Origin of the sequence: Sulfuritalea sp., assembly GCF_031426875.1 — a bacterium.
Taxonomy (GTDB): domain Bacteria; phylum Pseudomonadota; class Gammaproteobacteria; order Burkholderiales; family Rhodocyclaceae; genus Sulfuritalea.
In genome coordinates, this window is record NZ_JASJPC010000007.1 from 53,809 (window position 1) to 109,797 (window position 55,989).

Sequence of the window (55,989 nt, forward strand, 5' to 3'; positions counted from 1 at the left end):
ATTTGTCCGCGACTTCGTGATCGCCCGCAGTTTCGGCGCCGGCATGATGACCGACGCCTTCTTCGTCGCCTTCCGCCTGCCCAACCTGCTGCGCCGCCTGTTTGCCGAGGGCGCCTTCTCCCAGGCTTTCGTCCCCGTGCTGGCGGAATACCGCGGTCGCCGCGGCGACGAGGAAACCAAGAGCCTGGTCGATCGCGTCGCCAGCGTGCTGTTCCTGATCCTGATCGCGGTCACCGCGCTCGGCATGGCCGCGGCCCCCATACTGATCGCGGTGACCGCACCCGGCTTCGCCGCCGATGCCGAGAAGTTCCAGCTCACCGTGGAACTGACCCGGATCACCTTCCCCTACATCCTGTTCATGTCGCTGGTGGCGTTGGCAGCCGGCATCCTCAACACCTGGAGCCGGTTTGCCCTGCCGGCCTTCACGCCGGTCCTGCTGAACCTGTCCTTCATCGGCATGGCACTGATCGCCGCACCGTGGTTCGATCCGCCGGTGCTGGCGCTGGCCTGGGCGGTGTTTCTGGGTGGCGCGCTGCAACTGGCAATCCAGTTGCCCGCCTTGGCGAAGATCGGCATGTTGCCGCGCTTCGACCTGGCCTGGCGGGACGAGGGCGTGCAGCGCATTCTCAAGCTCATGGCACCGGCCGTGCTGGGCGTTTCCGTGGCGCAGATCAGCCTGCTGATCAACACCATCTTCGCCTCCTTCCTCGAAAACGGCAGCGTCTCATGGCTCTACTATGCCGATCGTCTGATGGAATTCCCGGCCGGACTGCTCGGTGCGGCGCTGGGGACCATACTGCTGCCGAGCCTCGCCAAGACCCATGCCAACGGCAATACAGAGGACTTTTCGGCATTGCTCGACTGGGGCCTGCGCCTGACCTTGATGTTGACCCTGCCGGCCTCGCTGGCGCTGGCCATGCTGGCGGTACCGCTGCTGGCGACCCTGTTTCAGTACGGTGCATTTGCCGCTGCCGATGTGCTGCGCACCCGCGAGGCGCTGGTCGCCTATTCGATCGGCCTGACCGGGCTGATCCTGGTCAAGGTGCTGGCCCCGGGCTTCTATGCCCGCCAGGACATCCGTACGCCGGTGAAGATCGCCCTGCTTACGCTGGCGCTCACGCAACTGATGAACATTGCCTTCATCGGCTGGCTCAAGCATGCCGGGCTGGCCTTGTCGATCGGCCTCGCCTCCTGCGTCAATGCCGGACTGCTCTGGCGCGGCTTGCGCCGGCGCGGCGTCTACCAGCCGCGACCGGGGTGGGGTGGGTTCACGCTGAAACTCGTCGCCGCGCTGATCGTGCTGGGTGGCGTGTTGTGGTTTGCCAGCGGCCGGGATGCGGCGTGGCTGGCGATGAGCGGCAGCCAGCGCGTACTGCGCCTGGCGGGCGTGGTTCTGGGCGGAATCGCCGGCTATTTCGCCACCCTGTGGCTGCTCGGTTTTCGCTTGCGCGATTTTCGGCGCAAAGCCGCCTAGTCAATCGCCGCGGGCGACACCTTCGCGACGCGGATCGACCGCGCCCAACCAACCCTCGGCGCTGCGCACGATCAGGTGCAGACCGCTGGTCATGTCGCTGCGCTGCACCGCATGGCCACGCCTTTCCAGCTCCTGCGCCAAGGCGTCCGGGACACGGCCGCGCTCGATTTCGGTCGCCCCGTTGCGGTTGCCGACATGCGGCAGAGCCAGCACCGCCGCGGGGTCCGTCTGGCCGTTGAGCAGCGCGACCAGGGTCCGCGCCACATAGTTGATGATGCGGCTGCCGCCGGGAGAACCCAGCACGGCATGGAGCCGCCCGCCGGCATCGAAGACCAGGGTCGGCGCCATCGAAGACAGGGGCCGCTTGCCCGGCTCCAGGCGGTTGGCGACAGGCTTGCCGTCGCGCTCGGCAGCTACGGAAAAGTCGGTGAGCTGATTGTTGAGCAGGAAGCCTCCGACCTGTATGCGGCTGCCGAAAGCGCTTTCGATCGAGCTGGTCAGCGCCACGGCATTGCCGGCCCGGTCGACAATCGAAACATGCGTCGTCGCCGGCAGTTCGGGCGCGTCATCGTCGGCCTGCGCGCGACCGGCCGGAAGTTCTCCCGGCTGGGCGACACCCATGCTGCGCTCGCGCTTGATCAGGCGCGAGCGCCGCTCCAGGTACCGGGAATCAAGCAGCGCGCGCTGCGGCACGTCAACGAAATCCGGATCGGCCAGGTAGCGCGCCCGATCGGCGTAAGTCAGGCGCCCCGCTTCGGCGAACAGATGCACCGCATCCGGGCCGGCCGGATCATCTGCTGGCGGCCCGCTGCGTTCCAGCAGGCCCAACAGTTGCAGCACGCCAATGCCACCGGATGAAGGCGGCGGCATGCCGCAGATGCGCCACCGACGATACTTGCCGCAGAGCGCAGCGCGCTGTTGCGGCCGGTAGTCGGACATGTCCACCGTCGTCAGCACTCCCCCGCGCTGCCTGATCGCGGCGGCAATGCGGCCGGCCAACTCCCCCTCATGCAAAGCATTTGCACCCGTCGCCGAAACAGCGCGCAGGACATCGGCGAACTCCGGATTGCGCAGGATCTCGCCGACCGGCTTCGCCTCGCCGCTCTTCGTGTAATAAAGTGCCCGCGCCGCCGCATCGCTGCGCAGCAATTGATCATCGCGCACCAGTCGATGCAGACGCGGCGAAATGACAAAACCGTTCTCGGCCAAGCGCAGCGCCGGTCGGATCAGGCGTTCCCATCTCAGCTTGCCGTGGCGTCGGTGCGCTGCTTCCAGCATGGCCACCAGACCTGGCACGCCGACTGCCCTGCCGGTCGCCAATAGTTCGCCGAAACCTGCCGGACTTCCGTCCGCGCGTCGCGCAAAGTTGGCGCTGGCGCCACGGGGAGCCGTCTCGCGGCCATCCCAGGCCGACACCCGCTGCTGCCTCGCATCCCAGTGCAGCATGAAGCCGCCGCCACCGATACCCGAGGACTGCGGCTCGACCAGGTTCAACACCCATTGCGCGGCGACGGCAGCATCCAGTGCATTGCCGCCCAGTTCCAGGATTTCCACGGCGGCATCGGTGGCATAGGCATTCGCAGTCACTGCCATGAAAGCGCTGCCGACCACCGCCGGTCGCGGCGCAAAACCGCTGGCCGCCTCCGGCTGCTCACCCTGCGCCCACGCCTGGGCGGTGCCAGCCAGAACGGCCAGCACCAAGAAAAAACGGGCAGCCCGCAGGCTGCCCGTTCGATTAAACATATTGCAAAGAATCACACCACCAGCGGCAGGATCAGCAGAGCCACGATGTTGATGATCTTGATCAGCGGATTCACCGCCGGACCCGCCGTATCCTTGTACGGATCGCCCACTGTGTCGCCGGTCACCGCAGCCTTGTGCGCTTCGGAACCCTTGCCGCCGTAGTGGCCGTCTTCGATGTACTTCTTGGCGTTATCCCAGCAACCACCGCCGGTGGTCATCGAGATCGCGACGAAGATGCCGGTCACGATGGTGCCCATCAGCACCCCGCCCAGCGCCCGCACACCGGCACCGGGGCCCATCAGCGCATTCATGCCGAAGGCCACAACCACCGGAACCAGCACCGGCAGCAGCGACGGGATCATCATTTCCTTGATGGCAGCCTTGGTCAGCATGTCGACGCAGGTGCCGTATTCGGGCTTGGCCGTGCCTTCCATGATGCCCTTGATCTCCTTGAACTGGCGGCGCACCTCGACAACGATGGCGCCGGCGGCACGACCGACCGCTTCCATGCCCATCGCGGCAAACAGGTAAGGCACCATGCCGCCGATGAACAGGCCGATGATGACGGCCGGATCGGACAGGTCGAAGGCGAACTTGACGCCGGGCTTGAGCGATTCCAGCCCATGCGTGAAGTCGGCGAACAGCACCAGCGCGGCAAGACCCGCGGAACCGATGGCATAGCCTTTGGTTACCGCCTTGGTGGTGTTGCCTACCGCGTCGAGCGGATCCGTAATGGCGCGCACGGAAGCCGGTAGTTCGGCCATTTCGGCAATACCACCGGCGTTGTCGGTGATCGGGCCGTAAGCGTCGAGCGCGACAACGATGCCGGCCATCGACAGCATGGAGGTGGCAGCGATCGCGATGCCGTACAAACCGCCCATGGTGTAGGAAGCCCAGATGGCGGCACAGACGGAAAGCACCGGCCACGCAGTAGACTTCATCGAGACGCCGAGACCGGCGATGATGTTGGTGCCATGGCCGGTGGTGGAGGCCTGCGCCACGTGCTGCACCGGCGCGAACTCGGTGCCGGTGTAGTACTCGGTGATATAGACCATCAACCCGGTAAGCACCAAGCCGATCACCGCCGCACCGTAGAGGCGCATATGCGAGCCGCCGCTGATCCCAAGTATGCTATCCAGAAGGTGATCGTCGATCAGTTGGGTCGTCATCGGGTAGAAGGCGATTAGCGCCAGCACACCGGCAACAATCAGGCCGCGGTACAGGGCGTTCATGATCTTGCCGCCCGGCGAAGCCTTGACGAACATCACGCCGATGATCGAGGCGATGATCGAGAAGCCGCCGAGAGCCAGCGGATAGATGACGGCTTGTTCGGCAAAGACAGGATTTACCTTCAACAGCAGCACGCCCAACAGCATCGTCGCCACTGTCGTCACCGCGTAGGTCTCGAACAAGTCGGCCGCCATGCCGGCGCAGTCGCCGACGTTGTCGCCGACGTTGTCGGCGATCACGGCCGGGTTGCGCGGATCATCCTCGGGAATGCCGGCTTCGACCTTGCCCACCAGGTCGGCACCGACGTCGGCGCCCTTGGTGAAGATGCCGCCGCCAAGACGGGCGAAGATCGAAATCAGGGAGGAACCGAAACCGAGGCCGACCAGCGGATGAATGATGTCTTCCATCCTGGCGCCGGTGCCGCCCAGCGTTTTCAGCACGGCGTAGTAACCGGCAACACCCAGCAGGCCGAGACCGACCACCAGCATGCCGGTGATCGCGCCGCCCTTGAAGGCGACGTTGAGCGCCTCATTGAGGCCGATGCGCGCCGCTTCGGCAGTGCGCACGTTGGCGCGTACCGAAACGTTCATGCCGATGTAACCGGCTGCGCCCGACAGCACGGCACCGATGATGAAGCCGACGGCGGTAGTGGTACCGAGGAATATCCAGATGGCTATCGCGAGCACCACGCCGACGATGCTGATCGTGGTGTATTGGCGATTCAGATAAGCTTGGGCGCCTTCCTGAATTGCCGCGGAAATTTCCTTCATGCGGTCGTTGCCCGCCGGTTGGGCCAGAATCCACTGGCTCATGATCCAGCCGTAAGCGATTGCCGCCACGGCACAGACCAGCGCAAATATCAGTCCTGCTGACATAAAATCTCCCCTGATTGATTAAAGTAATGAACCAAACGCATAAGTTTATCATGCGATCCTAAGGATGTTGCCGCAGGCACGGCAACTTATACCGCTTCAAACTTCATCGATTCTTCGGCGCTGCCGGGGGTGGAATGTTGCGTCGTATGTCGGGACGACTTGTCTGTTTCCGCCAGTATGCGCAAACGTCGATCGCAGATGCCAAAATCTGTTGATGGCCAAATCGGGTTGATGGATACCGACTGCGCATAATGCCGGATATAGTAGATATCGAATTGCAGGTTCGCCGCCTGCATGTGCTCGATGCTGAATTCATATTCGCTCGCATTCCGGATTCTCAATCCAGTCTGTTCAAACGAAAGGAAAGCCAGATCATGCCGCAGGGTAAGGTGTTAGTTGCTCAGGGAGGAGGACCGACCGCAGTCATCAACCAGTCGATGGCCGGCGTCGTTCTCGAAGCCCGCAAGTTCCGCAATGTCGAACTGGTCTATGGTGCGTATCACGGAGTGTCCGGCATCGTCAATGAGGAGTTCCTCGACCTCACCCAGGAAACCAGCCACAACATTGAAATGGTGGCCAATACGCCGTCTTCGGCGCTCGGTTCGACCCGCGACAAGCCTGACCTGAAGTATTGCCAGGAGATATTCAAGGTCCTCAAGGCGCATGGCATAGGTTACTTCTTCTATATCGGCGGCAACGACTCCTCGGACACAGTGCGCATCGTCAGCGAGGAAGCGCGCCGCGCCAACTATGCTTTGCGCTGCATCCACATTCCAAAGACCATCGACAACGACCTGGTCGGCAACGACCACACGCCGGGCTTTCCGTCGGCGGCGCGCTTTGTCGCCCAGGCGTTCATGGGAGCCAATCTGGATAACGCCGCGCTCACCGGCGTCTATCTGGCGGTGGTGATGGGGCGGCATGCCGGTTTTCTCACTGCCGCGTCGGCACTGGGAAAGAAATTTCCCGATGACGGCCCGCACCTGATCTATCTGCCGGAGCGCGTCTTCAGCGTCGAAAAATTCCTGACGGACGTCAAAGCCACCTACGACAAGTACGGCCGCTGCGTGATTGCCGCATCCGAAGGCATCCATGACAACCAGGGCACACCCATCATCACCCAGCTAAGCAGCCAGGTGGAGCGGGATGCCCATGGCAATATCCAGCTTTCCGGTACCGGGGCGCTTGCCGACCTGCTGTGCGACGAGATCAAGAACAAGCTTGGCATCAAGCGCGTGCGCGGCGACACCTTCGGCTATCTGCAGCGGTCATTCATGGGCTGTGTTTCGGATGTCGATCAGCGCGAGGCGCGCGAAGTCGGCGAAAAGGCCGTGCAATACGCCATGTGGGGCGATCGTGACGGATCGGTCGCGATCAAGCGCACCGGCTTTTACTCCGTCGATTACCAGTTGGTCCCGCTGGAAAGCGTGGCCGGAAAAACGCGCGTGATGGAAGATGAATTCATCGCCGCCAACGGTACCGACGTGACCGACGCTTTCCGTCTTTACCTGCGCCCCTTGCTCGGTTCCGGCATGCCGGACGCCTACCGGCTGCGGCTCAACAAGGTCGAAAAAATCCTGAATACCGGGAAATAAGCCGGTCGCCAAACCGGCGACTGATTCGCACCGATTGATCCGGGCTGTATGTCCCGGATCAATCGCCGAAGGCGATGCCCAGGTCCCGGCCGGTCTGCAGGGTGTCGCTGTCGGGCGGGACCGCCTTCATGCGACCGGCGACTTCCTCCAGCGCGACATAATTCACGTTGGGGAATCCGAGCGCCACCATGATGCCGGACTGTCCTTCCTCCAGCGCTCGAACCGCGGCAGTGCCAAAGCGCATGGCGGCGAGGCGATCGAAGGAAGTGGGACTGCCGCCGCGCAGCAAATGGCCCAGCACCACCACCCGGACATCCTTGCCGGTGCGGTCGCCGAGTACCCGCGCGACTTGTTCGCCGACACCACCGAGTCGCTCGGCATGACCGATCTCCGCCGGGGCCAATACTTCCCTGTGCCCATGGATGGGCTCGGCCCCTTCGGCTACCAACACCAGTGAATACATTCTGCCCTCGGCATCGCGAGCGCGGATCTTGGCGGCGACCTTGTCGATATCGAAGGGAATCTCCGGGATCAGGATGGCGTGAGCGCTGCCGGAAATGCCCGCATGCAGCGCGATCCAGCCTGCATAACGACCCATGACCTCGACCACCATCACCCGCTGATGGCTTTCCGCGGTACTGTGCAAGCGGTCCAGGCACTCGGTAGCAAACGCCACGGCCGTGTCGAAGCCGAAGGTGGTGAAGGTCTTGTCCAGATCGTTGTCGATAGTCTTGGGCACACCGACGACGCGCAACCCCTTCTGATGCAGGGCGTTGGCGATGGTGAGCGAACCGTCGCCGCCGATGGAAACCAGCGCATCGATTTCCTTGCGCGCAAAGTACTCGAGAATCTCCCCTGAAAGATCCATGTCCTTGGTCGTGCCGTCAGGCATTTTCATGGGGAAATGCAGCGGGTTGCCCTTGTTCGTCGTACCGAGGATGGTGCCGCCCAGATGCCCTATCCCGCGCACCTTTTCGCGGGTGAGGCGGGACACGCCGCCGTCCGGGTAGCGTTCGGGAAAGAGAATGCCGTTGAAACCGTCACGGATACCGTAGCATTCCCAGCCCCGATTGGCGGCGGCGATCACCACGGCCCGTATGACGGCATTGAGTCCGGGGGCGTCGCCACCCCCGGTGCACACGGCTATGCGACGGATGTGACTGGACATGAAACCTCCTACGCAAAAATGAGCCGGGCGCCTATTCCATCAGATATCGTCAGCTCAGCGCGGTGAACACGGCACTCTTGATCGAATCAAGCGAGCCAACACCGGCAACTTTGCTATGCCTGGGCGCGCCCTCGGCTCCTGTGGCGGACCACTTCGAATAGTAATCCACCAGCGGCTTGGTTTGGCTGTGATACACGGAGAGGCGTTTCCTGACTGTTTCTTCCTTGTCATCGTCGCGCTGGATCAGCGCTTCGCCCGTAAGGTCATCCTTGCCTTCGACCTTCGGCGGATTGAACACCACGTGATATGTGCGCCCGGAACCGGGGTGCACGCGACGACCGCTCATGCGCTTGATTATTTCATCATCGCCGACGTCGATCTCAAGTACATAGTCGAGCGCAATGCCTTGGGCGCGCAAGGCTTCAGCCTGGGGAATGGTCCGCGGAAATCCGTCGAACAGGAAACCCTTGGCGCAATCGGGCTGCTTCAGGCGCTCGGCGATCAGTCCGAGAATGATGTCGTCGGACACCAGGCCGCCGGCATCCATGACCTTTTTTGCCGCCAGACCCATCGGGCTCCCGGCCTTGACTGCCGAACGCAACATGTCGCCCGTCGATATCTGCGGAATTCCATATTTTTCGCAAATGAATGCTGCCTGAGTCCCCTTGCCGGCGCCAGGGGCACCCAACAGAATCAATTTCATAACTACCTCCCAAAATTTAGTTTATCTTCATGATTTAAAAGTGCTTTTTACTTTTTCGAGCAAGCCAAAACTTACTCCGAATCGATGCCGGCGTCAAACAGCCGGCGCACGCGTTCGAGGTCTTCGACGGTATCGACGCCCGGCGCCGGCGCATGATCGACGCTGACGACCTGGATCCGATAACCATGCCAAAGCGCGCGCAGCTGCTCCAGTGACTCGCAGCGCTCAAGCGGCGAGGCGGCAAGTTGTCCGAAACGCCGCAGGAAGCTCACCCGATACGCATAAAGGCCGATGTGGCGCTGCGCCGGAAGGTCCGCGGGCAACTCGCCAGGCCCGGCTGCAAAGCGGTCACGATCCCAGGGTATGGGAGCGCGGCTGAAGTACAGCGCGCGGCCGCGCGCATCGCAGACGACCTTGACCACGTTGGGATTGAAGAAATCGGCGGCTGCCGTCAGGGGATGGGAGACGGTCGCCATCGCCGCTTCGGGGTCGTCGCGCAAAGCCACGGCCACGGCCTCGATCAAGGCTGGATCGAGCAAAGGCTCATCGCCCTGAACATTCACCACGATGTCGGCGTCATTCCACTGCAATCGATCGGCCACTTCGGCGATGCGATCGGTGCCGCTGATGTGATCCGCCCGCGTCATCACGGCATCGAAGCCATGCCGGCCAACGGCTGCGACAATCCGCTCGTCATCGGTGGCGATCCATACGCCATCCACCCGTGCGCGCCGCGCAGCAGCCGCCACGCGAACAATCATCGGCTGGCCGGCGATATCGGCCAAAGGCTTTCCCGGCAGACGCGTCGAAGCGTAGCGCGCCGGAATGACGACGCGAACGGTCATCAGTATTCTTCAGGAGCCAACTGACGTGCCTCGTCTTCCAACATCACCGGAATGCCGTCCTTGACCGGATAGGCCAGCTTGCAGCCCTTGCAAACCAGTTCAGCGGCGGCCTTGCGGTTCTCCAGCGGCCCCTTGCAAACGGGACAAACGAGGATTTCAAGCAGACGGGTGTCCATTGAGTTTCTCCAGAACAAATGCGGCAAGGTCGGGGCTTACGTCTGCCGTTACGGGCAACACCCAAACCGGCAGCGACAAGGAAAGGCGGCTCAATTTTACGGCATCCTTTTCCGTCGTCAGAATGGCGTCGCCGGCAAACACGAGATCGCCGGCACAGTAATCGTGGTGATCGGCGAAGGAATGCCCGGCGAACACCAATCCCATCTCGTGCAGGTGACCAAAAAAGCGTTGCGGCGCGCCGATGCCGGCTACCGCGTGCAATTTTCGGCCTGCCAGATCGGCCGGCCCGCAGGTTATCCGCGAGTCGTCGAGACGGTGAAAGTGCCGGCCCAGCAAGCGCATCGCGAATATGGGGCGACCAAGAGTTGGCGCTGGCGACACGGCGTTGCCGTTCTGCACCACGGCATCGACCTCGGCCAGACGTGCGACGGGCTCCCGCAGAGGCCCGGCCGGCAGGCACCAGCCATTCATGATTCCTCGTTCATCGAATACCGCAATCTCGACGTCGCGCTTCAGGCGATAGTGCTGCAGGCCGTCATCGGCAAGAATCACATCGCATTGCGGGTGTGCCGCGAGCAGGGCGCGCGCCGCTGCCGGTCGGTCCCGGCCGACAAATACCGGACAGCCGGCACTGCGCGCCAGCAGCAATGGTTCGTCACCGACGGCGGCGGGATCGCTGCCGGCTGTCACTTCCATTGCCTGCGTGGCGTCGCTTCGATAGCCGCGACTGACAATACCCGGATGCCGCCCGAGCGCGCGCAATTGCGACGCCAGATGGATGACCAGCGGTGTCTTGCCGCTGCCGCCCACGGTGATGTTGCCGACTATCACCACCGGCACCGGCAGGCCTTCGCCCTGCAGCAAGCCGCTGCGATAAAGCGCGCGGCGCAAGGCGACGAGGGCGAGGAACAGCAGCGAAAAGGGATACAGCAGGCAGGCCAGCGGGCCACGTTGCCGCCAGACGGCGGCAAGTCCGCCGGCGTCAGCGTTGCGCCTGCTGCGTGGCAAAGGAAATGTGCGACAAGCCGGCCTGCTGGGCGGCCTGCATGACGTCGATGACGCTTTGATGGGCAGCCTTGGCGTCGGCGTTGATGATCACCACCGGTTCCTTGCCGCCTTCTGTCAGTCGCTTCATCGCATTGGCAATCGACTGGATGTCGCGCCCCTCGATCGGGGCGCGATTCACCATGATCTCGCCGGCTGCGGTGACCACCACATTGATTTCGTTCGGCTGTTCCTTGTTCTGGGTGGCGTCCGCCGTCGGAAGATTGATTTCCAACCCGGAAAATTTTGAATAGGTGGTGCTGATCATGAGAAAAATCAGGATCACCAGCAGCACGTCTATCATCGGGATCAGATTGATCTCGAGTTCTTCGCGCTGCCGTCCTCGCTGGAAGTTCATCGCCCTGCCCCTACCTGCGCTCGCCGTGCAAGACCTCGACCAGCTTCACCGCTTCCTGCTCCATCTCGACCAGGAAACCGTCGACCTGTGCCCGGAAGTGGCGATAAAAGATCATGCTCGGAATGGCGATGATCAGACCGAAACCGGTGTTGTAGAGCGCCACCGAAATACCGTGAGCCAGCGCCTGCGGATTGTTGCCCGACGACGTCGGCGAGCCGAAAATCTCGATCATGCCGACTACGGTGCCGAACAAGCCCATCAGCGGCGCAATCGAGGCAATGGTGCCCAGCGTGGTGAGGAAGCGTTCAAGTTCATGAGCCACTCCACGCCCCGCTTCTTCGATCGCCTCCTTCATGATCTCGCGCGAACTCCTGGCATTGCGCATGCCGGCCGCAAGCACTCGGCCCAGCGGGGAATGGGCTTCGAGGCGCGCCAGCGCAGCGTCGGATATTCCGCTTTGACGGTAGTCGGCCACTGCGCTTTGCAGCAGTCCGGCGGGAACGATCTTGGGGCGACGCAGTGCCGTGGCGCGCTCGATGATCAGTGCGACAGCGATGATGGACGCCAGCAACAGCGGCCAGATGGGCCAGCCGGCGGCCTGAATGATGGAAAACACGGGGGCAACTCCGGTGAGCGGGAAAGCGCGAACTTTAGCCCGAGTAGGCCGATTCGGCAATACAAACTGGATACCGGCCGCCAACACCTTTGTCGCCGCAGGTTGACGCCCTCCAGGCCGGTGCCTGACTCCACAAGCTTATCCACAAAATCTGTGGATAAGCTTGTGGATCACCATGTGCGAAACTCGCCGAACCGGCCAGCCGCAAGGGCTTGGGCTCGTCGGAGCAATTTTCGAACATTAAAAGTTTAACTATTAAACATATAGTTAGATGCCACCACCCGCGACAGCATGGCTCCCGGGCCTTGCCGCAGGGATGCTGCCCTCGGCGGATGCTGTAGAATTTTTTCCTCTACTCGAGGCCTTCAGCCAGCCCATGCTCGATCCAGCAACTGTCGTCACCATCAGCGAACTCAACCGGCTTGCGCGCCAGGCCCTCGAAAGGGAGTTTCCGCTGCTGTGGGTGGCGGGAGAAATTTCCAATCTGACCCGTGCCGCCTCGGGCCACGTCTACTTCTCGCTCAAGGATGAAGCGGCACAGGCACGCTGCGTGATGTTCCGCTCGCGCGCCCAGTCGATTCCATGGAAACTGGAAAACGGCCTGCAGGTCGAGGCGCGCGCCCTGGTGTCGCTGTATGAAGCACGGGGCGACTTTCAACTGAATATCGAGACGCTGCGTCGTGCCGGACTCGGCCGTCTGTTCGAGGCCTTCGCCCGCCTCAAGGCGCGACTGGAAGGCGAAGGCCTGTTTGGGCCCGAGCGCAAGCGCGTCCTGCCGCGTTTCCCGCGACGTATAGGAATTGTCAGTTCGCCGCGCGCCGCCGCCTTGCGCGACGTGCTGGCGGCATTGACGCGGCGCGCCCCGCATCTCACGGCGATCCTTTATCCGACCCTGGTACAAGGCGACAGTGCCGCCGGAGAAATCGCCAAGGCGATAGCGGTGGCTGGTCGGCGCAATGAATGCGACCTGCTGCTGATCGTCCGCGGCGGCGGCAGCATTGAAGACCTTTGGGCCTTCAATGAAGAGATCGTCGCCCGGGCGATTGCCGCCAGTCCGCTGCCGACGATCAGCGGCGTCGGTCATGAAACCGATGCCACCATCGCCGATTTCGTCGCCGACCTGCGTGCCGCAACCCCGACCGCGGCCGCCGAACTGGCCACGCAAGGATGGTATGAAGCGGCTGGCGAAATTGCAGCCCTGGGAACCGCCCTGACGCGGTCCATGCAGTACCGTATTGCCCGACAGCAGCAGGGACTGGATCACCTCTCGCTGCGCCTGATGCATCCGGCGACACGCCTGTCGCAAGCGCGTGACCGCATCGCCCTGCTTGGCTCGCAGCTCGATGCTTCCCTGGCGCGCGGATTGCGCCGGCATTGGGAGCGACTGAACCGTGCGGCTCTCGCCCTGGGTCGCAACATCCCGCGCACCGAACGACGCAGCGGACAACTTGGACTGCTGGCGCAGCGTCTGCGCACCGCTGTGCACAAACAGCAGCAGAACCGGACGAATGCCCTCGAAAACTTTGCGGCGGCACTTGCGCACCTCAATCCGGAAGCAATTCTGGCCCGCGGCTTTTCCATCGTTCGCGATGCCAACGGCAACCTGGTCACCGATGTTGCCCGTCTGCAGACGGGCCAAGCCGTGAGCCTTCATCTGGCGCGGGGCGAAGCCGAAGCGACTATCGTCAGAACGGTTTGCGACTAGCGGTCATTTGCCATATGAATTATTCTTGACTATAATAGTCAACTTTACTGCCTCATACCCAACTGCAACAGGAGAACCAAAATGGAACATACCCTCCCCCCCCTGCCGTATGCGATGGATGCTCTGGCGCCGCACATTTCGAAGGAAACCTTCGAATACCATTACGGCAAGCACCACCAAGCTTATGCGACCAACCTCAACAACCTGATCAAGGGCACCGAGTACGAGAACCTGGACCTTGAAGCCATTGTCAAAAAAGCACCGGCCGGTGGCATATTCAACAATTCCGCCCAGGTCTGGAACCACAGCTTCTTCTGGAACAGCATGAAAGTTGGTGGTGGCGGCACGCCGAGCGGCGCCCTGGCTGATGCGATCAACAAGAAATGGGGCGGTTTCGACGAGTTCAAGAAGGCCTTTCAAACCTCCGCCGTAGGCAATTTCGGCTCAGGCTGGACTTGGCTGGTGCAGAAGCCCGATGGCTCGGTGGATATCGTCAATACTTCGGGCGCCGGCACGCCGCTGACCAGCGAAAACAAGGCGCTGCTGACCATCGACGTGTGGGAACATGCCTACTACATCGACTACCGCAATGCCCGGCCCAAGTTTGTCGAGACCTTCCTCAATTCCCTGGCAAACTGGGAATTTGCGGCAAGGAATTTCGCCTGAGCAAGACGGCTCTGCACGGCTGAGCCGACATCAGGGAAGGGCGCCGCGCGGCGCCCTTTTCCATTTGAACACTGAGGAATCGGCATGGAATCCAGGATCACGGAACTCGAAATAAAGCTCGGCCTCAACGAAGATCACCTTGAAGAGATCAACCGCACGGTGTTTCGCCAGCAGCAGCAGATCGATCTGCTTCAGGCGCAGATCCGTGAGTTGTACCAGTTGATGCAACCTGGAGCGCCCAGTGAACCGCGGAATCCGCGCGACGATATTCCGCCGCACTATTGATTGAGCGTCACGCCGAAAAGCGACGGCCCTTCAGCGGCCGGCAGGCGCTTTTTCAATCCCGGTGATCGAAAACCCGGCACCCAGACCACGACTCCTGAACCAACCGAGATTCATTTCCAGGGCATAGCGCGCAGGCTTGGCGGAACAATGGTTGGCGTCCGTCTTGGGCTGCATGTCCTCGACGTTGATGATCTTGCCTTTTTCGTCAAGGAAAACCACCGACAGCGGCAGCAGCGTGTTGCGCATCCACATGCACTGGTTTGCGGCCTCTGGAAACACGAACAACATCCCGCGTTGAGGCGCCATGACCGTGCGCAACATCATTCCGGTCTGACGACTCTCGGGTGTCGCGGCGACTTCCGCTTCGATCCGGTGCATTCCGGCAAACAATTCGAGCAAGGGCAGTTGCGCCTGCTGAGCCCATCCCGGCATCGGAACGATCAGCGACAGCGCCAGCAACACTGTTCTCGACAACATCTTGAACCTCCTTCGACAAGCTCACTGCCGCGGGACCGCTGTACACCCCGACCAGGTGTGAAAAGCCAACTCCGGCCGTGGCGCTGGACTTAAACTTTCAGCGAATCGGCAGATTAATCGACAACCCCGGATCAATAGACAAAAAAATGGCAGGGGGAACCTGCCATTTTTTATCCCGGACTGCGGAAATTACTTGGCGGCTTCAGCTTTCTTGGCCTTCTTGGCCTTCTTGGCCTTCTTTTCAGCCTTGGCCGGAGCGGCATCAGCCTTCGGCGCGTCAGCCTTGGCGGCCGGGGCGGCCGGGGTGGCGGGGGTAGCCGGAGTGGCGGCAGCCTTGGCAGCCGGTGCAGCCGGAGTCGCCGGAGTCGCCGGAGTAGCAGCCTTCGGTGCGTCGGCGGCGAAAGCGGCGGTGGCAATCAGGCCGGCAAACAGGGTCGCGAGGAGCTTGGTCATGGTGTTACCTTTCGTTTGTTTGTAGGTGGGATTCTTTTAACACCGCGGAAACTCGCGGCGTCAGGTCCATTAACGCGGGGCCTTACAACGGGTTGACCTGCGACCTCGAATTCACGCCATTGTCCCGGCGCAAGCCCCGCCAAGGTCCACTCACCCACGGCCCAACGAATCAGCCGGAGTGTCGGAAACCCGACGCGGGCCGTCATTCGTCGGACTTGACGGTTTTTCCCCTCACGCAAGACCAATTCCAACCATGTGGCAGGAATTGCCGCACGATAGCGGATCGGCGGCGTCCTTTCCCAGAGGTCCTCCGGCTCGGCTATGCGACGCACCTGACATGGTCGCGTGCGGAAATCACCGAGGTCTACGCCTGCCGCGAGTTGCTGCAAGGCCGCATCGGTGGGGATGCCTTCCACCTGCACCCGATACTGCTTTGCCAACTTGTGCCGCGGATCGGCAATCCGCGCCTGCAATGCGCCATCGTCGGTCAATACGACCAAACCCTCAGAATCGACATCGAGGCGGCCGGCGGCATAAACCTTGGGGATGGGCAGATAATCAGCCAGCGTGGGCCGCCCTTGGGCATCGGTAAACTGGGTCAGCACCCCATAGGGCTTGTTGAAGAGAATGAGACGGCTCAAGCCAAGCAACCGTTGCCAAAGACGTTGCAAAAACGTTGGGATTCGGGATAGGGGAAGAAGTCCTGCATCGCCCCCCTGCGTATCTGCTCCTGGGTTTTCTGCCAGAACACCACGTCAAACAGATCCGGGTGATGGCGCATGAAGGCCTCCCGTATCTTGTCCGATACCAGCAAAAAAGTCTGGAATTCCTCGGGGAAAACATCCTGGCGTGACACCGAATACCAAACCTCTCCGGACATTTCGGCTTCAAAGTTCGGCGGCGGCGGTATGCGCCGGAACTTGCAGTCCGTCATGTACTCAATCTCGTCATAGTCATAAAAGACCACGCGGCCATAGCGCGTGACGCCGAAATTCTTCCACAGCATGTCGCCCGGGAAAATATTGGCAATGGCAAGCTCGCGAATGGCATTGCCATACTCGCGCACCGCTTCCTCCACCTGGTCGGCGCGACCCGTCTTCTCCGCTTTCTCGAGGTATAGATTGAGCGGCTCCATGCGGCGCTCGATATACAAATGCCTGATGATCAGATCGTCACCATCCTCTTCCATCAGCGACGGCACTTCCTTGTTCAACTCATCGATCAGTTCTTGTGAAAAGCGCTTGCGCGGCAACGCCACATTGGAAAACTCCAGCGTGTCCGCCATGCGGCCGACGCGATCCACCTGCTTGACCAACTGGTACTTGCGCCGCACCGTGTCGTGATCGACTTCCTTCGAGCTGCCGAAGACGTCCTTGATGACCTTGAACACGTAGGGATAGGACGGCAGAGTAAATACCAGCATGACCAGGCCGCGAATACCTGGCGCAACGATGAACTGATCCGCCGAATGATGCAGATGAAATATCAGGTCGCGGAAGAACATGGTCTTGCCCTGCTTGCCCAGTCCGAGCATGGTGTAGAGCTCCGAGCGCGGCTTGTTGGGCATGATCGAACGCAGAAACTGGACATAGCCGGAAGGAACTTCCATGTCGACCATGAAATAAGCCCGCGACAATGAAAACAGCACCGCAATCCGCCATGCGTCGAGGATGACTGTATCGAGGTAGAGCTTGCCGTCCGGCGTATGCAGCACCGGAACCGTGAACGGATACTCAAGAGCCCCGTTGACGGCCTTGCCGATCACATAGGCACCCTTGTTGCGATAGAAGGCCGAGTTGAGTACCTGAATCTGCAGGTTGGCTTCACGCGCGGGAACCGTACCAAGATGGGACTCGATGCTGCGCAAAATGAAATCCACGTCGCGGTCCAGGTCGTCGAATTCCCGTGCCCAGCCGAAATCGACGAAAACCTGGCGGATCGACTGGCGAAAGCCAGATTCATTTGGGTAGTAACAGCGGTAGGTGGGTGGATCGGACTCAATGTACTCGGTAGAAACCGCCGGTCGCACAAAAATGAAATCGTTGTGGAAGTAGGTACGGTGAAAAATCTGGCAGAACACCGAGTTGAAGAAAGTCTCGGCCAGTTCAGGCTGCTTGTGGTTCGTCAGCAAACCGATGAACTGAAGCTTCGCCTGTTGCCAGACGCTGTCGCTCAGGCTATCCGCAGTCAAGTCACGACGCAGTCGCTCGGTTGTCTCCCGGACGCGATCGTCGTAGAACTGGATGCGATCCCTGACGGCCTGCTGACCTTCCTGCCAGCGCGCCTGATCAAAGCGCTGCTTGGCCAGTGCCGAACTCGCATGGAACAGCCGATAGTGCTTGTTGAAGCCATCGACCAGCACGTTGGCAATGGATTCGGAAATCAGGTCATCGGATGAGCCAGCGAACATGGTGCGAATTTGGTTAGGCTTGATCGTGGCGATTCTAACAGTGCGCCCCGCAGCGGCTTTCCTTGCGCAACGATGGCTGGAGGAGGCCAGCTTTTTGGAGCATAATAAAAATTGATATATCCCGCATCCCTCTCGATTCTCAACACACCATTAATAACGGAGCAGGCATGAGCACTTCCCTAATCAAGGTTCCCGCACAAGGCCAGAAAATTGTTCCCGGGCAGCCGACCCCCGACAATCCCATCATTCCTTTCATCGAGGGCGATGGCATTGGCGTTGACATCACCCCGGTCATGCAGAAAGTCGTGGACGCTGCGGTCCTGAAATCATATGGTGGCAAGCGCAAGATTTCATGGATGGAAGTTTATGCCGGAGAAAAGGCCACCCGGCTATATGGGCCGGATGTCTGGCTGCCGGCGGAGACGATCACCGCATGCAAGGACTACTCGGTCTCCATCAAGGGACCTCTAACCACTCCGGTCGGCGGCGGCATCCGTTCGCTCAATGTTGCCTTGCGCCAGGAGATGGATTTATACCAGTGCGTGCGCCCGGTGCGCTATTTCAGAGGCATCCCCTCGCCGCTGAAGGATCCGAGCAAGACCGACATGGTGATCTACCGCGAGAACACCGAGGACATCTATTGCGGCATCGAATGGCAGGCCGAATCTGCGCCCGCAAAAAAGCTCATTAAATTCCTGCAGGAAGAAATGGGAGTAACGAAGATTCGTTTTCCCAATACTTCGGGCATCGGCATCAAACCGGTTTCGCGCGAAGGCACCGAACGCCTGATGCGGGCCGCCGTGAACTACGCAATCGCCAACAAGCGCAAGTCGGTCACGATTGTGCATAAGGGCAACATCATGAAGTACACCGAGGGCGGGTTCCGCGACTGGGCCTATGCCCTGGCGAAAAACGAATTTGGCGGCGTGGAAATCGACGGCGGCCCGTGGCTGAAGCTGCCCAACGGCATCGTCATCAAAGACGCCATTGCCGATGCCTTCCTGCAGCAGATTCTGTTGCGCCCGGCGGAGTATGACGTGATCGCCACACTCAACCTGAACGGCGACTACATTTCCGATGCTCTGGCAGCCCAGGTTGGGGGTATCGGGATTGCCCCGGGTGCCAACATTTCGGATCTCTACGCCTGCTTCGAAGCGACCCACGGCACGGCGCCGAAATATGCCGGTAAGGATTACGTAAATCCGGGTTCGCTGATCCTCTCGGCCGAAATGATGCTGCGCCACATGGGCTGGACCGAAGCGGCGGACCTCATCATCAAGTCAATGGAAGCTGCCATCGGCGACAAGGTCGTGACCTACGATTTCGCCCGCCTGATGGAAGGTGCCAAGGAAGTGAAGTGCTCGGCATTTGGCCAGGCAATGATTGATCGCATGTAATTAACGATCCGCCATCTGTAATAAAAAACAAAGCCCGCCCGACGTAAGTCGGGCGGGCTTTGCCTTATCGGAACCGGTATTACCCGGGAGCCGAAATCAAGGCTTCTGAATGTTTGACGCCTGCTTGCCCTTGGGGCCTTGCACCACGTCAAAAGTTACCTTGTCACCTTCCTTCAGGGACTTGAAGCCAGCCATATTGATGGCCGAGAAATGCGCGAACAAATCCTCGCTGCCGTCATCCGGGGTAATAAAACCAAAACCCTTGGCGTCGTTGAACCACTTAACAGTACCAGTTGCCATGTAACTTTTTCCTTAATCAAAAACGAACGAATCGGCCACCGCTGCGGGCTGCAAAACACCGCACCCCGGCCGGGGCATGTTTGAAGTTCAAGTTCGGTAAAGCAGAGGGGGCCAAGCGGCGATTCAGAGGAGCTGCAATTTGACAGACTGTGAGACGACCGTAGGTCACTGCGGGGGAATTTGAACTAAACACGTTTCGCGTTTTACGCACATTGTCAAGCAGCGTCAACAACTTTCGATGCTGCATCGCACAGGCCCATCCCTTGCATATTGGCTGAACACCCCAAAATACCAATCCATCGGAGTCCTATTCCCCTCCTTTTCTTGGTGTTGAACTGCACAGGAATCACATTAGAATCCAGCTATGGTTACACGCAAGCAAGCCGGGCCGGAGAGTGGCGCTGTACTGGCGCCAGAGCAGAGTCGTACCAAACCGCCGCCGATGTACAAGGTATTGCTGCTGAACGACGATTTCACGCCGATGGATTTCGTGGTGATAGTGCTGGAGAAGTTTTTTGGTTTGTCGCGTGAACAATCGACGCAAGTCATGCTCAAGGTGCATCGCGAAGGAAAGGGTGCCTGCGGAGTGTATCCTCGCGATGTGGCTGCGACAAAGGTTGAACAGGTGAGCGAGTTTTCACGTCGACACCAACACCCGCTAGCTTGCGTGATGGAGGAAAATTGATGATTGCCCAGGAACTTGAAGTCAGCTTGCACATGGCCTTTGTCGAAGCTCGACAGAAGCGCCATGAGTTCATCACTGTCGAACATCTACTGCTGGCCTTGCTGGACAATCCCTCCGCAGCAGAAGTGTTGCGCGCCTGCGCGGCCGACGTTGAAGCGCTGCGCAAGGAATTGATGACGTTCATCAACGAGCACACGCCGACCGTTGCCGGCAACGAGGAAATCGATACACAACCGACACTCGGTTTTCAACGTGTTATCCAGCGCGCGATTCTGCATGTGCAGTCGTCGGGAAAAAAGGAAGTCACCGGAGCCAACGTACTGGTAGCCATTTTCGGCGAAAAGGACTCGCACGCGGTGTTCTTCCTGCAACGACAGAACATCACGCGACTGGATGTGGTGAATTTTATTTCCCACGGCATAACCAAGACTCCGCAGACCAAGAGCAAGGAAGAGCCGGCAGAAACCGAAGGCGAGGCCCAGGAAAAAGGCGGAGCGCTGGAAAGCTTCACCCAGAACCTCAACCAGTTGGCCCTAACCGGCAAGATCGATCCGCTGATCGGCCGCGACCGGGAACTGGAACGAGTGATCCAGACGCTTTGCCGTCGCCGCAAGAACAACCCGCTGCTGGTCGGCGAGGCAGGAGTCGGCAAGACCGCGATTGCCGAGGGACTTGCACGCCACATAGTCGAAGGACGCGTCCCGGAGATTCTTGCCAATGCAACGGTGTACTGCCTTGACATGGGGGCACTCCTGGCCGGTACCAAGTATCGCGGCGATTTCGAACAGCGCCTGAAGGGCGTCCTCAAGCAATTGGCAGATAACCCGAACGCCATCCTGTTCATAGACGAGATCCACACCCTGATCGGCGCCGGCGCAGCATCCGGCGGGACGATGGATGCCTCCAATCTGCTTAAGCCGGCCTTGTCGTCCGGGGCGTTGAAGTGTATTGGCGCCACCACCTACACCGAGTTTCGTGGAGTATTCGAGAAGGACCACGCGCTGTCCCGGCGCTTCCAGAAAGTCGATGTCGATGAGCCCTCGGTCGATGAAACCGTCTCGATTCTGCGCGGCCTCAAATCTCGCTTTGAAGAGCATCACGGCGTCAAATATTCTGCCGCCGCTATTTCCAGCGCCGCTGAGCTAGCCGCCAAATACATCAACGACCGTCACCTGCCGGACAAGGCGATCGACGTAATCGATGAAGCGGGCGCCGCCCAACGCATTCTGCCGAAATCAAAACAGAAAAAGACCATCGGCAAGCTCGAAATCGAGGACATAGTCGCCAAGATCGCCCGCATCCCGCCACAGCATGTTTCGGCTGACGACCGTTCGGCCTTGAAGAACCTCGACCGCGACTTGAAGAACATGGTGTTCGGCCAGGAAGCCGCGATCGATGCCTTGGCCAAAGCCATCAAGATGTCTCGTTCCGGACTGGGCGACCCGCAAAAGCCCATCGGTTGCTTCCTGTTCTCCGGTCCCACGGGTGTTGGCAAGACCGAGGTGGCACGCCAGTTGGCCTACGGTATGGGCATCGAATTGATCCGTTTCGACATGTCGGAATACATGGAGCGTCATGCCGTGAGCAGGCTGATAGGCGCGCCGCCAGGATACGTCGGCTTCGACCAGGGAGGATTGCTCACCGAAGCGGTGACCAAGAAGCCGCATGCGGTACTGCTTCTGGATGAAATCGAGAAGGCCCATCCGGAAGTGTTCAACATCCTGCTGCAAGTGATGGATCACGGCACCTTGACCGACAATAACGGCCGCAAAGCCGATTTCCGCAATGTGGTGATCGTCATGACCACCAATGCCGGCGCCGAAGCGCTGCAGAAGACCAGTATCGGTTTCACCACCAACAAGGGCCAGGGCGATGAGATGGCCGATATCAAGCGCATGTTTACGCCGGAGTTCCGTAATCGGCTGGATGCAATCATCTCGTTCCGCGCCCTCGACGCAGAGATCATCCTGCGCGTCGTCGACAAGTTCCTCATGCAGTTGGAAGGTCAGTTGCATGAAAAGAAGGTGGAAGCTATCTTCACCGACGCGCTGCGCGCCTGGCTGGCGGAAAAAGGCTTCGATCCACTGATGGGCGCAAGGCCCATGGCGCGGCTGATCCAGGACACAATCCGCTCCGCACTGGCCGACGAACTGCTGTTCGGCAGGCTGGTGCATGGCGGACGGGTCACCATCGATCTCGACGAGCACGAGAAAGTCAAACTCAGCTACGAAAATACGGTCAATACGCCTGCAATTCCTTCGCCGATCTAGCTTGTCCCGAATATCGTTGCCCAAGGGCGTCGTTGCCCGCGGCGTGATTATTGGTTGAACATTTAATACTTTTTCCATCATGGACCTGCTAACAACCGATCTCTGCGACGCCAACGAAGGCCAGGTACGCGTCGTTGAACCCATGTTCAACAGCTTTGGCGGACGCCCCGCTTTCTTTGGCCGCATCGCAACACTCAAGCTTTTCGAAGACAACTCACTGGTACGTCAAGCACTCGAGTCGCCGGGCGACGGCCGGGTTCTGGTGATTGATGGTGGCGGGAGCCTGCGCCGCGCGCTGGTCGGCGATCAACTTGCTGCGCTGGGCGTCAAGAACAACTGGGCCGGCATCATCGTCTATGGTTGTATCCGCGATTCCCGAGCCATAGGCGAGATGGACATCGGCGTGTTTGCGATCGACACGCACCCGATGAAGACCATTAAAAGAAACGTCGGCGAAGCTGAGATTCCTCTCAGCTTTGGCGGCGTCACTTTCATCCCCGGCGAATGGCTATATGCAGACGAAGATGGCCTAATTGTCAGTGCAATCGCACTCCATCAGCGCTAGGTCTTATATAAGACATATATCAGCACTCTCGAAAATCCTTTACTATCGCGAAACGCTTTCCACAGTACGAAATAGATTCTTCAATTTATTGTTAAATAACAATAAAAAATTTATTCAAGTCTTATATAAGACTATTGCTGCAACGCAAAATCCTCTTTATACTGTGAAGAATGCTCTTACTTGGAGCATCCCCTTCGACAACGACCCTGCAGAGGATTGAACATGAGTGATCGTAAAGCACAAGCCGCAGCCCTGGCCAAGGACTGGGCTGAAAACCCCCGCTGGAAAGGCATCAAGCGCGGATACAGCGCCGAAGATGTCGTTCGCCTGCGTGGCACCTTCCCCATCGAACACACGCTCGCCCACCGCGGTGCGGAAAAACTCTGGTCACTGGTTAACGGCACCGCCAAGAAAGGCTATGTGAATTCCTTCGGCGCCATCACTGCCGGTCAGGCGATGCAGCAGGCGAAGGCCGGCCTCGAAGCCGTCTACCTTTCCGGCTGGCAGGTCGCCGCCGACGGCAACACGTCCGAGACCATGTACCCCGACCAGTCGCTGTACGCCTACGACTCGGTGCCGACCATGGTTCGCCGCATCAACAACACATTCAAGCGCGCCGATGAAATTCAGTGGTCGCGCGGGATCAATCCCGGCGACAAGGAATTCATCGACTACTTCCTTCCCATCGTGGCCGATGCGGAAGCCGGCTTTGGCGGCGTGCTCAATGCCTTTGAACTGATGAAGAACATGATCACCGCCGGCGCAGCGGCCGTGCATTTCGAAGACCAACTGGCTGCCGTCAAGAAGTGCGGCCACATGGGCGGCAAGGTTCTCGTGTCGACTCAGGAAGCTGTCGAGAAGCTGATCTCTGCCCGTTTCGCCGCCGATACGATGGGCGTTCCCACCCTCATTCTGGCCCGTACCGACGCCGAGGCCGCCAACCTGCTGACCTCCGATCACGACGCAAACGACAAACCGTTCTGCACCGGCGAGCGCACCCCGGAAGGTTTCTACCGCGTCAAGAACGGCCTTGAGCAATCCATCAGCCGCGGCGTCGCCTACGCGCCCTACGCCGACCTGGTCTGGTGCGAGACCGGCAAACCTGACGTCGGCTTCGCCCGCGAGTTCGCCCAAGCGGTTCAGGCCAAGTCTCCCGGCAAACTGCTGGCCTATAACTGCTCGCCGTCTTTCAACTGGAAGAAGAACCTCGACGACAAGACCATCGCCAAGTTCCAGGACGAACTATCGGCCATGGGCTACAAGTACCAGTTCATCACGCTGGCCGGCATCCATATCAACTGGTTCAACACTTTTGAATTTGCTCACGCCTACGCCCGCGGCGAAGGTATGAAGCACTACGTCGAAATGGTGCAGGAGCCGGAATTCAAGGCGCGCGAGCAGGGCTACACCTTCGTGTCGCACCAACAGGAAGTTGGTGTTGGCTACTTCGACGACGTCACCACCGTGATCCAGGGCGGCGCTTCTTCTGTCACCGCGCTGCACGGCTCGACCGAAGAAGAGCAGTTCCACTAAGCAATACTCGGCAGCAATTCATCAGAAAGCCGCACCGGGAAACCGGTGCGGCTTTTTTGTGGTTTAGAGTAGTCGCGTGATTTGCCGACGAACCATGCGCTCGCATTTGACTCATCAATGACTGCCAGGCTCCCAAAGAAGGTCCCTTCGATGTTGTGGTCAGCACTCCAGATTGTTCTGCTGGTCTATCTGGGCTTGATGGCCCTGATCTATTTCAAGCAGGCATCCCTGGTGTTCCTGCCCGAGATCGATCGCGGATTCCAAGCCAGCCCGGCGGAGATTGGTCTGCCATTCACCCCACTGAAACTGGCCACTTCCGACGGTGAAACCCTCGATGGCTGGTTTGTGCCGGCCGGCACGAAACCTGGGGCGCGAGGCCTGGTGGTCTTCTTCCACGGCAACGCCGGCAATATTGCGCATCGGCTCGACTATCTGCGCATGTTCCACGATCTGGGCCTGGCGACTCTGATCATTGACTACCGTGGTTACGGCCTCAGCAGTGGAAACCCGTCGGAGGAAGGTACTTACCTGGATGCGGAAGCCGCCTGGCGCCATGCCACACAAGAGCTCGGATTCCCTGCCGAGCGCATCGTCCTCTTTGGCGAATCGCTGGGTGGCGGAGTCGCCGCACGAATGGCGGCGAAGAATCGGCCCGGCGCGCTGGTGCTGGCGTCGACCTTCACTTCCGTCCCCGACATGGGCGCCGACCTTTATCCACTGCTGCCAATACGCTGGCTTGCCCATATACGCTATGACAATCTGGAACGTCTTTCTCAAATCAACTGTCCGCTACTCGTGATCCACAGCCGCAGCGACGACATCATTCCCTACAATCATGGTCGACGATTATTCGACGCCGCCCGCCAGCCCAAGCAGTTTCTTGAAATCGAAGGCGGCCACAATGACGGTTTCGTCTTTGGCCGGGAGACTTGGGTCCGGCAACTGGACGGCTTCCTGCGGCAGGCCTTGCCATAACCCGCGACTTTCGATCATCTATGCGCCGGCCGAAGCCGCCCAATAGGCCGGATCGCGCCAGTTGGCCTTTAGCAGATCGATGAACAACCTCACGCGCAGCGGCAGATGCCGGCGCTGCGGCACCACGGCGTGGATACCCACCGGTGGCGCGGCGAAGTCGTCGAGTACCGTCACCAGCCGCCCCGCCTCGATATCGGCCCCGACCTCCCACAGGGACCGCCAGGCCAAGCCCTTCCCGGCCAGTGCCCAATCATGAAGCACCGCGCCATCGTTGCACTCCAACTTGCCGCTCACTTTGACCACCCGTACCTCGCCCTCCACGCGTAGCGTCCAGCCGCGTTGCTGGCGCAGCGACAGGCAATTATGCTCGGCCAGAAAAGTTGGTGCTGGCGGTACGCCGAATTGCGCGATGTAACTCGGACTGGCAACCACCACACGCCGCATTTCGCCCAACCGTATGCTGATCAGGCTCGAATCCGCCAGTTCGCCGATGCGGATCGCGCAGTCCACGTTCTCCTCCACCAGATCGACGATGCGGTCGGACAGGTCGAGCCGCACCGTAACGTCGGGATTTTCTTCAATGAAGCGCGTCAATAGCGGCGCCACGTGACGCCGCCCGAATCCGGCGGGGGCCGATATCTTCAAATGCCCGCCGGGGCGAATTCCACCCAGACTCACCGCGCCCTCTGCATCCGCCAACTCGCGCAGGATGCGCTGGCAATCTTCGAGAAATGCCGCACCCTCGAAGGTCAGCGAAATCCGCCGTGTGGTGCGCAACAACAACTTGACGCCGAGCCGCTCTTCCAGCGCGTCCAACCGCCGGCCGATGATGGCCGGCGTAACACCCTCGGCGCGGGCGGTGGCCGACATGCTGCCGCGACTTGCGACGCCAACAAAGGCAGAAATCTGCTTAAACTGATCCATTCGATATTATTAGTAAATAATCATTTGATCGAATGATAGCTTCTCTATCGAATTGAGCAAGAATACAATTCGAGGACTTTAGAAATCCACATCAAGGAGTCCCTCATGAGCCTGCCCGCCGGTATCCAGATCAACGCCGCCATCACGGCCGAATACGCCAAGATTCTTGCGCCCGAAGCAATGGCGCTGGTCGCCAAACTGCACCGCGCCTTCGAGCCGCGCCGCCAGGAACTGCTCAAGGCCCGCGTCGCCCGCCAGGCCCGCATCGATGCCGGCGAAATGCCCGACTTCCTGCCTGAAACCGAACACGTCCGCGCAGGCGACTGGAAGATTGCGCCGCTGCCAAAGGCGCTGGAGCGCCGCCGCACCGAGATCACCGGCCCGGTCGAAGCCAAGATGATCATCAACGCCTACAACTCCGGCGCCGACAGCTACATGACCGACTTCGAGGATTCCAACAGCCCGAAGTGGGACAACCAGATCCAGGGCCAGGTCAACCTCTACAAGGCGATCCGCCGCGAACTCAGCTTCAAGAACGAAGCCGGCAAGGAATACAAGCTCAACGACAAGATAGCCACCCTGCAAGTGCGGCCGCGCGGCTGGCACCTCGACGAGAAGCATGTGCTGATCGACGGCCAGCGCGTCTCCGGCGGGATTTTCGATTTCGCCCTGTTCCTCTTCCACAACGCCAAGGAACAGCTCGCCCGCGGCGCCGGCCCCTACTTCTATCTGCCGAAGATGGAAAGCCATCTCGAAGCCCGCCTGTGGAATGATGTGTTCGTCATGGCGCAAAATGAAATCGGCCTGCCGCAGGGCACGATCAAGGCCACGGTGCTGATCGAGACCATCCTCGCCACCTTCGAACTCGAAGAAATTCTCTATGAACTGCGCGAGCACAGCGCCGGCCTCAACGCGGGACGCTGGGACTACATCTTTTCCTGCATCAAGAAGTTCAAGCGCAACAAGGACTTCTGCCTTGCCAATCGCGGCGCCATCACCATGGAAGTGCCCTTCATGCGCAGCTACGCGCTGGCACTGGTCAAGGCCTGCCACAAGCGCGGTGCTCCGGCCATCGGCGGCATGAGCGCGCTGATCCCGATCAAGAACGACCCGGTGGCCAACGAGAAGGCGCTGGCCGGCATCCGCCACGACAAGACGCGCGACGCCAACGACGGCTTCGACGGCGGCTGGGTGGCCCATCCCGGCCTGGTGCCGATCGCCGCCGAAGAGTTCCAGAAGGTACTGGGCGAGCGTCCCAACCAGTGGGAAAAGCAGCGCGACGAAAATTTCGGTCCCAAGGACTGGCTCGACTTCCAGCCCGAGCAGCCGATCACCGAAGTCGGCGTGCGCAACAACATCAACGTCGGCATCCATTACCTCGGCAGCTGGCTTGCCGGCAACGGCTGCGTGCCGATTCACAACCTGATGGAAGACGCCGCCACGGCGGAAATCAGCCGCTCGCAGGTGTGGCAGTGGGTAGTTAGCCCCAAGGGCAAGCTCGATGACGGGCGCAAGGTCACCGCCGACATGGTGCGTGGCTTCATTCCCGAGGAGCTGACGAAGGTCAAGGCCACCGTCACCGCCCAGGGCGAAATGACCGAGACCTACGACCAGGCGGCGAAGATCTTCGAAGAGATGTCGCTCGCCGACAACTATCCCGAATTCCTCACGCTGCCGTTGTATGAGGCGATGGAGTAACTACGCATCGAGTACGCATCGCATCCCGGGAAAATCCAAGAGTTGGCGCTGGCGACACGGCGCCCATGACGCACAAGGATTCCATGCAGTCAGCAAACGGCATTCTCCACGAGGAGGGTGCCGTTTTTTGCTGCAGGGGTCTGGCAGGCATGGCTGCGTGCAGACCGGCTGACATTGATGACACCAAAAGCAACCTTCTCGATGGGGCAATCATTTTTTTTTGTGCACTCTATCGGGCACGGTCTGCAATAATCCCCCTGCGACTAATAATGACGTAAATAAATCGTCGCAGGGGGAGATGGGTGGGGCAGAAACTAGGGTCAGTCCGCTTGTGGACTGGCATCAGGTCCTCGGTCGAAGTTCTGCACGCCTAGCCATTTCCATTTGACTCGAAATTCGACGTTTTGCCGCTTTCGGCTTACGGACCATTTGGATTTGAATAATGGCTGATGAAACTCAAAAGACCGAATGCAAAGACGGGGTTTTCCGTTGCCTTCTGAACCCGCCTAAATGCTCCATGCTGCGCATGATCGTAATCGGCGTGCTTGGCGGCGTGATTGTCTGGGGCGGCCTCAACACCGGCATGGAATGGACCAACCGTTCCGAGTTCTGCATGTCCTGCCACGAAATGACGATTCCCTTCGAGGAATTGAAGAAGACGGTCCATTACAAGAATCGCAGCGGCACCACGGTACAGTGTGCCGACTGCCATGTGGCCAGCAGCAAGACGCCGACCGACTACGTATTCAAATCCGTGCAGAAGATCATGGCCGCCCGCGACGTGGTCGGCCACATTCAGGGAACAGTCGATACACCGGAGAAGTTTGAGGCCTACCGCCTGACGATGGCCAAGCGGGTCTGGGAAAGAATGAAGGACCGGGACTCGAAAGAATGCCGCAACTGCCACGACTTCAAGACCATGGACCCGGAAAAGCAGAAAGACCGCTCGGTGGTCAAGCACGAAGGCGCGATCGAGGATGGCAAGACCTGCATCGATTGTCACAAGGGCATCGCCCACAAGCCGGTGCATCAGTTGCTGGAACAAGAAGAAGCCGCAAAGGCGGCCAAGAAGGAAAGCTGACGAATTTCAGTGCATTGCTAGAGGAATGAGATTATGAAGAAGATTGCATTTGTCGTAACGGGCGCGCTGCTTGCCGGTGGGGCATTCGCAGCTCCCGACTGGAGCAAGATTCCCCCGCGCAAGATGACTTTGTTCTATCCGGGTCAATCCTCGCTGGAATGGGTGATGAACAAGCCCGACCATTCGGCGGTACCGGATATCGTGGACAAGAAGCGCCCGTGCGCAAAATGCCACGAGGGCGACGCCCATGAGATCGGCGCGAATATCGTTGCCGGCAAGCCAGTCGGCAGTTCCAAGACTGTACTTGAGCCCACGCCGCCAGCCGGCAAGGCAGGATCGATCCCGGTGATGTTCCAGGCGGCCCATGATGGCAGCAAGATCTACTTCCGCTTCGAATGGGTTCCCCCCAAGACCGGCACCAAGAAGCTCGACACCAAGAATGAAGTCAAGCTGACCATGATGTTCGACGGCGGCGGCACGGTCGAAGGCAGCGAAATCAATGGCTGCTGGGCAACCTGCCATACCGACCTGCGCACCATGAAGGACGCCAAGGACGACAAGAAGACCAAACACATAAAGAACGGCGATCTGGCCTCAGGCAAGTTCATGGACCTGATGCAATACCGCAGCGGTGAAAAAGGACTGGTCGACGGTTATGTCGCCGAGGCCCGCCACATGGAAGGTGGCAAGGCTTTGGTCAAGGCGGAAGGCAAGAAGGAAGGCAACAAGTGGGTGGTAACCCTTGAACGAACCCTGGCCGGCAGCGGCAAGGGCGACCATACCATTACCGCCGACAAGGTGTATAACTTCGGCTTCGCCGTGCATGAGGACTACACCAATGCACGCTTCCACTATGTTTCGCTCGGCTATCAGTTTGGCCTGGACAAACCAAATCCTGGCGTAAAGAGCTATATCGATATACAAAAACAATAACAGCTGCAAACGGTTTTGTGCGAGCAGTACTTTCATCAATACCAAGGAGGAGACAAAAATGACGATGAAGTGGAGAGGATGGGCGCTGGCCACCGGCGCCCTGGCGATATCCGCAATGGCGCAGGCGGCACCGCCCACGGCGGCGATGCTGTCCAATGCCTGCGCCGGCTGTCATGGCACCAACGGCGGCAGCGCCGGGCCAAGCATGCCGAGTCTGGCCGGTCAGTCGAAGGAAGCCATCGTCGACGCCATGAAGAAATTCAAGAGCGGCGCGCGCCCGACAACGGTCATGGGGCGCCTGGCGAAGGGTTTCAGCGATGCCGATTTCGTCGCCATGGGCGAGTACTTCTCCAAGCAGAAACTGCATGCGACCAATCAGACCCTCGACAAGGCGAAGATCGCCAAGGGTGCCAGCCTGCAGGAAACCAATTGCGGCCGTTGCCACATCGAGGACGGCAAGGAAGGCAAGGACGATACACCGGCGATGGCCAGCCAGTGGCTGCCCTATCTGCAGATTCAGATGGCGGACTACCTGTCGGGCAAGCGCAAGATGCCGGAAAAAATGGAAGAGAAGGTCAAGCCGATGTCCAAGCAGGATCTGGACGCCCTATTGCACTTCTACGCCAGCGTTAAATAAGGGGGAACGAATATGACTCTGGATCGCAGAAATTTCATCAAGCTGCTGGGCGGTGCCTCCAGCCTCGCATTGGCGGCCTGTGCCGGTACCGGCGGCGGACTCAGTGGCCCCACTGGCGGACGGCGTGTGGTTGTGGTTGGCGGCGGCTACGGCGGCACGATTGCAGCGAAGTACATCCGCATGATGGATTCCTCCATCGAGGTGGTACTGATCGAACGCAATGACCACTTCGTTTCCTGTCCCTTCAGCAACCTGTACATCGGCGGTCTCATGAAAGACCTTTCGCCGCTGACCATCAAGTACGACAAACTGACGACCAACCACGGCGTCAAGGTGCTTCAGGCAGAGGTCACCGGGATCGACGCCGCGAAAAAAATCGTAATGACTTCCAGCGGTGAAGTGACCTATGACCGGCTGGTTCTTTCTCCCGGCATCGACTTCCGCACCGAGGAAATCAAGGGCTACGACGCGAAGAGCACACCGGAAACCATCCCCCATGCCTGGAAGGCCGGTCCGCAAACCGTATTGCTGCGCAAGCAATTGGAAGCCATGCCCGCAGGCGGGACCGTGGTCCTATCGATCCCCCTGGCGCCCTTCCGCTGCCCCCCGGGACCGTATGAACGGACCAGCATGATCGCGATGTTCCTCAAGCAGCACAAGCCGAAGTCAAAGATCATCGTCCTCGACGCCAACCCCGATATCGTTTCCAAGGCCGGCTTGTTCAAGAAGGGCTGGAAGAAGCACTACGAGGGCATTATCGACTACCGCCCGGCGAAGAAGGTCACCGAAGTCAATGCCGGCAAGAAGATGGTAACGATCGAGGGCATCGAAGACGTCAAGGGAGATGTGATCAACCTGATTCCGCCGCAACGTGCCGGCCACATCGCCGTGGCAGCGGGCTTAGTGGGCGCCGACAAGAACTGGTGCCCGGTCAATCCGACGACCTTCGAGTCAACCATACACAAGGGTATCCACGTCATCGGCGACGCCTGCGTGGCCGGCGCCATGCCCAAGTCGGGTTACTCGGCCAACTCGGAAGCCAAGGCCTGCGCCACCAACATCGTCAACACGATGAACGGCAAGGAGCTGGTCGACTTCTCCGGCATCAACACCTGTTACAGCTTCCTCTCCGCGAAAGAAGCGGTCGAGGTAACCGGGGTCTACAAGGTGGACAAGGCGAAGAACGCGATCATCGCAGTGCCCGGCTCGGTCGGCGTCTCGCCCGACCTGTCCGAGATCGAGGCAATCTATGCTGAAAGCTGGCTGAAGAACATCTTGACCGAAATGTCGACCTGATCTGCATCAGCAGCAAGCTGTATAAACCCCGCCGCATGGCGGGGTTTGTTTTTGGCATGCGCATTCCTGCGCATTTGCCCAAAGTGTTTCCGCCGTCTATTGATGCCCCGTGCTGCCGAAGCCGCCGGCACCGCGTTCGCTGGCCGGAAATTCATCGACGACATTGAAGGCCACCTGCACCACCGGCACCACCACCAGTTGCGCCAGACGATCCATTGGATTCAGCGTGAAAGTGTCGTGACCGCGATTCCAGGTTGACACGAAAATTTCGCCCTGGTAGTCCGAATCAATCAATCCCACCAGATTGCCCAGCACGATGCCGTGTTTGTGGCCCAGGCCGGAACGCGGCAGGATCATTGCCGCCAAACCCGGATCGGACAAATGGATCGCTATGCCGGTGGGGATAAGGATGGTTTCGCCCGGATGGATTTTTATCGCCATTTCGATGCAGGCGCGCAGATCGATCCCGGCCGATCCTGGTGTCGCGTACTGCGGCGCGTATCGCTCGTCCTTCAGACGGGCGTCGAGCAACTTGAGATCAATACTTGCCATGCGGTTTCTCCATCAGACGGACGATATGCGTGACGATACCGCGCGCCACCTCGGGCTTGTCCGCGGGCGGCAGCACATGGGCACCGGCCGCATCGAACAGGGTCACCGCATTGCTGTCGCCGCCCAGTCCGTCCTGGACCAGGTTTCCAACCACCAGCGCGAGTCTTTTCGCCACGCGCTTGCCTTCCGCGTAGGCCTCCAAATTCTGGCTCTCGGCGGCGAAGCCGACGCAGAATGGAGCGTCAGGCAGTGCCGCCACTTCGGCGAGAATATCCGGATTGGCTTGGAGTTCCAGCGCCAGGCTACCACTCCCCTTCTTGATCTTGTGCTCGGCCGCCTGCCGCGGTCGGTAGTCGGCCACCGCCGCGACGCCGATGAACACATCCTGGCCGGGCAGCGCCTGCATCACCGCCTCGCGCATTTGCAGTGCGCTCTGCACATCCACGCGATGTACGCCGCGTGGCGTGGCGAGCGTAACCGGCCCGGCGACCAGCGTCACCATTGCACCGGCTTCGGCGCAGGCACGCGCCAGCGCGAATCCCATCTTGCCCGAACTCGAGTTGGTGAGACCGCGCACCGGATCGAGCGCTTCGAAGGTGGGGCCGGCAGTCAGCAACACGCGCTTGCCTGCCAGGGGTTTGACTTGCAGCGAGGCGTACAGATCGTCGAACAGTTCGGTGGCCTCCAGCATGCGTCCGTCGCCCACTTCGCCACACGCCTGTTCCCCGTGCGCAGGGCCAAGAACGCTGACGCCGTCCGCACCTAGCTGCACGACATTGCGTTGCGTGGCCGGGTTATCCCACATCTGGCGGTTCATGGCGGGCGCCACCAGCAAGGGGCAATCCCGCGCCAGACAAAGCGTGGATAGCAGGTCGTCGGCAAAGCCGTGTGCCAGCTTGGCGAGAAAATCCGCCGTCGCCGGAGCGACCAGCAAGGCTGCCGCGCCGCGCGTCAGGTCGATGTGCGCCATGCCGTTGTCCATGCGCTCATCCCACAGCGCCTGCCATACGCGGCGGCCGCTGAGTGCCTGAAAAGTGGCCGCACCGACGAACTGGGCGCCGGCGGCCGTCAGTACGACATCCACGTCTGCTCCGGCCTTGACCAGCAGGCGCACCAGTTCGGCTGCCTTGTAAGCCGCGACGCCGCCGGTAACCCCCAGCACAACGCGTTTGCCCTGAAATTCATTCATGACATTAAAATCCCGCCAATCGGCACTCAAGCGGGGATTGTAAACCATGGCCATACGCGATTGGCCCGCGGCAGAGCGCCCGCGCGAACGACTCGCCCTGCAAGGCGCAGCGGCGCTGTCCGACGCGGAACTGCTGGCGATCTTTCTGCGTGTCGGCGTCCGTGGCAAAAGCGCCGTGGATCTCGCCCGCGAACTGCTGGCAAGCTTCGATGGCGATCTGGCGGCCCTCGGCGGCGCCAGCACCAAGGAACTTGCCCGCCTGCCCGGCATCGGCCCCGCCAAGGCAGCCCAACTTGCCGCCACGCTGGAACTGGCACGCCGCGCACTTGCCGGCCCACTCAAGCTTAAGGATGCACTGGCCTCGCCACAGGCCGTTCGCGACTGGCTGCGCCTGTCCCTCGGCAATCTGCAGCACGAAGTCTTCGTCGCCTTGTGGCTGGATGCCCAGAATCGGCTGATCGCCAGCGAGGAATTGTTTCGCGGCACGCTGACGCAAACCAGCGTTTATCCGCGCGAAGTCGTCAAACGGGCTCTCGCGCACAACGCCGGCGCCGTGATCCTGGCTCACAATCACCCCTCCGGCCTTGCCGAGCCTTCGCGTGCCGACGAAGTGCTCACTTCGTCATTGAAGCAGGCCCTGGCGATAATCGACGTCAAACTTCTGGATCATTTCATCGTTGCCGGCGGCTCCGCACCGCTTTCCTTCGCCGAACGCGGATTGATTTAAAAAAGGGATTGAATTATCAGTCGATTGTTTGTAAACTAGCCTGCTTTGCGAAATCAGCATTCAGGAGCACTACATGTCTCGCGTATGTCAAGTGACGGGCAAGGCCCCGATGGTAGGGAACAACGTATCCCACGCCAACAACAAGACCAAGCGTCGCTTTCTGCCTAATCTGCACAGCCGCCGCTTCTGGATCGAAACCGAAAACCGCTGGGTCAGTCTGCGCGTGTCGAACGCCGGCCTGCGCATCATCGACAAGAAGGGCATCGACGTTGTCCTCGCCGAGCTGCGTCAGCGCGGCGAGCGCGTCTAATCAGGAGAAAGCATCATGGCCAAGGGCGGACGCGAAAAGATCAAGCTGGAATCCACAGCCGGCACGGGACACTTCTACACGACAACGAAGAACAAGAAGACTACCCCGGGAAAGCTGGAATTTTTGAAGTATGACCCGAAGGCGCGCAAGCATGTCGCCTACAAGGAAGTGAAGCTGAAGTAATTCGGCCGAGCCAATAAAGAACCCGCCTCTGGCGGGTTTTTTATTGGCTGGCGATCCGCTTCAGACGGCGTAGCTGCGCAGCCGCCGTGAAAATTCCTCAAGCTGCCGAATACCGCTTTGCTCGGCGTGCGCCACCCAATCCTGTAATTGTTTCACCAACTGATCGTGGGAGGCTGAAGAACGGGCCCACAAGGCCTCCAGTTCGGCGCGCATAGCATAGCCCCTGGCCAGACGTTCGCTTCTGGCGAGAAGGGCCGTCAAACGCTCTTTCTGCGGCTCTGGCAGTGCGGCGCCGTCTGCCCCCAGCAGGCGTTTCATCATACGGCCCTCGCTGGCGTCGATCTTCAGTTGACTGAATTCCTCGGCGGCAAGCTGGCGCAGGGTCTTGAGATATCTCGCCAGCACGTCGTAGCGATGCGTCACAATCGCCTGCAGCATATCCAGATCGATGGCGGGTCGAATTGCGCCAAGCCGGGGCTTGGGCGCCACCTTCTTGACTCGCGCCATACCCAGCAACTCCATCATCCGGATATACAGCCAGCCGATGTCAAATTCGTACCACTTGTTCGACAGCTTGGCCGAAGTGGCGAAAGCGTGATGGTTGTTGTGCAGTTCCTCGCCGCCGATCAGTATGCCCAGCGGGAAAAAGTTGGTCGACGCATCCGCACAGGCAAAATTCCTGTAGCCCCAGAAATGGCCGATCCCGTTCACCACGCCGGCCGCCCAGAACGGAATCCAGACCATCTGCACGCCCCAGATCAGCACACCCGGCCAAACACCAAACAAGGCGACATCGATACCCAGCATGACGACGACACCCAGTTTGTGCAGCGGTGTATAGAGTTTCCGTTCCAGCCAGTCATCGGGTGTGCCGTGCCCATAGCGCTCCGTGGTATCGGAATTGCGCGACTCCTTCACATACAGAAACACGCCGGTCCACAGCACACGATTCAGGCCGACCACCTGCGGGCTGTGCGGATCCTCCGGCGTCTCGCACTTGGCGTGGTGCTTGCGATGAATTGCCGCCCACTCCCGAGTGACCATGCCGGTTGTCAGCCAGAGCCACAGGCGGAAAAAATGGCTCGGCACGGAACCGAGTTCCAGCGCGCGATGTGCCTGATGCCGGTGCAAGAAGATGGTGACACCGGCGATGGTGACGTGGGTCATGGCAAGCGTCGCCAGAAGGTAACCCCACCAGGGAAGATCAAGAAATCCGGAGTGCATTGAAAGTTCCTTTCAAGATCAGGTGATGGGTCGATACCAGACTGCTTCCCTGTCAGTGCCTGGCCTTGCCATGTACAGGTGCCACGTCGGCAAGGCGAAAATCAATCTTGTTGGCTTCCATATCGACCCGCGTCAATTGCACACGCACGCGGTCGGCAAGGCGGAAGCGCCTGCCGCTGCGTTCGCCGACCATGGCATGCAACTTTTCATCGAAATGAAAATAATCCTGGCCAAGTTCGGAAACATGGACCAGGCCTTCGACAAAAACCCCATCCAGCGCCACGAATATGCCGAAGGGCACTACCGAAGAAATACTGCCTTCGAAGATTTCGCCGACCCGGTCCTTCATGTAGAAGCACTTGAGCCAGGCTTCGACGTCGCGCGTGGCCTCATCCGCCCGACGCTCGGTCATCGAACATTGCAGACCTATTTCTTCCCACGCAGTTGCCCCCGCCGCCGGCTCGTAGCGCCGTCCCGCCAGCGCCGACTTTATGGCCCGATGCACCAACAAATCGGGATAGCGGCGAATCGGCGACGTGAAATGAGTGTAGCTCTCATACGCCAGGCCGAAATGACCGACATTATCGGGGCTGTAGATGGCTTGGCGCAATGAGCGCAACATCACGGTTTGCAGCAGTTGCCGGTCGGGTCGCTGGCCGATGGTCTCCAGTAATTTGGCGTAGTCCTTGGCTTTTGGCTCGCCGCCACCGCCCAACTGGAAACCAAAGGTGCCGAGAAAATCGCGCAGCTTGACCAGACGCTCCGTCGTCGGACCTTCATGCACGCGATACAGCGACGGATGCTCAGATTCGCGCAGAAACTCCGATGCGCAAACATTGGCCGCCAGCATGCATTCCTCGATCAGTCGATGCGCATCGTTGCGCTCGTAAGGCTCGATACGTTCGATCTTGCCGTGATCATCGAAAATCATGCGCGTTTCGACAGTCTCGAAATCAATCGCGCCGCGCTTGACCCGTTCCTTCGCCAATTGCCGATAAAGCAGATCCAGTGCCTCCAGATGGGGCAACAGCGGCTCCAGACGCGCACGCACCTCTGCATTCTTCTCGTACAGCGCCGCCGCAACTTCTTCGTAGGTCAGGCGTGCGTGCGAGAACATCACCGCAGGATAGAACCGGTAGCGCCTGATCGCTCCCGTGCCGGCAATTTCCATGTCGCACACCATGCACAGCCTTTCGACCTGCGGATTCAACGAGCACAGGCCGTTGGAGAGCTTCTCCGGCAGCATGGGAATCACGCGCCGCGGGAAGTACACCGAGTTGCCGCGCGCGTAGGCATCCCCATCCAGGTCACCGCCGGCAGTCACATAGTGCGAAACGTCGGCGATCGCCACGACAAGGCGAAAGCCCTTGCCCTTGGGTTCGCAAAACACCGCATCGTCGAAATCCCTGGCGGTCTCGCCATCGATGGTCACCAGAGGCAAGCCGGTGAGGTCTTCGCGACCCTTCCAGTCCGATTTGCGAACGGCCTCCGGCAGCTTTTTCGTTTCGGCCAGTGCGGCCGGCGAAAACTCGTAGGGCAGTTCGTGCTTGCGCAGGGCGATCTCGATTTCCATCCCGGGATCAGCGTAGTTGCCCAGTACCTCGACCAGGCGGCCAATCGGCTGTCCGTGCTTGCTCGGCTGTTCGATGAGTTCGATCATCACGACCTGCCCGGACTGCGCCTTGAGGGCCTTCTTGGCTCCTTTCTCGGGAGGCGCCAGCAGGATATCCTGGCTGATGCGTTTATTCTCGGCAACTACAAAGCGCACACCGTGCTCCTCGATCACGCGCCCGACCACAAACCGGTTTGCGCGCTCGGTGACTTCGACGATCTTGCCTTCCGGCCGCCCCTTGCGATCGACACCGATGACCCGGGCAATCGCCTTGTCGCCGTGTAGCACCTTGTCCATTTCCTTGGCGGAAAGAAACAGGTCGGCACCACCGTCTTCGGGAATCAGAAAGCCAAAACCATCCGGATGGCCGGCAACACGACCGCGCACCAGATCCGCCTTGTCCGGGATCAGCCAATCACCGCGCCGGTTCTGCATCAGTTGGGCCTCGCGCGCCATGGCCCCCAAGCGGCGCTGGAATGACTCCAGTTCAAATGGCTGCACGTCGAGCAATTCGACCAGGCGCCCGAGTTCCAGGGGCGCCCCTTGGGCCGTCAGAGTTTGCAGGATGTATTCGCGGCTCGGCAGGGGATGCTCGTACTGCGCTTTTTCCCGCTCAAACTGCGGATCGGCCCGACGAATTTTTGAAAGTTTGTGGGTGCTAAGTGACTTGTTTGACAATCTGGGTTTTTCCTTTAGAATTCGCGCCTCGTTTCGCGCCTGCCCAGGTGGCGGAATTGGTAGACGCACTAGTTTCAGGTACTAGCGCTGCGAGGCGTGGGGGTTCGAGTCCCTTCCTGGGCACCAGCATGTAATGCGATGACGAAAAAAGCAAGGGCCGCCGGATTTTCTCCAGTGGCCCTTTCTTTTTCCTGTCCCTATTATTCGAAGGGATGCCTCAGAACGATGGTCTCTTCGCGATCCGGACCGGTCGAGATCATGTCCACCGGCACATCGCAAAGCTCTTCCATGCGCCGAATGTAGGCCCGCGCCTCGGCCGGCAGCCCGTCCAGCGTCTTGACGCCGACGGTGCTGCCCTTCCAGCCGGGCAGCGACTCGTAGATGGGCTCACAACACGCAAGGTCATCCGCACCCACCGGCAGAATGTCGGAAATGCTGCCATTGATGCGATAACCGGTGCAGATCTTGAGTTCCTCGACGCCATCGAGCACGTCCAGTTTGGTGATGCATAGCCCCGAGATACCGTTGATCTGGATCGCCCGCTTCAGGGCCGCGGCATCGAACCAGCCACAGCGGCGCGCGCGCCCCGTGGTGGCGCCGAATTCGTGGCCCTTGGTGGCCATGTGCTTGCCCACCGGGTCCTGCTTGTCCAATGCATCGTACAGCTCGGTCGGGAAGGGGCCGCCGCCCACCCGCGTGGTATAGGCCTTGGTGATGCCGAGGATGTAGTGCAGCATGCCCGGCCCGACCCCGGCACCGGCAGCGGCGGCACCGGCCACACAGTTGGAGGAGGTAACGAAGGGATAGGTGCCGTGATCGATGTCGAGCAGGGTGCCTTGGGCACCCTCGAACAACAGATTGGCCCCGGCCTTGTGCGCATCGTAGAGCGCACGCGGGACGTCGGCGATCATTCGAGTCATGCGTGGCGCGATGGCCATGGCGCCATCGTAGACCTGCTGGAAATCCACGGGCTCGGCACCATGGAAATTCTTCAGGACGAAGTTGTGGTATTCGAGAATTTCGCCAAGCCGCTCCGCGAAACGCTTCGGCTTGGTCAGATCCTGCAGGCGAAGGCCGCGCCGCGCAACCTTGTCCTCGTAGGCGGGACCGATGCCACGCCCGGTGGTACCGATCTTGTTGCTGCCGCGTGCAACCTCACGTGCCACGTCCATGGCCTGATGGTAGGGCAGGATCAATGGACAGGCTTCGGATATCTTCAACCGCGCCTCGGCATCGATGCCGGCCGCCGTAAGTTCGTCGAGTTCCTTGATCAGCGCCTCGGGCGACAGCACGACGCCGTTGCCTATGTAACAGGTGACTCCGGCGCGCAGGATGCCGGAGGGGACCAGATGCAGCACGGTTTTCTTGCCGCCGATGACCAGCGTGTGACCCGCGTTGTGACCGCCCTGAAAGCGCACCACACCTTGCGAGTGATCGGTCAGCCAATCGACGATCTTGCCCTTGCCCTCGTCGCCCCACTGGGTGCCGACGACTACGACGTTCTTTGCCATTTCAATATTCCTTCAGGGATTCAATAATCCAGTCTTCGCCGCTACGCACCAGAATCCGGTCGCAGCCAGCTTCGCGCCAGGAGCCTTCATGACCCGGCAGGGCCAGCACCACGCGCTCGCCCTGCGCACGCAGGCGCAAGGCCTCTGCGTGCAAGGCGTCATCCTCGGGCCATGGAGCGAGAATTGCGCCGCGTGCTTCACCATCCGGTGACAGCCGCACCAATTCACGCAAGTCCATGGAGAAACCGGTAGCCGGTCGAGCACGGCCGTAGGTGCGGCCAAAATCGTCATAGCGACCGCCCAGCGCCACGGCACTGGCACTGCCGGCACAATAGGCAGCAAAGGCGGCACCGCTGTGATAATGGTAACCACGCAAGTCTGCCAGGTCGAAGCTTAAGGGCAGGTCGGCCAGGGCATCCGCCAGTCGTCGCAGGTCCGACAGGGCTGCGGTAATTTCCGGCAAAGCCGGCAGGATCTGCGTCGCTCGCTCCAGCACTCGCCGGTCGCCGTACAGTTCGGGCAGAGCCAGTAGTGCGGAGCGAACAGGATCGGCCAGGCCGGCGACAAGTTCACGCACCGTCGGCACATCCTTGCCTTGCAGCGCGCCAAACAGGTCCTCTTCTGCCTGCGGCGCCAGACCCGCACTCCGGGTCAACGCGCGGAACACGGCAACGTGGCCGAGATCGAAGCGCGATGCGGTGATATTGCAGATCCCGAGCGAGGTCGCCAGCAGACGAATCACCTCGATGTCTGCCTCCAGGCCTCCGTGACCGTATAGTTCGGCCCCGATCTGCAACGGCTCACGGGTGGCATTGAAGCCGGCCGGCAGGGTGTGCAGCGCGCTGCCGCAATAGCACAGCCGCGTGACGCCCCTGCGATTCAGCAGATGGGCATCGATGCGGGCAACCTGCGGCGTGATGTCGGCACGCACGCCCATGCTGCGACCGGAAATCTGATCCACCAGCTTGAAGGTGCGCAAATCGAGGTCGTGAGAACTGCCGGTCAGCAAGGATTCGACATACTCAAGCAGCGGCGGGATGACGAACTCATAGCCGTGCCGGGCGAATTCATCAAGCAGGCTGCGCCGCAAGGACTCGATGCGAACCGCGTCGTGCGGCAGCACGTCTTCAATCGCTTCAGGCAGGAGCCAGCGCCTATTTGCCATGAGAGTCAGCGAAATACGGTGAGCAGGACGACGCCGACCAGCATCGACGACAATCCTATGAAGCGAATCTGCCCGTCGCTCAGTTCAGTCACACGGCGGAAGGTATCGCGCCAGACGCGCGGCACGAGAAAGGGCATGAGACCTTCGATCACCAGCATCAGGGCGAAAGCCAGCAGCAAGGTATTCAGCATTTCAAGCCGCACCTGCCCGAATCACTTGCCCTTGCCGCTGCTCTTCAGATACTTGAAGAACTCGGAATTGGGTTCGACGACGAGAAGGTCAGTCTTGCTCTTGAAGCTGCCACGATAGGCTTCGAGACTGCGATAGAAGGCATAGAACTCGGGGTTCTCGCCGAAGGCGCGATTGTAGATTGCGGCACCCTTGGCATCGCCCTCGCCCTTGATTTTCTGTGCATCGCGATAGGCCTCGGCCAGGATCACTTCGCGCTGACGATCGGCGTTGGCCTTGATCTTTTCGGCTTCCGCAGCCCCCTCGGAACGCAACTCATTGGCCACCCGCTTGCGCTCGGTTTCCATTCGGCGATAAACCGATTCGGATACTTCCGGCGGCAGGTCGACCCGCTTCAGGCGAACGTCGACAATTTCCACCCCGATCGTGCGCATGTCGGCATCGGCCTTCTTCTTTACCGAAACCATGATGTCGTCGCGAGCTCCGGAGACCACGTCATGCACCGTGCGCCGGCCGAACTCTTCGCGCAGGCCCGAATTGACGGTTTGCGACAGCCGCGTCCGGGCCAGCATCTCATCGCCGCCGACCGAGATGTAGTATTGCTTGACGTCGTGGATGCGCCATTTGACAAATGAATCCACCAGCACCGGCTTTTTCTCGGCAGTCAGGAAGCGTTCCGGTTCGGGCGAATCCATGGTCAGAATGCGCTTGTCGAAAATCCGCACGTTCTGGATCAGCGGCCACTTGAACGCGAGTCCGGGCTCGGAAACGACTTCCTTGATTTCGCCCAGCTGGAAAATGATCGCGAACTGACGCTGGTCGACCGTAAAAATCGTCATCGCAAACAACACGAGTAGGCCGAATATGAATGAAGCGACAAACGACAAATGGCGCTGCATCAACGTTCTCCCCGTTCGCGCGAGCCAAGATTGCCGCGCGCCCGCGCATCACCCGGCGCCGAGCGCTCGTTCTGCGGCGGCGCATCCAGCGTAGCCGCAGCTGATCCCGATACGAGACCGCGTGGAACTGCGGCGGTTTCCGCGGCCGCCGGCGGAGCGGAGGCAGCAGTTGCCTGCATCAGTTTGTCGAGCGGCAGATAGAGCAGGTTCCCCGGTCCCTTGGCATCGATCATCACCTTGCTGGTATTGGCGTACACCTGCTGCACGGTTTCTAGGTACATGCGGCTGCGGGTCACTTCCGGCGCCTTGCTGTATTCCGTGAGGATCTGCTTGAAGCGCGAAGCATCGCCCTCGGCGGTAACGATGATGCGCTGACGGTAGCCGGTGGCCTCCTCCATCAAGCGAGAGGCCGCGCCGCGCGCACGTGGAATCACGTCGTTGGCGTAGGCCTGGCCCTCGTTCTTCTGCCGCTCGCGGTCCTGCCCCGCCTTGACCGCATCGTCGAAGGCGGCCTGCACCTGCTCCGGCGGCTGCGTGCCCTGCATATTCACCGATCGGATCAGAATGCCGGTCTTGTAGCGATCGAGAATATCCTGAATCAGCTTTTGCGTATTCGCCGCGATCTGGTCGCGTCCCTCATAAAGCACGAAGTCCATCTTGTTCTTGCCGACCACTTCGCGAATCGCGGTTTCCGCCGCTTGCATGACAGTATCATCAGGATGACGGTTGTTGAACAAATAGGCCTGCGGGTCGGAAAGCAGGTACTGCACGGCAAACTGAACATTGACGATATTCTCGTCGTCGGTCAGCATCAGCGCCTCTTTCAGAACCTTGTTCTTGTCCGAGCCGCGATAGCCGACTTCGACCGTGCGCACACCGGTGACATTGACGATTTCATGGCTCTGGATCGGCCACGGCAAGCGCCAGCGCAGACCGGGCTCGGTGGTTTCCTTGAAGCGGCCGAACTGGAGTACCACGCCACGCTGGGAAGCATCCACGATATAGAAGCTGCTGCCCAGCCAGACCACGGCCACCAGCATCAGGATAATGCCGATACCACCGCCGAACTGCCTCGGGCTGATCGATGGCATCCGGTTGCCGGAATCGCCACCGCCATTGTCGCCACCGCCGCCCTTGTTGCCAAACAGGCCGGACAAACGGCGATTGAAATCGCGCCAGAGTTCTTCGAGATCGGGAGGGCCTTGATTGCCGCCGCCGCGCTTGCCACCACCGGGCTGGTTGCCCCAGCCGTGGTCGTTGAGAGACATGAGGATTCCGGCGATCACGTTGTTTTGGATTGGGTAGTCAAAGAAGGAGGAGTACGTCAGGGAACCATCAGGCTGCGGCGGCGGGAAATTCCTTGTGCCGACTTGCAGTTTCAGCAAGTGCCTCCCGCAGCAAGGACATCCCGGCCCCCGTGCGGGCACTGAGTCGAACGAACGAAATGTTACCACAGTCATCACGCTCGATCGCGGGGCTTGCCGCGGTCAGGTCAAGCTTGTTCCACACCAGGATCTGCGGCACGTCGAGCGCGCCGATCTCCTTCAATACCGCGCCTACCGCTTTGATCTGCTGGTCGCGATCGGGACTGGCGGCATCCACCACATGCAACAGCAAGTCGGCTTGTGCAGTCTCCTCAAGCGTGGCCTGAAAAGCCGCCACCAGGGCATGCGGCAGATCGCGGATGAAGCCGACCGTATCGGAGAGCACGATCGGCCCCGCACCTTCGATAAAGAGTCGGCGCGAAGTGGTATCCAGCGTGGCGAAGAGTTGGTCGGCGGCATAGGCCCCGGCCTTGGTCAAGGCGTTGAACAGAGTGCTCTTGCCGGCGTTGGTATAGCCGACCAGGGAGATCGCCAATACTTCGCCGCGAGTGCGCGCACGTCTGCGCACTTCGCGCTGGCGTCCCATTTGCTTCAGGCGGTCCTTGAGCAAGGCGACACGCTTGCCGAGCAGGCGACGATCGGTTTCAAGTTGCTTTTCACCCGGACCGCGCAGACCGATGCCTCCCTTCTGGCGCTCGAGGTGAGTCCAGCCGCGCACCAGTCGGGTCGCCAGATGCTGAAGCTGGGCGAGTTCGACCTGGAGCTTGCCCTCGTGGCTCTTGGCCCGCAGGGCAAAGATATCCAGAATCAGACTGCTGCGGTCTACCACGCGGCATTCCAGGGTGCGCTCGAGGTTGCGTTGCTGGCCGGGCGACAACTCATGGTTGAACACCACGACATCGGCTTCGTGCAGGCGCACCGCCTCGCCGATCTCGGCGACCTTGCCCTTGCCGGCAAACAGCGCAGGGTCTGGCCTTGCGCGTTTGCCGAAAATTACCGCAAGCGGGCGCGCGCGGGCGCTTGCGACCAGCAGTTTGAACTCCGAGAGACGCTCGGCGAAGTCGCCTTCGCCGAAATCAAGTTGCACCAGAACCGCATTCTCGCCGCTGGCGGGACGCTCGAACATCAGGGCGATGGCCTCATGGCGCTCGCCGGCGGCGGCAGATTGCGGTCAATCGGCTTCGGGATCCTGGGCAAAACTGACTGGACGCGCAGGCACGACCGTCGAAATGGCGTGCTTGTATACCATCTGGGTCACCGTATTCTTGAGCAGAACAACATACTGGTCGAAGGACTCGATCTGCCCCTGCAGTTTGATGCCATTGACGAGGTAGATGGAAACCGGAACATGTTCACGACGCAAAGTGTTCAGAAACGGGTCTTGTAGCATTTGCCCTTTATTACTCATGATGGGTAATCCTTATAGTTGCGGCCGCTGTGCTTGACACCGGTAAGGCTGGCGCCAGCCCTCACTGAAACTTCGCTTGCGGTCTATTGGTTTTGTGAGTCGAATACTGTAATCGATTTTGCGTCGCCGTGCCACCAGCGCCAACTTTGGCTCTGCATAGCCGGGATTTCTCATCGCAGACAAGTGTGTTGCATACCTGGGACGCCGCTTCGCAGGCAGGCGTCAATCGACGTAGGGGTTCTTGGTGGTCTTGTACTGAATGCGCAGCGGCGTCCCCTGCAGCTTGAATGCTTCGAGAAAATAACGCTCCAGGTAGCGGGTATACGAGGCCGGGATGTGTTCCAGCGCATTGCCGTGGATCACGATGATGGGTGGATTGCTGCCGCCCTGATGGGCGTAACGGAGTTTGGGACGGAAGGCGCCATGACGCGGCGGCGTCTGTTTTTCCACGGCGCCGATCAGCGCGCGGGTGAGTTTCGGGGTCGACATCTTGGCCATTGCCGCGGCGTATGCCTTATCCACCGAAGACAATATCCCGGCGATGCCCTGCCCTTTCAGGGCGGAAACATAATGAACGCGGGCAAAGCCGAGGAAATTCAGCTTGCGCGCAATGTCCAGCTTGATGATCTCGCGACGGTAGTTATCCACCGCATCCCACTTGTTTACGGCGACCACCAGCGCCCGTCCGGCATCGATGATGAAACCCGCGATGTGCGCGTCCTGGTCGGAGATTTCCTGGGTGGCATCGACCATCAGCACCACCACGTTGGCCTCCTCGACGGCCTGCAGGGTCTTGATCACCGAGAATTTTTCTATGGTCTCGAAGACGCGTCCCTTGCGGCGCAGTCCCGCCGTATCGATCAGGGTATAGGCGCGGCCATTGCGTTCGAACGGCACCTCGATGGCATCGCGCGTGGTGCCCGGCATGTCGAAGGCGATCACACGCTCCTCGCCGAGCAGGGTGTTGACGAAGGTGCTCTTGCCGACATTGGGACGGCCGGCGATGGCGACTCGGGGACCCGCCGCGGCATCGTCCGCTTCGCTGTGCTCGGGAAATGGCGCCAGCGCAAGCTCGACCAATTCGCGCACGCCCTCGCCGTGAGCCGAGGAAATCACGCAGGGATCGCCGCAGCCGAGTTCATAGAACTCCGCGGCCACCACCGCGCGGTCCATGCCTTCGCCCTTGTTCGCGGCAAGCAGCACGGGGCGCCCGCTGCGGCGCAGCAGTTCGGCGATAACCTTGTCCTGCGGCGCGAGACCGGTGCGCACGTCGACCAGGAAAATCAACACGTCGGCTTCGGCAATCGCCGCCTCGGCCTGGCGCGCCATTTCGAGAACGATGCCTTCCTTGGCCTGCGGCTCGAAACCGCCGGTATCGACCACGAGATAGGGCTTGTTGCCGAGACGGCCGTGCCCATAATGACGATCCCGGGTCAGTCCCGGCTGATCGGCCACCAGCGCATCGCGCGAGCGCGTGAGACGATTGAACAGCGTCGATTTGCCGACATTCGGCCGACCGACGATCACCAGGGTTGGTTTCATGCTAAGCCGACACCCGCGGCGTTATCTGTGTGACGGAGATACAAAAGACTAACGCGCTTCGAGCGCATACAAGCCACCATTCGCGGTCTGCACCAGAAAACCGGCGCCGAAACGCACCGGCTCGGCACGCACCGCGCTGCCGTCGGTCGTGGCGCGCGCGGCAAAAGCGCCGTCTTCGCGCCGCAACAAGTGCACCACGCCCTGATAGTCGGCGACGGCGACATAGCTGCCAAGCGCCAGCGGCCGCGACAGGCTGCGCAGGGTCAGCTTGTCCTGCTTCCAGATGCTGGCACCGCTGGTGCGGTCGAGCGCATGCACCGCCCCTTTGTCGTCGGTGACGTAGACATAGCGATTGTCGATGTCGAGGCCGGCGCTGGAGGACATCTCGCGCGACCAGAGGGTATTGCCAGTGTTGCTGTCAAAGCAGGCGGCTCGCCCCTGGAAGGCTGCGGCGCAGACGGTACTGCCGCTCACCACAGGGGAACTGGTGACGTCGGCGACGCGCTCCAGTTCGGTTGCGCCCTTGGGCAAGGCGACCGTCACTTCCCAGACAGCGGCACCGTTGTTGTTGGCGATCGCCACCAGTTTGCCGCCCGGGAACCCAGCCAACGTCACTTTGCCGGCGGTCACCACGCCGACATTGGAACGCAGCGACAGTGTCGGCGTGCTGCGCTGATAGACCCAGCGCCGCTTGCCGTCCACCGCGTCGAAACCGAAGATGCGCGAATCGCCTGAACGAACGATGGCCAGCCCCTCGGTCACGGCCGGTGCCGCCAACACTTCCGAGCTGACGCGCGCCTTCCACAATTCGCGGCCGTTGGCGGCATCGAAGGCCAGCACTTCGCCCTTCGGGGTACCGACCACGACCAGTTTGCCGTCGCTGCCGACGCCCCCGGAAATCGGCTGGCCGGCGACAATGCGCCAGACCTGGCGTCCGCCATCGAAGCGAGCGATGGCGCCGTCGCGCGCTGCCGCATAGACGCTATCGCCCACCACGGCAGGCGAAAACGCGAATTCACCGGCACTGCCGACGCTCGCCTGCCATGCGCTCCTCAGTTCCGCCGTCGATTGGATCGGAGCGAGTTCGGCCGGCTTGACCTTGGGTCCGCTGGAACCGAAAGGGTTCAGCTTCTCCACCGTCGAGCAGGCGCCCAAGGCCAGCGCGGCAAGCACCGCCAGCAACTTCACCGGCGCCACGGGCACGCTCACTTGGCCGCCCCGAGCGCGTCGCGCTTGGCCTGGATCACTTCCTTGTAGCCGCCGCGCTGGCGCGCCTCGTCATCCTTGGCCAGGGCGTCGAATTTCTCCAGCGCATTGTCATAGGCATTGCGCGCCTCGGCGATCTTGCCTTGCGCAGCGAACACGTCGCCGCGCAATTCGGCGAAGCGCGGCGCAAATGCAGGCGTCGGTTCGGCGGCGAGCTGCTTCGTGGCTTCGTCGTAGGCCTTCTCATCGAGCATCACCGCCGCCAGTCGCAGTCGGGCCAGTTCGCGCAGCCCGGGATCCTTGGCATTCTCCGCCGCCCAGGCCAGTTGCACACGGGCATTCTTCCCGTCGCCCGCATCCACCTGTACCCGCGCCGCCAGCAGCGCCCCCATGCCGGCATAGGCCGTAAGGGAATACTTGTCGATCAATTCACCGGCGAGTTCGCGCGCACGCTTGGCGTCCCGCTGCATCGCCGCGGTCTGCAGGCTGGAATACACCGCCGAGGCCTTGACCGCCTGCTGTCGCTGCCACCAGTTCCAGCCCTGCCATCCCGCCACGGCCAGCGCCACGACGACCAGTATTCCGGTCACCAGATTGCCGTACATCGTCCACCAGGTTTTCAGCTCGTCGAGCTGTTCCTGTTCTTCCAGGTCATAGGTTGCCATTGTCGTCTTCCAGGGGGAAAAGAATATCGCCGAGATGATCGGCCAGATCGTCGAAACTCACGCGAACCTGCGTTGCGGGCTGGTCGAGCCCCGAGCGCAGCGGTTTCACGCTGACGGCATTGGCCGCCGTCTCGTCATCGCCAACTATCAGCGCAAGCTGCGCGCCGGAACTGTCGGCCTTTTTCATTTGCGACTTGAAGCTGCCGCCACCGCAGTGCAAATGGATCGCGAAACCGGCGCTGCGCAAGGCTTCCGCGACGCGAAAGGCAAAGCGACCGGCGGCCTCGCCCTGATGCACGAGATAGGCATCGGGTGCCGGGGTTTCGTGGCGATGGCCCTGATCCTGCCACAGCGCCAGCAGGCGCTCGATGCCCATGGCGAAGCCGCAGGCCGGCGCAGGCTTGCCGCCGAGTTGCGCGACCAGTCCGTCGTAGCGGCCGCCCGCGCAGACCGTGCCTTGCGCGCCGAGCTGATCGGTGACCCACTCGAACACCGTGAGGTTGTAGTAGTCCAAGCCGCGCACCAGGCGCGGGTTGATGCGATAAGGAATCACCGCATCCTTGAGCAGTTGCTGCACGCCCTCGAAGTGCTTCAGCGATTCCTCGCCGAGATAGTCGATCAGCTTCGGTGCCGCCTCGACCAGGGCCTGCAAGGCGGGATTCTTGGTATCCAGGATGCGCAGCGGATTGCTGTGCAGGCGGCGCTGGGCATCGGCATCGAGCTGGTCGTGGTGAGCTTCGAGATAGGCGAGCAGATCGGCACGGTGGCGTGCGCGCTCATCGCTCTGACCGAGCGAGTTGATTTCGAGCCGGATGCCATTGAGCCCGAGGTCGTCCCACAGACGCGCGCACATTGCAATCTGCTCGGCATCGATGTCGGGGCCGGCAAAGCCCATGGCCTCCACGCCCACCTGATGGAACTGGCGATAGCGGCCCTTCTGCGGGCGTTCGTGGCGGAACATCGGCCCCATGTACCACAGCCGCTTGGGGCCGTCGTAGAGCAGATTGTGCTGCAGCACGGCGCGCACGCAGGACGCCGTGCCCTCCGGACGCAGCGTCAGGCTTTCGCCGTTCAGCGCATCCTCGAAGGAATACATTTCCTTCTCGACGATGTCGGTCACGGCGCCGATGGCGCGCGCGAACAGCGGCGTCGGCTCCACCATGGGCATGCGGATCGGGCGGTAGCCATAGGCGCGCAACCAGTCGCGCACGGCTTCCTCGAACTGCTCCCAGAGTTCGGCGTCGACCGGCAGGATGTCGTTCATGCCGCGGATGGCTTGCAGGGTTTGGCTCATAAAATCTTTTTGCCACAGAGGACACAGAGATCACAGAGGAAAACGTCTTTCTCTGTGTCCTCTGTGACCTCTGTGGCTAATGGTTTTGCCTTTCTGGATATTTCTTCGTCACGTAATCGTCGACGATGACGCGGAATTCGGCGGCGATGTTGTCGCCGCGCAGCGTGATGACCCGTTCGCCGTCGACATACACCGGCGCCACCGGCGCTTCGCCGGTGCCGGGCAGCGAGATGCCGATGCTGGCGTGCTTGCTTTCGCCGGGCCCATTGACCACGCAGCCCATCACGGCCAGCGTCATGTTCTCGACACCCACGCGCGCCAGGCGCCATTCCGGCATGCGCTCCCGCACATAGCTCTGGATGTCCTGCGCCAATTCCTGGAACACTGTGCTGGTGGTGCGTCCGCAACCGGGACAGGCTGCCACGAGTGGAGTGAAGGCGCGCAGGCCCATGGTCTGCAGGATTTCCTGGGCGACGATGACTTCGCGCGTGCGGTCGCCGTTCGGTTCGGGCGTCAGCGACACGCGTATCGTGTCGCCGATGCCTTCCTGCAACAGCACGCTGAGCGCAGCCGTGGAGGCCACGATGCCCTTGCTGCCCATGCCGGCTTCGGTCAATCCCAGATGCAGGGGGTAGTCGCAGCGCGCTGCCAGTTCGCGGTAAATCGCGATCAGGTCCTGCACGCCTGAGACCTTGCACGAAAGCACGATGCGATCGCCGGGCAGACCGACTTGCTCGGCCTGCGCCGCCGACTCCAGGGCGGAGGTGACCATCGCCTCGCGCATGATCTCGGTGGCATCCTTCGGCTCGGGGCGCCTGGCGTTCTCGTCCATGATGCGGGCCAGCAGGGCCTGATCGAGGCTACCCCAATTCACGCCGATGCGGATCGGCTTGTCGAACTTGCAGGCGATTTCGATCAACTGCGCAAACTGCTCGTCGCGCCGGGCGCCCTTGCCGACGTTGCCGGGATTGATGCGCAGCTTGGCCAGGGCCTCGGCACAAGCCGGATGCTCGGTCAGCAGCTTGTGGCCATTGAAATGGAAATCTCCGATCAGCGGCACGTCGACATTCATCTGCGCCAGACGCTCGCGGATCTTCGGCACCGCAGCGGCTGCTTCGCGCGTATTGACCGTAATGCGCACCAGTTCCGAGCCGGCACGCGCCAGTTGCGCCACCTGCATCGAAGTGGCGAATACGTCCTCGGTATCGGTGTTGGTCATCGACTGGATCACGATCGGCGCCGTGCCGCCAACGCCAACTGTTCCCACCATGGCGAGACGGCTCGCGCGCCGCGCGGTCGACTCTCTTGACTGCATGCTCATTCCAGGCTGAACCGGGCGACTTCTTCGCGGGTGTGCGGTTTGAGATCGATGCTGCGCTCGCCCATGAACAGGCGAACACCGGAGGCCTTGCCGATCCAGACCTGGAACGGCGCCTTGCCTTCGACGTTCTGCCGCGTACCCGCCGGGTACTCGCCGACATACACGATCTTTTGTGTCGCGTCGCGAATCTCGATCCAGGAACGATCATCGAATTCAACCCGCAGGCCGCCGGACGACGGCGCACCCGACACGGCGCTGGAGCTTTCGGGCTGGTTCTCGGGCACGGGTGCCGGCGCGACGGCGACCGGCGCCGGAGCTGGGGCAGCAAGCTGACTGGGCGGGGCCACGGCAACAGCACCATCCGTACCGAGCAGGCGCAGCGTCAAGCCCTCGTTACCCGCCAAGGTCAAATACCAGTAGGCGGCCAACACCAGCACGACGAGAAGGACGCCGACAGCAATGAGTTTGGGGGGAATCTGCTCGATGAAATTCGAATGCTCAGCTTCGCCCATGTTGGTAGGCGGACGTACATCGGCCTCGGGTACCGGCACGGCCGGATCAAGCTGGGCGAGCAAGGGTGCTGCATCGAGCTTGAGAAACTTGGCATAGTTGCGCACCAAGCCACGCACCGCAGTCGAGCCCGGCAGGCTGGCGTAATCATCCCGCTCGAGTGCCTCGATCTGCCGCGCGCTGAAGCGTATCACTTGCACGACATCGGCAATCGACTGACCGCGCGACTCACGCGCCCGGCGCAGCACGAACCCCGGCGTGTTCGACTCGGGTGACTCGACAAGCTCCACCTCGTCCAACGCTGCCGGTTCGGTGTCCAGGCCCTCAAGCGCCCGCGCTTCAGTCATATTGCCCCTGCGCCAACAAACGCTGTTCCGGCGAACCGAGGAACCGACGCCGCAATTGCGTCGCATAGCGCGCCTCCGCCTCGCGATTGCCCAATTTCCGCTCGATACGCAAAGCGAGCCAGATCACCTCGGCAGTGGGTTCCATCATTTTCTCGATATCCGTGGTCCACTGCCGCGCCTCGGAATGGCGCCCCTTACGATAGGCGATATCGGCCAGCCAGAACAGCGCCTGGGTATTGGTCGGCGACAGGCGCAACGCGGTCAGCAGATAGTCTTCAGCCGCCTTGTCTTGCTTCAGGCGCAGCGAGCATATGCCGGCATTGGTGTAGGGCTTGGTCGGTGTCGTGTACAGCGGATTCTGCGCTGCTGCCATGAAATGGCTTATTGAAAGTTGCTCGCGGCCGCTCTGACAGAGGAACCAGCCGTAGTTGTTGCTGATTTCCGGATCGCCTGGCGCCAGGCGCAGGGCCTTCTGAAAGCTTTCCTCAGCCAGCCGGGTTTCGTTGAGCACCATGTGAGTGAGGCCCAGCAGATTGTATGCAGGTGCGTAATTGGGATCGGCCGAAAGCGCAATCCGCGCTTCCTCGAGTGCAATCGCGGAACGACCATCGAGCATGTACAAGGACCCGAGTTCGGTATGCACCTTGGCGCGCTGCTGTTGCTCGTTTTCCGCCGGCTGAGCGGAGACCGCCTGTTGCGCACTCTGGCCGGAGCCGCCCCCGGTTGCCGTGCAGCCGGCCAGCAGTAGTGCCGTCCAAATCGCGACTAGGGTCTTGTTCATGGGTGCAGTTCGACTCCGGCAGTGGTGCGGGTATCGGAGGCCGCGGCACGCAGTACGCGTCGCGACTTGTCCTGCACCTTGCCGGCGAGTTGCCCGCAAGCTGCATCGATGTCGTCGCCGCGCGTCTTGCGCGTCGTGGTGACGATGCCACCGTTGATAAGAATGGAGGCGAAGCGCCTGACCCGTTCGGCCGGAGAGCGATGAAAGCCGGAAGCCGGAAAGGGATTGAAAGGAATCAGGTTGAACTTGCAGGGAACGTCACGCACCAGATGCAACAGTGCGCGCGCATCGGCATCGCTGTCATTGACGCCATCGAGCATCACGTATTCGAAGGTGATGAAGTCGCGCGGCGCATGCAGCAAATAGCGCTGACATGCGGCCATGAGCTCGGCGAGCGGATACTTGCGGTTGATCGGCACCAGTTTGTCGCGCAGGCCGTCGGTCGGCGCATGCAGGGAAACTGCCAGGGCGACCGGACAGGCCTCGGCCAGGCGATCCATGGCCGGCACGATGCCGGAAGTCGATACCGTGACGCGCCGCCGCGACAGGCCGTAGGCGTTGTCGTCCAGCATCAGGCGCAGCGCCGGCACCAGATTGTCGAAGTTGGCCAGGGGTTCGCCCATGCCCATCAGAACGACATTGCTGATGAGGCGCTCGCCGCAGTTGCCGCTCGCCGGATCACGCCCCAGCGCGCGATTGGCCTGCCACAACTGGCCGATGATCTCGGCCGTGGTGAGGTTGCGGTTGAAACCCTGGCGACCGGTGGAGCAGAAGGCGCATTCGAGCGCGCAACCGGCCTGGGACGAAATGCAGAGTGTGCCGCGGTCATCCTCAGGGATGAAAACGGTTTCCACCGCATTGCGGTTGCCGACGTCGAACAGAAACTTGCGCGTACCGTCATCCGACAGCTTGTCGCTGATAGTTGGCGGTGGCGATACGGTGGCGGTTGCGAGGAGTTTCTCGCGCAGCGACTTGGCGATGTCGGTCATCGCATTGAAGTCGCTCTCCCCGAAATGATGCATCCAGCGCAGCACCTGGCGTGCGCGAAAGGGCTTTTCGCCCTGCTGCGCGAACCAGGCTGTCAGGCCTTCGGCATCGAAATCGAGGAGGTTGACGGTCATCGCAATTTAACGCGAGTAGACATTCAGCGCCGGGAAGAAATAGGCGATCTCGACGGCGGCGGTTTCCGCCGCGTCGGAGCCGTGCACGGCATTGGCATCGATGCTGTCGGCAAAATCGGCGCGGATGGTGCCGGCCTCGGCCTTCTTCGGATCGGTGGCGCCCATCAGGTCGCGGTTCTTGGCAATGGCACCTTCGCCTTCCAGGACCTGAACCATGACCGGACCTGAAATCATGAATTCGACCAGATCCTTGAAGAAGGGACGCGCCTTGTGCACGGCATAAAATCCTTCGGCCTCCTGGCGCGAGAGATGAATCATGCGCGCGGCGACGATCTTGAGACCGTTCGTCTCGAAGCGGGAATAAATCTTGCCGATCACGTTCTTTGCAACTGCATCGGGTTTGATGATCGACAGGGTGCGTTCGACAGCCATTACTTTCTCCAGAACAGGTTGAACTACAAGTCTTTGTCAGTCAAAAAGCTAACGTGATATTTTAGCTCAGTTTCTTACCCGAAACCCGGCTGGCACCGGGTCTGTGCCCACAAAAAACAAGGGCCCGGCGATGCCGGGCCCTTGTCGCTGACGCGAAGAATCTTTACATCATGCCCAAGTAACGCGGGAACCAGAGCGACAGGCCCGGCCAATAGGTCACAACCACCAAATAGCCAAGCATGGCAAGCAGCCAAGGCCAAACCGCAACCGTCAGTTCGGTAATCCCCATCTTGGTAATACCCGACGCCACATAGAGGTTGAGGCCGACCGGCGGATGGCACATCCCGACTTCCATGTTCACCACCATCATGATGCCGAAGTGCACCGGATCGATGCCCAGCTTGACCGCCACCGGGAAAAGTATCGGCGCGAAGATCAGTACGATCGAGGACGGTTCCATGAAGTTGCCGGCCAGCAGCAGGATGACGTTGCAGGCGAGCAGGAAGGTGATCATGCCCAGGCCGTGGCCCAACATCCAGTCGGCCAGCGCCTGCGGAATGTTCTCGTTGGTCATGATGAAGGAGAACAGTACGGCATTGGTGATGATGTAGAGCAGCATCGCCGACATGTTGGCCGAATTGAGCAGCACGCGCGGGACGTCCTTTATCCCGAGGTCCTTGTAGACGAAAACCGCCACAAAGAACGCGTAGACCGCGCTCATCGCCGCCGCCTCTGTCGGCGTGAACATGCCGCTGTAGATGCCGCCCATGACGATGACGATCAGCAGCAGGCCCCAGGCGGATTCGCGGAAAGTCTTGAAGCGCTCGGCAAAGGACGCCTTGGGCAAGCGCGGATAGTCATACTTTCGCGCACGGTAGTAGGTCACCGCACCCAAAGTCAGAGCCAGGCCAAGTCCTGGCACGACCCCCGCCATGAACAAGGCGCCGACCGAGGTATTGGTCGCCACCGAGTACATGACCATCACGATCGATGGCGGAATCAGGATGCCCAGTGCGCCCGAGGTGGTGATCACGCCGGCGCCGAACTTGTTCGGAAAGCCCGCCTTGACCATGGCCGGCAGCAGGATAGAGCCGATCGCCACCACCGTCGCCGGGGAAGAGCCGGAAATCGCCGCGAACAAGGCGCAGGCAACCACGCCGGATAAGCCGAGGCCGCCGTACCAGTGTCCGACCATCGACGAAGCGAACCGGATCATGCGTTTCGCCACCCCGCCGTGAGTCAGGAAGTTGCCGGCGAGGATGAAGAACGGAATCGCCATGATCTCGAACTTCTCGATGCCCGTGAACAGCTTCAGCGCCACGGACTCCAGCGGCACATGCGTGAATAGAAATAGAAAACTGAGCACGGTAAGGCCGAGGGAAATCGAAATCGGCATGCCTGTAAGCATCAGAGCCAGGAGCAGCAGAAAAATGATGGTCGCGTTCATTTCGGCTCGCCTCCGAGATCGATCTTGCGTCGATCCGGATCGACCGGCGCAGCCACCTTGCGGCGATCATCGCCAACCATGGAGTGCTTGAGGTCGCGCATATGCAGGTTGTCATCCAGACCATAGAAATCGACGTCCACCGGCACCGTCTCCTCTTCAAGGCCATCGACGTGGCCGTGATCGTGATGCGGCAACTCGCCGGTCTTGAGGAAACCGACGAGCACTTGCAGAAA

Annotated in this window: 57 protein-coding genes and 1 tRNA gene (2 of these 58 cut by a window edge); 20 read left to right on the plus strand and 38 right to left on the minus strand. The window is 60.7% G+C overall.

What is annotated here, in order from left to right; translation table 11 throughout:
* A protein-coding gene (gene murJ, locus RMO95_RS03220) for a murein biosynthesis integral membrane protein MurJ (protein WP_310449151.1) crosses the window boundary here: on the plus strand, nt 1-1,474 show its 3' portion. It extends 62 nt beyond the left edge of the window; only the last 1,474 of its 1,536 coding nucleotides appear in the window; its start codon lies beyond the left edge, outside the window; the stop codon is at nt 1,472-1,474.
* Here murJ and ggt read toward each other — a convergent pair whose 3' ends face one another.
* The 3 genes from ggt to RMO95_RS03235 form a co-directional block, all read right to left on the minus strand.
* Entirely contained in the window at nt 1,475-3,217 is a 1,743-nt protein-coding gene (gene ggt, locus RMO95_RS03225; protein ID WP_310449152.1) for a gamma-glutamyltransferase, read from the minus strand. It abuts the gene before it with no gap.
* 11 nt (nt 3,218-3,228) lie between these two features.
* Nucleotides 3,229-5,322 carry a sodium-translocating pyrophosphatase gene (locus tag RMO95_RS03230; protein ID WP_310449153.1) on the minus strand — a complete coding sequence of 698 codons (2,094 nt, stop codon included), beginning with the start codon at nt 5,320-5,322 and terminating at the stop codon, nt 3,229-3,231.
* A gap of 86 nt (nt 5,323-5,408) precedes the next feature.
* The gene (locus RMO95_RS03235; RefSeq protein ID WP_310449154.1) at nt 5,409-5,618 is read right to left on the minus strand and encodes a hypothetical protein; all 210 of its coding nucleotides are present in this window, start codon (nt 5,616-5,618) and stop codon (nt 5,409-5,411) included.
* 78 nt (nt 5,619-5,696) lie between these two features.
* On the opposite strand from RMO95_RS03235, the gene RMO95_RS03240 reads away from it, so the two are divergent.
* A complete protein-coding gene (locus tag RMO95_RS03240) occupies nt 5,697-6,917 on the plus strand; it encodes a 6-phosphofructokinase (RefSeq protein ID WP_310449155.1) in 1,221 nt (406 codons plus the stop codon).
* A 58-nt stretch (nt 6,918-6,975) separates the two neighbouring features.
* Here the strand turns inward: RMO95_RS03240 and RMO95_RS03245 are convergent, their stop codons facing one another.
* From RMO95_RS03245 to RMO95_RS03275, 7 genes are all read right to left on the minus strand, one after another.
* Nucleotides 6,976-8,085, minus strand: coding sequence for an ATP-dependent 6-phosphofructokinase (locus RMO95_RS03245; protein WP_310449156.1), 1,110 nt, complete (start codon nt 8,083-8,085; stop codon nt 6,976-6,978).
* 49 nt (nt 8,086-8,134) lie between these two features.
* A complete protein-coding gene (adk, locus tag RMO95_RS03250) occupies nt 8,135-8,788 on the minus strand; it encodes an adenylate kinase (RefSeq protein ID WP_310449157.1) in 654 nt (217 codons plus the stop codon).
* Nucleotides 8,789-8,859: 71 nt separating this feature from the next.
* Nucleotides 8,860-9,633 carry a 3-deoxy-manno-octulosonate cytidylyltransferase gene (gene kdsB, locus RMO95_RS03255; protein WP_310449158.1) on the minus strand — a complete coding sequence of 258 codons (774 nt, stop codon included), beginning with the start codon at nt 9,631-9,633 and terminating at the stop codon, nt 8,860-8,862.
* On the minus strand, nt 9,633-9,809 hold the full coding sequence (locus RMO95_RS03260; protein WP_310449159.1) for a Trm112 family protein: 177 nt from the start codon (nt 9,807-9,809) through the stop codon (nt 9,633-9,635). Before RMO95_RS03260 ends, kdsB begins: the two co-directional genes overlap by 1 nt.
* A complete protein-coding gene (lpxK, locus tag RMO95_RS03265; protein ID WP_310449160.1) occupies nt 9,790-10,818 on the minus strand; it encodes a tetraacyldisaccharide 4'-kinase in 1,029 nt (342 codons plus the stop codon). Before lpxK ends, RMO95_RS03260 begins: the two co-directional genes overlap by 20 nt.
* Nucleotides 10,793-11,212: a biopolymer transporter ExbD gene (locus RMO95_RS03270; RefSeq protein ID WP_310449161.1), complete on the minus strand. Its 420-nt coding sequence runs from the start codon at nt 11,210-11,212 to the stop codon at nt 10,793-10,795. The genes lpxK and RMO95_RS03270 overlap by 26 nt, the downstream gene beginning before the upstream one ends.
* Before the next feature lie 10 nt (nt 11,213-11,222).
* On the minus strand, nt 11,223-11,828 hold the full coding sequence (locus tag RMO95_RS03275; RefSeq protein WP_310449162.1) for a MotA/TolQ/ExbB proton channel family protein: 606 nt from the start codon (nt 11,826-11,828) through the stop codon (nt 11,223-11,225).
* 376 nt (nt 11,829-12,204) lie between these two features.
* Between RMO95_RS03275 and xseA the strand changes: the two genes are divergently transcribed.
* The 3 genes from xseA to RMO95_RS03290 all read left to right on the plus strand — a co-directional run bounded on the left by xseA (nt 12,205) and on the right by RMO95_RS03290 (nt 14,484).
* Nucleotides 12,205-13,533 (plus strand): exodeoxyribonuclease VII large subunit, encoded by a 1,329-nt coding sequence (gene xseA, locus RMO95_RS03280; RefSeq protein ID WP_310449163.1) that lies wholly within the window; start codon nt 12,205-12,207, stop codon nt 13,531-13,533.
* A gap of 81 nt (nt 13,534-13,614) precedes the next feature.
* A complete protein-coding gene (locus RMO95_RS03285) occupies nt 13,615-14,199 on the plus strand; it encodes a superoxide dismutase (RefSeq protein ID WP_310449164.1) in 585 nt (194 codons plus the stop codon).
* Between the two features lie 84 nt (nt 14,200-14,283).
* Nucleotides 14,284-14,484: a SlyX family protein gene (locus tag RMO95_RS03290; RefSeq protein ID WP_310449165.1), complete on the plus strand. Its 201-nt coding sequence runs from the start codon at nt 14,284-14,286 to the stop codon at nt 14,482-14,484.
* 30 nt (nt 14,485-14,514) lie between these two features.
* Here the strand turns inward: RMO95_RS03290 and RMO95_RS03295 are convergent, their stop codons facing one another.
* The 4 genes from RMO95_RS03295 to aceK form a co-directional block, all read right to left on the minus strand.
* Nucleotides 14,515-14,943, minus strand: a complete 429-nt coding sequence (locus tag RMO95_RS03295) for a DUF192 domain-containing protein (protein ID WP_310449166.1) — start codon at nt 14,941-14,943, stop codon at nt 14,515-14,517.
* A gap of 207 nt (nt 14,944-15,150) precedes the next feature.
* A complete protein-coding gene (locus tag RMO95_RS03300) occupies nt 15,151-15,414 on the minus strand; it encodes a hypothetical protein (protein ID WP_310449167.1) in 264 nt (87 codons plus the stop codon).
* Nucleotides 15,411-16,055 carry a pseudouridine synthase gene (locus tag RMO95_RS03305; RefSeq protein WP_310449168.1) on the minus strand — a complete coding sequence of 215 codons (645 nt, stop codon included), beginning with the start codon at nt 16,053-16,055 and terminating at the stop codon, nt 15,411-15,413. Before RMO95_RS03305 ends, RMO95_RS03300 begins: the two co-directional genes overlap by 4 nt.
* Nucleotides 16,052-17,824, minus strand: coding sequence for a bifunctional isocitrate dehydrogenase kinase/phosphatase (aceK, locus tag RMO95_RS03310; protein WP_310449169.1), 1,773 nt, complete (start codon nt 17,822-17,824; stop codon nt 16,052-16,054). Before aceK ends, RMO95_RS03305 begins: the two co-directional genes overlap by 4 nt.
* Before the next feature lie 167 nt (nt 17,825-17,991).
* Here aceK and icd point away from each other — a divergent pair, with 167 nt between their 5' ends.
* Nucleotides 17,992-19,221, plus strand: coding sequence for an NADP-dependent isocitrate dehydrogenase (icd, locus tag RMO95_RS03315; RefSeq protein WP_310449170.1), 1,230 nt, complete (start codon nt 17,992-17,994; stop codon nt 19,219-19,221).
* 96 nt (nt 19,222-19,317) lie between these two features.
* On the opposite strand, the gene RMO95_RS03320 is transcribed toward icd, so the two are convergent.
* Complete coding sequence (locus RMO95_RS03320; protein WP_041097667.1) at nt 19,318-19,521, minus strand: cold-shock protein; 204 nt, start codon at nt 19,519-19,521, stop codon at nt 19,318-19,320.
* A gap of 364 nt (nt 19,522-19,885) precedes the next feature.
* Between RMO95_RS03320 and clpS the strand changes: the two genes are divergently transcribed.
* The 5 genes from clpS to RMO95_RS03345 all read left to right on the plus strand — a co-directional run bounded on the left by clpS (nt 19,886) and on the right by RMO95_RS03345 (nt 25,549).
* Entirely contained in the window at nt 19,886-20,206 is a 321-nt protein-coding gene (gene clpS / locus RMO95_RS03325; protein ID WP_310449171.1) for an ATP-dependent Clp protease adapter ClpS, read from the plus strand.
* Nucleotides 20,206-22,476: an ATP-dependent Clp protease ATP-binding subunit ClpA gene (gene clpA, locus RMO95_RS03330; protein ID WP_310449172.1), complete on the plus strand. Its 2,271-nt coding sequence runs from the start codon at nt 20,206-20,208 to the stop codon at nt 22,474-22,476. Before clpS ends, clpA begins: the two co-directional genes overlap by 1 nt.
* 79 nt (nt 22,477-22,555) lie before the next feature.
* Entirely contained in the window at nt 22,556-23,041 is a 486-nt protein-coding gene (gene rraA / locus RMO95_RS03335) for a ribonuclease E activity regulator RraA (RefSeq protein ID WP_310449173.1), read from the plus strand.
* Nucleotides 23,042-23,263: 222 nt separating this feature from the next.
* The gene (gene aceA, locus RMO95_RS03340; protein ID WP_310449174.1) at nt 23,264-24,574 is read left to right on the plus strand and encodes an isocitrate lyase; all 1,311 of its coding nucleotides are present in this window, start codon (nt 23,264-23,266) and stop codon (nt 24,572-24,574) included.
* Nucleotides 24,575-24,691: 117 nt separating this feature from the next.
* A complete protein-coding gene (locus RMO95_RS03345; RefSeq protein ID WP_310449175.1) occupies nt 24,692-25,549 on the plus strand; it encodes an alpha/beta hydrolase in 858 nt (285 codons plus the stop codon).
* 18 nt (nt 25,550-25,567) lie between these two features.
* Here RMO95_RS03345 and RMO95_RS03350 read toward each other — a convergent pair whose 3' ends face one another.
* Nucleotides 25,568-26,473, minus strand: coding sequence for a LysR family transcriptional regulator (locus RMO95_RS03350; protein ID WP_310449176.1), 906 nt, complete (start codon nt 26,471-26,473; stop codon nt 25,568-25,570).
* A 105-nt stretch (nt 26,474-26,578) separates the two neighbouring features.
* Here RMO95_RS03350 and aceB point away from each other — a divergent pair, with 105 nt between their 5' ends.
* The 5 genes from aceB to RMO95_RS03375 all read left to right on the plus strand — a co-directional run bounded on the left by aceB (nt 26,579) and on the right by RMO95_RS03375 (nt 32,118).
* Nucleotides 26,579-28,171: a malate synthase A gene (aceB, locus tag RMO95_RS03355; RefSeq protein ID WP_310449177.1), complete on the plus strand. Its 1,593-nt coding sequence runs from the start codon at nt 26,579-26,581 to the stop codon at nt 28,169-28,171.
* A 517-nt stretch (nt 28,172-28,688) separates the two neighbouring features.
* Nucleotides 28,689-29,252, plus strand: coding sequence for a NapC/NirT family cytochrome c (locus RMO95_RS03360; RefSeq protein WP_310449178.1), 564 nt, complete (start codon nt 28,689-28,691; stop codon nt 29,250-29,252).
* A 33-nt stretch (nt 29,253-29,285) separates the two neighbouring features.
* Nucleotides 29,286-30,185 (plus strand): ethylbenzene dehydrogenase-related protein, encoded by a 900-nt coding sequence (locus tag RMO95_RS03365; RefSeq protein WP_310449179.1) that lies wholly within the window; start codon nt 29,286-29,288, stop codon nt 30,183-30,185.
* A gap of 58 nt (nt 30,186-30,243) precedes the next feature.
* Complete coding sequence (locus RMO95_RS03370; RefSeq protein ID WP_310449180.1) at nt 30,244-30,822, plus strand: c-type cytochrome; 579 nt, start codon at nt 30,244-30,246, stop codon at nt 30,820-30,822.
* Between the two features lie 12 nt (nt 30,823-30,834).
* Nucleotides 30,835-32,118: an FAD/NAD(P)-binding oxidoreductase gene (locus RMO95_RS03375; RefSeq protein WP_310449181.1), complete on the plus strand. Its 1,284-nt coding sequence runs from the start codon at nt 30,835-30,837 to the stop codon at nt 32,116-32,118.
* A gap of 96 nt (nt 32,119-32,214) precedes the next feature.
* Here the strand turns inward: RMO95_RS03375 and dut are convergent, their stop codons facing one another.
* Both dut and coaBC read right to left on the minus strand, forming a co-directional pair.
* Entirely contained in the window at nt 32,215-32,670 is a 456-nt protein-coding gene (gene dut / locus RMO95_RS03380; protein ID WP_310449182.1) for a dUTP diphosphatase, read from the minus strand.
* Nucleotides 32,657-33,859 carry a bifunctional phosphopantothenoylcysteine decarboxylase/phosphopantothenate--cysteine ligase CoaBC gene (gene coaBC / locus RMO95_RS03385; RefSeq protein ID WP_310449183.1) on the minus strand — a complete coding sequence of 401 codons (1,203 nt, stop codon included), beginning with the start codon at nt 33,857-33,859 and terminating at the stop codon, nt 32,657-32,659. The genes dut and coaBC overlap by 14 nt, the downstream gene beginning before the upstream one ends.
* A 46-nt stretch (nt 33,860-33,905) precedes the next feature.
* Here coaBC and radC point away from each other — a divergent pair, with 46 nt between their 5' ends.
* From radC to rpmG, 3 genes are all read left to right on the plus strand, one after another.
* Nucleotides 33,906-34,586, plus strand: coding sequence for a RadC family protein (gene radC / locus RMO95_RS03390; protein ID WP_310449184.1), 681 nt, complete (start codon nt 33,906-33,908; stop codon nt 34,584-34,586).
* A 73-nt stretch (nt 34,587-34,659) separates the two neighbouring features.
* Nucleotides 34,660-34,896, plus strand: coding sequence for a 50S ribosomal protein L28 (gene rpmB / locus RMO95_RS03395; RefSeq protein ID WP_310449185.1), 237 nt, complete (start codon nt 34,660-34,662; stop codon nt 34,894-34,896).
* 15 nt (nt 34,897-34,911) lie between these two features.
* Entirely contained in the window at nt 34,912-35,079 is a 168-nt protein-coding gene (gene rpmG / locus RMO95_RS03400) for a 50S ribosomal protein L33 (RefSeq protein WP_294993757.1), read from the plus strand.
* A 60-nt stretch (nt 35,080-35,139) separates the two neighbouring features.
* Here rpmG and RMO95_RS03405 read toward each other — a convergent pair whose 3' ends face one another.
* Entirely contained in the window at nt 35,140-36,303 is a 1,164-nt protein-coding gene (locus tag RMO95_RS03405) for a fatty acid desaturase (protein WP_310449186.1), read from the minus strand.
* A gap of 52 nt (nt 36,304-36,355) precedes the next feature.
* Nucleotides 36,356-38,593 carry a ribonuclease R gene (rnr, locus tag RMO95_RS03410; RefSeq protein ID WP_310449187.1) on the minus strand — a complete coding sequence of 746 codons (2,238 nt, stop codon included), beginning with the start codon at nt 38,591-38,593 and terminating at the stop codon, nt 36,356-36,358.
* 41 nt (nt 38,594-38,634) lie between these two features.
* Between rnr and RMO95_RS03415 the strand changes: the two genes are divergently transcribed.
* Nucleotides 38,635-38,719 (plus strand) — tRNA-Leu (locus RMO95_RS03415).
* Between the two features lie 74 nt (nt 38,720-38,793).
* Here RMO95_RS03415 and RMO95_RS03420 read toward each other — a convergent pair.
* The 18 genes from RMO95_RS03420 to RMO95_RS03505 form a co-directional block, all read right to left on the minus strand.
* On the minus strand, nt 38,794-40,104 hold the full coding sequence (locus tag RMO95_RS03420) for an adenylosuccinate synthase (protein ID WP_310449188.1): 1,311 nt from the start codon (nt 40,102-40,104) through the stop codon (nt 38,794-38,796).
* A gap of 1 nt (nt 40,105) precedes the next feature.
* The gene (locus RMO95_RS03425) at nt 40,106-41,269 is read right to left on the minus strand and encodes an ATP phosphoribosyltransferase regulatory subunit (RefSeq protein ID WP_310449189.1); all 1,164 of its coding nucleotides are present in this window, start codon (nt 41,267-41,269) and stop codon (nt 40,106-40,108) included.
* A 5-nt stretch (nt 41,270-41,274) separates the two neighbouring features.
* Nucleotides 41,275-41,460 carry a DUF2065 domain-containing protein gene (locus RMO95_RS03430; RefSeq protein ID WP_310449190.1) on the minus strand — a complete coding sequence of 62 codons (186 nt, stop codon included), beginning with the start codon at nt 41,458-41,460 and terminating at the stop codon, nt 41,275-41,277.
* Nucleotides 41,461-41,481: 21 nt separating this feature from the next.
* On the minus strand, nt 41,482-42,297 hold the full coding sequence (gene hflC, locus RMO95_RS03435; protein ID WP_409574922.1) for a protease modulator HflC: 816 nt from the start codon (nt 42,295-42,297) through the stop codon (nt 41,482-41,484).
* A 59-nt stretch (nt 42,298-42,356) separates the two neighbouring features.
* A complete protein-coding gene (hflK, locus tag RMO95_RS03440; RefSeq protein ID WP_310449209.1) occupies nt 42,357-43,625 on the minus strand; it encodes an FtsH protease activity modulator HflK in 1,269 nt (422 codons plus the stop codon).
* A 67-nt stretch (nt 43,626-43,692) separates the two neighbouring features.
* Nucleotides 43,693-44,808: a ribosome rescue GTPase HflX gene (gene hflX, locus RMO95_RS03445; protein ID WP_310449192.1), complete on the minus strand. Its 1,116-nt coding sequence runs from the start codon at nt 44,806-44,808 to the stop codon at nt 43,693-43,695.
* Between the two features lie 45 nt (nt 44,809-44,853).
* Nucleotides 44,854-45,090 carry an RNA chaperone Hfq gene (hfq, locus tag RMO95_RS03450; RefSeq protein WP_310449193.1) on the minus strand — a complete coding sequence of 79 codons (237 nt, stop codon included), beginning with the start codon at nt 45,088-45,090 and terminating at the stop codon, nt 44,854-44,856.
* A 222-nt stretch (nt 45,091-45,312) separates the two neighbouring features.
* Complete coding sequence (der, locus tag RMO95_RS03455; RefSeq protein ID WP_310449194.1) at nt 45,313-46,632, minus strand: ribosome biogenesis GTPase Der; 1,320 nt, start codon at nt 46,630-46,632, stop codon at nt 45,313-45,315.
* Nucleotides 46,633-46,680: 48 nt separating this feature from the next.
* Nucleotides 46,681-47,841 (minus strand): outer membrane protein assembly factor BamB, encoded by a 1,161-nt coding sequence (gene bamB, locus RMO95_RS03460; RefSeq protein WP_310449195.1) that lies wholly within the window; start codon nt 47,839-47,841, stop codon nt 46,681-46,683.
* Nucleotides 47,838-48,503, minus strand: a complete 666-nt coding sequence (locus RMO95_RS03465) for a tetratricopeptide repeat protein (protein WP_310449196.1) — start codon at nt 48,501-48,503, stop codon at nt 47,838-47,840. The genes bamB and RMO95_RS03465 overlap by 4 nt, the downstream gene beginning before the upstream one ends.
* Nucleotides 48,490-49,797, minus strand: coding sequence for a histidine--tRNA ligase (hisS, locus tag RMO95_RS03470; RefSeq protein WP_310449197.1), 1,308 nt, complete (start codon nt 49,795-49,797; stop codon nt 48,490-48,492). The genes RMO95_RS03465 and hisS overlap by 14 nt, the downstream gene beginning before the upstream one ends.
* A 76-nt stretch (nt 49,798-49,873) precedes the next feature.
* On the minus strand, nt 49,874-51,118 hold the full coding sequence (ispG, locus tag RMO95_RS03475; protein ID WP_409574921.1) for a flavodoxin-dependent (E)-4-hydroxy-3-methylbut-2-enyl-diphosphate synthase: 1,245 nt from the start codon (nt 51,116-51,118) through the stop codon (nt 49,874-49,876).
* A complete protein-coding gene (locus RMO95_RS03480) occupies nt 51,115-51,975 on the minus strand; it encodes a helix-turn-helix domain-containing protein (protein WP_310449199.1) in 861 nt (286 codons plus the stop codon). Before RMO95_RS03480 ends, ispG begins: the two co-directional genes overlap by 4 nt.
* Nucleotides 51,968-52,756: a type IV pilus biogenesis/stability protein PilW gene (pilW, locus tag RMO95_RS03485; protein ID WP_310449200.1), complete on the minus strand. Its 789-nt coding sequence runs from the start codon at nt 52,754-52,756 to the stop codon at nt 51,968-51,970. Before pilW ends, RMO95_RS03480 begins: the two co-directional genes overlap by 8 nt.
* A complete protein-coding gene (gene rlmN / locus RMO95_RS03490) occupies nt 52,753-53,877 on the minus strand; it encodes a 23S rRNA (adenine(2503)-C(2))-methyltransferase RlmN (protein WP_310449201.1) in 1,125 nt (374 codons plus the stop codon). The genes pilW and rlmN overlap by 4 nt, the downstream gene beginning before the upstream one ends.
* Nucleotides 53,878-53,883: 6 nt before the next feature.
* The gene (ndk, locus tag RMO95_RS03495; protein WP_041097610.1) at nt 53,884-54,309 is read right to left on the minus strand and encodes a nucleoside-diphosphate kinase; all 426 of its coding nucleotides are present in this window, start codon (nt 54,307-54,309) and stop codon (nt 53,884-53,886) included.
* 163 nt (nt 54,310-54,472) lie between these two features.
* Complete coding sequence (locus RMO95_RS03500) at nt 54,473-55,756, minus strand: TRAP transporter large permease subunit (RefSeq protein ID WP_310449202.1); 1,284 nt, start codon at nt 55,754-55,756, stop codon at nt 54,473-54,475.
* On the minus strand, nt 55,753-55,989 hold the 3' end of the coding sequence (locus RMO95_RS03505) for a TRAP transporter small permease (protein ID WP_310449203.1). The gene runs 504 nt beyond the window's last position; the window shows 237 of its 741 coding nt (coding positions 505-741); the start codon falls outside the window, past its right edge; the stop codon is at nt 55,753-55,755. Before RMO95_RS03505 ends, RMO95_RS03500 begins: the two co-directional genes overlap by 4 nt.

What these genes read in the sequence shown, in the direction of transcription:
- RMO95_RS03345 (WP_310449175.1), top strand. Translation starts at nt 24,692, where the DNA reads ATGACTGCCAGGCTCCCAAAGAAGGTCCCTTCGATGTTGTGGTCAGCA.
- RMO95_RS03420 (WP_310449188.1), bottom strand. Translation starts at nt 40,104, where the DNA reads ATGGCAAAGAACGTCGTAGTCGTCGGCACCCAGTGGGGCGACGAGGGC.
- RMO95_RS03290 (WP_310449165.1), top strand. Translation starts at nt 14,284, where the DNA reads ATGGAATCCAGGATCACGGAACTCGAAATAAAGCTCGGCCTCAACGAA.
- clpS (WP_310449171.1), top strand. Translation starts at nt 19,886, where the DNA reads ATGGTTACACGCAAGCAAGCCGGGCCGGAGAGTGGCGCTGTACTGGCG.
- rpmB (WP_310449185.1), top strand. Translation starts at nt 34,660, where the DNA reads ATGTCTCGCGTATGTCAAGTGACGGGCAAGGCCCCGATGGTAGGGAAC.
- rlmN (WP_310449201.1), bottom strand. Translation starts at nt 53,877, where the DNA reads ATGACCGTCAACCTCCTCGATTTCGATGCCGAAGGCCTGACAGCCTGG.
- RMO95_RS03245 (WP_310449156.1), bottom strand. Translation starts at nt 8,085, where the DNA reads ATGTCCAGTCACATCCGTCGCATAGCCGTGTGCACCGGGGGTGGCGAC.
- RMO95_RS03260 (WP_310449159.1), bottom strand. Translation starts at nt 9,809, where the DNA reads ATGGACACCCGTCTGCTTGAAATCCTCGTTTGTCCCGTTTGCAAGGGG.
- RMO95_RS03285 (WP_310449164.1), top strand. Translation starts at nt 13,615, where the DNA reads ATGGAACATACCCTCCCCCCCCTGCCGTATGCGATGGATGCTCTGGCG.
- icd (WP_310449170.1), top strand. Translation starts at nt 17,992, where the DNA reads ATGAGCACTTCCCTAATCAAGGTTCCCGCACAAGGCCAGAAAATTGTT.
- rraA (WP_310449173.1), top strand. Translation starts at nt 22,556, where the DNA reads ATGGACCTGCTAACAACCGATCTCTGCGACGCCAACGAAGGCCAGGTA.
- aceA (WP_310449174.1), top strand. Translation starts at nt 23,264, where the DNA reads ATGAGTGATCGTAAAGCACAAGCCGCAGCCCTGGCCAAGGACTGGGCT.
- clpA (WP_310449172.1), top strand. Translation starts at nt 20,206, where the DNA reads ATGATTGCCCAGGAACTTGAAGTCAGCTTGCACATGGCCTTTGTCGAA.
- pilW (WP_310449200.1), bottom strand. Translation starts at nt 52,756, where the DNA reads ATGAACAAGACCCTAGTCGCGATTTGGACGGCACTACTGCTGGCCGGC.
- RMO95_RS03425 (WP_310449189.1), bottom strand. Translation starts at nt 41,269, where the DNA reads ATGGCAAATAGGCGCTGGCTCCTGCCTGAAGCGATTGAAGACGTGCTG.
- radC (WP_310449184.1), top strand. Translation starts at nt 33,906, where the DNA reads ATGGCCATACGCGATTGGCCCGCGGCAGAGCGCCCGCGCGAACGACTC.
- aceK (WP_310449169.1), bottom strand. Translation starts at nt 17,824, where the DNA reads ATGTTCGCTGGCTCATCCGATGACCTGATTTCCGAATCCATTGCCAAC.
- coaBC (WP_310449183.1), bottom strand. Translation starts at nt 33,859, where the DNA reads ATGAATGAATTTCAGGGCAAACGCGTTGTGCTGGGGGTTACCGGCGGC.
- RMO95_RS03350 (WP_310449176.1), bottom strand. Translation starts at nt 26,473, where the DNA reads ATGGATCAGTTTAAGCAGATTTCTGCCTTTGTTGGCGTCGCAAGTCGC.
- hflK (WP_310449209.1), bottom strand. Translation starts at nt 43,625, where the DNA reads ATGTCTCTCAACGACCACGGCTGGGGCAACCAGCCCGGTGGTGGCAAG.
- hisS (WP_310449197.1), bottom strand. Translation starts at nt 49,797, where the DNA reads ATGAGCCAAACCCTGCAAGCCATCCGCGGCATGAACGACATCCTGCCG.
- RMO95_RS03430 (WP_310449190.1), bottom strand. Translation starts at nt 41,460, where the DNA reads ATGCTGAATACCTTGCTGCTGGCTTTCGCCCTGATGCTGGTGATCGAA.
- rpmG (WP_294993757.1), top strand. Translation starts at nt 34,912, where the DNA reads ATGGCCAAGGGCGGACGCGAAAAGATCAAGCTGGAATCCACAGCCGGC.
- ispG (WP_409574921.1), bottom strand. Translation starts at nt 51,118, where the DNA reads ATGAGCATGCAGTCAAGAGAGTCGACCGCGCGGCGCGCGAGCCGTCTC.
- ndk (WP_041097610.1), bottom strand. Translation starts at nt 54,309, where the DNA reads ATGGCTGTCGAACGCACCCTGTCGATCATCAAACCCGATGCAGTTGCA.
- RMO95_RS03365 (WP_310449179.1), top strand. Translation starts at nt 29,286, where the DNA reads ATGAAGAAGATTGCATTTGTCGTAACGGGCGCGCTGCTTGCCGGTGGG.
- RMO95_RS03235 (WP_310449154.1), bottom strand. Translation starts at nt 5,618, where the DNA reads ATGCAGGCGGCGAACCTGCAATTCGATATCTACTATATCCGGCATTAT.
- RMO95_RS03270 (WP_310449161.1), bottom strand. Translation starts at nt 11,212, where the DNA reads ATGAACTTCCAGCGAGGACGGCAGCGCGAAGAACTCGAGATCAATCTG.
- RMO95_RS03500 (WP_310449202.1), bottom strand. Translation starts at nt 55,756, where the DNA reads ATGAACGCGACCATCATTTTTCTGCTGCTCCTGGCTCTGATGCTTACA.
- RMO95_RS03230 (WP_310449153.1), bottom strand. Translation starts at nt 5,322, where the DNA reads ATGTCAGCAGGACTGATATTTGCGCTGGTCTGTGCCGTGGCGGCAATC.
- RMO95_RS03320 (WP_041097667.1), bottom strand. Translation starts at nt 19,521, where the DNA reads ATGGCAACTGGTACTGTTAAGTGGTTCAACGACGCCAAGGGTTTTGGT.
- RMO95_RS03240 (WP_310449155.1), top strand. Translation starts at nt 5,697, where the DNA reads ATGCCGCAGGGTAAGGTGTTAGTTGCTCAGGGAGGAGGACCGACCGCA.
- adk (WP_310449157.1), bottom strand. Translation starts at nt 8,788, where the DNA reads ATGAAATTGATTCTGTTGGGTGCCCCTGGCGCCGGCAAGGGGACTCAG.
- RMO95_RS03465 (WP_310449196.1), bottom strand. Translation starts at nt 48,503, where the DNA reads ATGGCAACCTATGACCTGGAAGAACAGGAACAGCTCGACGAGCTGAAA.
- RMO95_RS03375 (WP_310449181.1), top strand. Translation starts at nt 30,835, where the DNA reads ATGACTCTGGATCGCAGAAATTTCATCAAGCTGCTGGGCGGTGCCTCC.
- hflC (WP_409574922.1), bottom strand. Translation starts at nt 42,297, where the DNA reads ATGACGATTTTTACGGTCGACCAGCGTCAGTTCGCGATCATTTTCCAG.
- hfq (WP_310449193.1), bottom strand. Translation starts at nt 45,090, where the DNA reads ATGAGTAATAAAGGGCAAATGCTACAAGACCCGTTTCTGAACACTTTG.
- RMO95_RS03480 (WP_310449199.1), bottom strand. Translation starts at nt 51,975, where the DNA reads ATGACTGAAGCGCGGGCGCTTGAGGGCCTGGACACCGAACCGGCAGCG.
- dut (WP_310449182.1), bottom strand. Translation starts at nt 32,670, where the DNA reads ATGGCAAGTATTGATCTCAAGTTGCTCGACGCCCGTCTGAAGGACGAG.
- ggt (WP_310449152.1), bottom strand. Translation starts at nt 3,217, where the DNA reads ATGTTTAATCGAACGGGCAGCCTGCGGGCTGCCCGTTTTTTCTTGGTG.
- RMO95_RS03360 (WP_310449178.1), top strand. Translation starts at nt 28,689, where the DNA reads ATGCTGCGCATGATCGTAATCGGCGTGCTTGGCGGCGTGATTGTCTGG.
- RMO95_RS03405 (WP_310449186.1), bottom strand. Translation starts at nt 36,303, where the DNA reads ATGCACTCCGGATTTCTTGATCTTCCCTGGTGGGGTTACCTTCTGGCG.
- aceB (WP_310449177.1), top strand. Translation starts at nt 26,579, where the DNA reads ATGAGCCTGCCCGCCGGTATCCAGATCAACGCCGCCATCACGGCCGAA.
- RMO95_RS03300 (WP_310449167.1), bottom strand. Translation starts at nt 15,414, where the DNA reads ATGACCAAGCTCCTCGCGACCCTGTTTGCCGGCCTGATTGCCACCGCC.
- hflX (WP_310449192.1), bottom strand. Translation starts at nt 44,808, where the DNA reads ATGTTCGAGCGTCCCGCCAGCGGCGAGAATGCGGTTCTGGTGCAACTT.
- der (WP_310449194.1), bottom strand. Translation starts at nt 46,632, where the DNA reads ATGAAACCAACCCTGGTGATCGTCGGTCGGCCGAATGTCGGCAAATCG.
- xseA (WP_310449163.1), top strand. Translation starts at nt 12,205, where the DNA reads ATGCTCGATCCAGCAACTGTCGTCACCATCAGCGAACTCAACCGGCTT.
- RMO95_RS03370 (WP_310449180.1), top strand. Translation starts at nt 30,244, where the DNA reads ATGACGATGAAGTGGAGAGGATGGGCGCTGGCCACCGGCGCCCTGGCG.
- kdsB (WP_310449158.1), bottom strand. Translation starts at nt 9,633, where the DNA reads ATGACCGTTCGCGTCGTCATTCCGGCGCGCTACGCTTCGACGCGTCTG.